55 protein-coding genes, 6 tRNA genes, 1 riboswitch and 1 other annotated feature (1 of these 63 running past the window's edge) are annotated in these 57671 nt (G+C 39.5%); of the genes, 52 read left to right on the forward strand and 9 right to left on the reverse strand.

All coding sequences use genetic code 11. The annotated features are described in order from the left end of the window. The first annotated feature begins 85 nt into the window (after positions 1–85). Both PT287_RS05780 and PT287_RS05785 read left to right on the forward strand, forming a co-directional pair. A tRNA-Asn gene (locus tag PT287_RS05780) sits at positions 86–158 on the forward strand. A 6-nt stretch (positions 159–164) separates the two neighbouring features. Then, positions 165–256 (forward strand) — tRNA-Ser (locus PT287_RS05785). A 257-nt stretch (positions 257–513) separates the two neighbouring features. Here the strand turns inward: PT287_RS05785 and PT287_RS05790 are convergent. Then, positions 514–1143 (reverse strand): sugar O-acetyltransferase, encoded by a 630-nt coding sequence (locus PT287_RS05790; RefSeq protein ID WP_277133384.1) that lies wholly within the window; start codon positions 1141–1143, stop codon positions 514–516. Between the two features lie 165 nt (positions 1144–1308). On the opposite strand from PT287_RS05790, the gene PT287_RS05795 reads away from it, so the two are divergent. The 7 genes from PT287_RS05795 (at position 1309) to PT287_RS05825 (ending at position 5051) form a co-directional block, all read left to right on the forward strand. Next, a tRNA-Val gene (locus tag PT287_RS05795) sits at positions 1309–1381 on the forward strand. 136 nt (positions 1382–1517) lie between these two features. Further along, positions 1518–1589 (forward strand) — tRNA-Glu (locus tag PT287_RS05800). Positions 1590–1593: 4 nt separating this feature from the next. After that, positions 1594–1666 (forward strand) — tRNA-Val (locus PT287_RS05805). Positions 1667–1733: 67 nt separating this feature from the next. After that, positions 1734–1821: riboswitch (SMK box riboswitch) on the forward strand. Then, complete coding sequence (metK, locus tag PT287_RS05810) at positions 1819–3018, forward strand: methionine adenosyltransferase (protein ID WP_277133385.1); 1200 nt, start codon at positions 1819–1821, stop codon at positions 3016–3018. It overlaps the preceding riboswitch by 3 nt. Positions 3019–3036: 18 nt before the next feature. Then, positions 3037–4488: an MDR family MFS transporter gene (locus PT287_RS05815; protein ID WP_277133386.1), complete on the forward strand. Its 1452-nt coding sequence runs from the start codon at positions 3037–3039 to the stop codon at positions 4486–4488. A gap of 126 nt (positions 4489–4614) precedes the next feature. After that, positions 4615–4905, forward strand: coding sequence for a hypothetical protein (locus PT287_RS05820; protein ID WP_277133387.1), 291 nt, complete (start codon positions 4615–4617; stop codon positions 4903–4905). Beyond that, positions 4902–5051 carry a hypothetical protein gene (locus tag PT287_RS05825; protein WP_277133388.1) on the forward strand — a complete coding sequence of 50 codons (150 nt, stop codon included), beginning with the start codon at positions 4902–4904 and terminating at the stop codon, positions 5049–5051. The genes PT287_RS05820 and PT287_RS05825 overlap by 4 nt, the downstream gene beginning before the upstream one ends. A 34-nt stretch (positions 5052–5085) precedes the next feature. On the opposite strand, the gene PT287_RS05830 is transcribed toward PT287_RS05825, so the two are convergent. Beyond that, entirely contained in the window at positions 5086–5724 is a 639-nt protein-coding gene (locus tag PT287_RS05830) for a phosphatase PAP2 family protein (RefSeq protein ID WP_277133389.1), read from the reverse strand. 286 nt (positions 5725–6010) lie between these two features. Between PT287_RS05830 and leuS the strand changes: the two genes are divergently transcribed. Further along, positions 6011–8425 carry a leucine--tRNA ligase gene (gene leuS / locus PT287_RS05835; RefSeq protein WP_277133391.1) on the forward strand — a complete coding sequence of 805 codons (2415 nt, stop codon included), beginning with the start codon at positions 6011–6013 and terminating at the stop codon, positions 8423–8425. Between the two features lie 97 nt (positions 8426–8522). Further along, on the forward strand, positions 8523–10166 hold the full coding sequence (locus PT287_RS05840) for a polysaccharide biosynthesis protein (protein WP_277133392.1): 1644 nt from the start codon (positions 8523–8525) through the stop codon (positions 10164–10166). A gap of 121 nt (positions 10167–10287) precedes the next feature. Here PT287_RS05840 and PT287_RS05845 read toward each other — a convergent pair whose 3' ends face one another. Further along, the gene (locus tag PT287_RS05845; RefSeq protein ID WP_277133393.1) at positions 10288–10509 is read right to left on the reverse strand and encodes a PspC domain-containing protein; all 222 of its coding nucleotides are present in this window, start codon (positions 10507–10509) and stop codon (positions 10288–10290) included. Between the two features lie 66 nt (positions 10510–10575). Next, positions 10576–10659, reverse strand: a tRNA-Leu gene (locus PT287_RS05850). Between the two features lie 99 nt (positions 10660–10758). On the opposite strand from PT287_RS05850, the gene PT287_RS05855 reads away from it, so the two are divergent. From PT287_RS05855 to PT287_RS05890, 8 genes are all read left to right on the forward strand, one after another. Continuing rightward, positions 10759–12048 (forward strand): serine hydrolase, encoded by a 1290-nt coding sequence (locus tag PT287_RS05855; RefSeq protein WP_277133394.1) that lies wholly within the window; start codon positions 10759–10761, stop codon positions 12046–12048. A gap of 3 nt (positions 12049–12051) precedes the next feature. Further along, entirely contained in the window at positions 12052–12894 is an 843-nt protein-coding gene (locus tag PT287_RS05860) for an NAD(P)H-hydrate dehydratase (RefSeq protein ID WP_277133395.1), read from the forward strand. A gap of 62 nt (positions 12895–12956) precedes the next feature. Further along, positions 12957–13601 (forward strand): L,D-transpeptidase, encoded by a 645-nt coding sequence (locus PT287_RS05865; protein ID WP_277133396.1) that lies wholly within the window; start codon positions 12957–12959, stop codon positions 13599–13601. A 256-nt stretch (positions 13602–13857) separates the two neighbouring features. After that, positions 13858–15543: an arginine--tRNA ligase gene (gene argS / locus PT287_RS05870; RefSeq protein ID WP_277133397.1), complete on the forward strand. Its 1686-nt coding sequence runs from the start codon at positions 13858–13860 to the stop codon at positions 15541–15543. 107 nt (positions 15544–15650) lie between these two features. Then, on the forward strand, positions 15651–16565 hold the full coding sequence (gene fba / locus PT287_RS05875; RefSeq protein WP_277133399.1) for a class II fructose-1,6-bisphosphate aldolase: 915 nt from the start codon (positions 15651–15653) through the stop codon (positions 16563–16565). Positions 16566–16707: 142 nt separating this feature from the next. Then, on the forward strand, positions 16708–17892 hold the full coding sequence (locus tag PT287_RS05880; protein ID WP_277133400.1) for an MFS transporter: 1185 nt from the start codon (positions 16708–16710) through the stop codon (positions 17890–17892). Position 17893: 1 nt separating this feature from the next. Beyond that, on the forward strand, positions 17894–18439 hold the full coding sequence (locus PT287_RS05885; RefSeq protein ID WP_277133402.1) for a histidine phosphatase family protein: 546 nt from the start codon (positions 17894–17896) through the stop codon (positions 18437–18439). Positions 18440–18505: 66 nt separating this feature from the next. Next, entirely contained in the window at positions 18506–19261 is a 756-nt protein-coding gene (locus PT287_RS05890) for a MerR family transcriptional regulator (protein WP_277133404.1), read from the forward strand. Positions 19262–19310: 49 nt separating this feature from the next. Here PT287_RS05890 and PT287_RS05895 read toward each other — a convergent pair whose 3' ends face one another. Next, positions 19311–20165, reverse strand: coding sequence for an RluA family pseudouridine synthase (locus PT287_RS05895; protein ID WP_277133406.1), 855 nt, complete (start codon positions 20163–20165; stop codon positions 19311–19313). A gap of 86 nt (positions 20166–20251) precedes the next feature. Between PT287_RS05895 and PT287_RS05900 the strand changes: the two genes are divergently transcribed. Genes PT287_RS05900 through PT287_RS05920 form a run of 5 tightly spaced genes read left to right on the forward strand, consistent with a single transcriptional unit; the run spans position 20252 to position 27353 of the window. Beyond that, entirely contained in the window at positions 20252–22309 is a 2058-nt protein-coding gene (locus PT287_RS05900; protein WP_277133408.1) for a PBP1A family penicillin-binding protein, read from the forward strand. A gap of 18 nt (positions 22310–22327) precedes the next feature. Then, positions 22328–22678, forward strand: a complete 351-nt coding sequence (locus PT287_RS05905; RefSeq protein ID WP_277133409.1) for a YlbF family regulator — start codon at positions 22328–22330, stop codon at positions 22676–22678. A gap of 8 nt (positions 22679–22686) precedes the next feature. Beyond that, the gene (locus PT287_RS05910; RefSeq protein WP_277133410.1) at positions 22687–23898 is read left to right on the forward strand and encodes a DNA repair exonuclease; all 1212 of its coding nucleotides are present in this window, start codon (positions 22687–22689) and stop codon (positions 23896–23898) included. Then, positions 23885–26383, forward strand: a complete 2499-nt coding sequence (locus PT287_RS05915; RefSeq protein WP_277133412.1) for an AAA family ATPase — start codon at positions 23885–23887, stop codon at positions 26381–26383. Before PT287_RS05910 ends, PT287_RS05915 begins: the two co-directional genes overlap by 14 nt. Next, complete coding sequence (locus PT287_RS05920) at positions 26376–27353, forward strand: HD domain-containing protein (RefSeq protein ID WP_277133414.1); 978 nt, start codon at positions 26376–26378, stop codon at positions 27351–27353. The genes PT287_RS05915 and PT287_RS05920 overlap by 8 nt, the downstream gene beginning before the upstream one ends. 48 nt (positions 27354–27401) lie before the next feature. Here PT287_RS05920 and PT287_RS05925 read toward each other — a convergent pair whose 3' ends face one another. From PT287_RS05925 to PT287_RS05935, 3 genes are all read right to left on the reverse strand, one after another. After that, positions 27402–28295, reverse strand: a complete 894-nt coding sequence (locus PT287_RS05925; protein ID WP_277133416.1) for a peptidylprolyl isomerase PrsA — start codon at positions 28293–28295, stop codon at positions 27402–27404. 114 nt (positions 28296–28409) lie between these two features. Continuing rightward, entirely contained in the window at positions 28410–28742 is a 333-nt protein-coding gene (locus PT287_RS05930) for a hypothetical protein (protein WP_277133418.1), read from the reverse strand. Positions 28743–28752: 10 nt separating this feature from the next. After that, positions 28753–29184, reverse strand: coding sequence for an HIT family protein (locus PT287_RS05935; protein ID WP_277133420.1), 432 nt, complete (start codon positions 29182–29184; stop codon positions 28753–28755). 91 nt (positions 29185–29275) lie between these two features. Between PT287_RS05935 and PT287_RS05940 the strand changes: the two genes are divergently transcribed. From PT287_RS05940 to ytpR, 5 genes are read left to right on the forward strand one after another with little or no spacing between them, the layout of a single operon-like run. Continuing rightward, positions 29276–30016 (forward strand): ABC transporter ATP-binding protein, encoded by a 741-nt coding sequence (locus tag PT287_RS05940; RefSeq protein WP_277133421.1) that lies wholly within the window; start codon positions 29276–29278, stop codon positions 30014–30016. After that, positions 30009–31208 (forward strand): ABC transporter permease, encoded by a 1200-nt coding sequence (locus PT287_RS05945; protein WP_277133423.1) that lies wholly within the window; start codon positions 30009–30011, stop codon positions 31206–31208. Before PT287_RS05940 ends, PT287_RS05945 begins: the two co-directional genes overlap by 8 nt. Before the next feature lie 3 nt (positions 31209–31211). Next, positions 31212–31871, forward strand: a complete 660-nt coding sequence (gene trmB / locus PT287_RS05950) for a tRNA (guanosine(46)-N7)-methyltransferase TrmB (RefSeq protein ID WP_277133425.1) — start codon at positions 31212–31214, stop codon at positions 31869–31871. A gap of 35 nt (positions 31872–31906) precedes the next feature. Beyond that, a complete protein-coding gene (locus PT287_RS05955) occupies positions 31907–32227 on the forward strand; it encodes a thioredoxin family protein (RefSeq protein WP_277133427.1) in 321 nt (106 codons plus the stop codon). Between the two features lie 16 nt (positions 32228–32243). Further along, entirely contained in the window at positions 32244–32891 is a 648-nt protein-coding gene (gene ytpR / locus PT287_RS05960; RefSeq protein WP_277133429.1) for a YtpR family tRNA-binding protein, read from the forward strand. A gap of 91 nt (positions 32892–32982) precedes the next feature. Here ytpR and PT287_RS05965 read toward each other — a convergent pair whose 3' ends face one another. Beyond that, positions 32983–33816, reverse strand: a complete 834-nt coding sequence (locus tag PT287_RS05965) for a helix-turn-helix domain-containing protein (protein WP_277133431.1) — start codon at positions 33814–33816, stop codon at positions 32983–32985. Positions 33817–34636: 820 nt separating this feature from the next. Here PT287_RS05965 and PT287_RS05970 point away from each other — a divergent pair. The 23 genes from PT287_RS05970 to PT287_RS06080 all read left to right on the forward strand — a co-directional run. Then, positions 34637–36361, forward strand: a complete 1725-nt coding sequence (locus PT287_RS05970) for an ABC transporter ATP-binding protein (RefSeq protein WP_277133433.1) — start codon at positions 34637–34639, stop codon at positions 36359–36361. Positions 36362–36375: 14 nt separating this feature from the next. Beyond that, positions 36376–38985, forward strand: a complete 2610-nt coding sequence (lanKC, locus tag PT287_RS05975; protein ID WP_277133435.1) for a class III lanthionine synthetase LanKC — start codon at positions 36376–36378, stop codon at positions 38983–38985. Positions 38986–39117: 132 nt separating this feature from the next. Beyond that, positions 39118–40434, forward strand: a complete 1317-nt coding sequence (gene murC / locus PT287_RS05980) for a UDP-N-acetylmuramate--L-alanine ligase (RefSeq protein ID WP_277133436.1) — start codon at positions 39118–39120, stop codon at positions 40432–40434. Between the two features lie 131 nt (positions 40435–40565). Beyond that, entirely contained in the window at positions 40566–43232 is a 2667-nt protein-coding gene (gene polA, locus PT287_RS05985; protein ID WP_277133437.1) for a DNA polymerase I, read from the forward strand. Between the two features lie 12 nt (positions 43233–43244). Beyond that, positions 43245–44075 carry a bifunctional DNA-formamidopyrimidine glycosylase/DNA-(apurinic or apyrimidinic site) lyase gene (mutM, locus tag PT287_RS05990; protein ID WP_277133438.1) on the forward strand — a complete coding sequence of 277 codons (831 nt, stop codon included), beginning with the start codon at positions 43245–43247 and terminating at the stop codon, positions 44073–44075. After that, a complete protein-coding gene (gene coaE, locus PT287_RS05995; protein ID WP_277133440.1) occupies positions 44072–44686 on the forward strand; it encodes a dephospho-CoA kinase in 615 nt (204 codons plus the stop codon). The genes mutM and coaE overlap by 4 nt, the downstream gene beginning before the upstream one ends. Continuing rightward, positions 44673–45152: a transcriptional regulator NrdR gene (gene nrdR / locus PT287_RS06000; protein ID WP_277133442.1), complete on the forward strand. Its 480-nt coding sequence runs from the start codon at positions 44673–44675 to the stop codon at positions 45150–45152. Before coaE ends, nrdR begins: the two co-directional genes overlap by 14 nt. Beyond that, positions 45145–46494, forward strand: coding sequence for a DnaD domain protein (locus PT287_RS06005; RefSeq protein ID WP_277133444.1), 1350 nt, complete (start codon positions 45145–45147; stop codon positions 46492–46494). Before nrdR ends, PT287_RS06005 begins: the two co-directional genes overlap by 8 nt. Positions 46495–46502: 8 nt before the next feature. Continuing rightward, positions 46503–47405, forward strand: coding sequence for a primosomal protein DnaI (gene dnaI / locus PT287_RS06010; protein ID WP_277133445.1), 903 nt, complete (start codon positions 46503–46505; stop codon positions 47403–47405). A gap of 294 nt (positions 47406–47699) precedes the next feature. Beyond that, positions 47700–49634: a threonine--tRNA ligase gene (gene thrS / locus PT287_RS06015; protein ID WP_277133447.1), complete on the forward strand. Its 1935-nt coding sequence runs from the start codon at positions 47700–47702 to the stop codon at positions 49632–49634. Positions 49635–49810: 176 nt separating this feature from the next. Further along, positions 49811–50548: an amino acid ABC transporter ATP-binding protein gene (locus tag PT287_RS06020; RefSeq protein ID WP_277133450.1), complete on the forward strand. Its 738-nt coding sequence runs from the start codon at positions 49811–49813 to the stop codon at positions 50546–50548. Between the two features lie 12 nt (positions 50549–50560). After that, a complete protein-coding gene (locus PT287_RS06025) occupies positions 50561–51376 on the forward strand; it encodes a transporter substrate-binding domain-containing protein (RefSeq protein WP_277133714.1) in 816 nt (271 codons plus the stop codon). Next, positions 51373–52011 carry an amino acid ABC transporter permease gene (locus PT287_RS06030; protein ID WP_277133451.1) on the forward strand — a complete coding sequence of 213 codons (639 nt, stop codon included), beginning with the start codon at positions 51373–51375 and terminating at the stop codon, positions 52009–52011. Before PT287_RS06025 ends, PT287_RS06030 begins: the two co-directional genes overlap by 4 nt. A 14-nt stretch (positions 52012–52025) precedes the next feature. Further along, the gene (locus PT287_RS06035; protein WP_277133452.1) at positions 52026–52679 is read left to right on the forward strand and encodes an amino acid ABC transporter permease; all 654 of its coding nucleotides are present in this window, start codon (positions 52026–52028) and stop codon (positions 52677–52679) included. 194 nt (positions 52680–52873) lie between these two features. Continuing rightward, positions 52874–52984, forward strand: a sequence feature (ribosomal protein L20 leader region). Positions 52985–53006: 22 nt separating this feature from the next. Next, the gene (gene infC / locus PT287_RS06040) at positions 53007–53531 is read left to right on the forward strand and encodes a translation initiation factor IF-3 (RefSeq protein ID WP_277133715.1); all 525 of its coding nucleotides are present in this window, start codon (positions 53007–53009) and stop codon (positions 53529–53531) included. A gap of 28 nt (positions 53532–53559) precedes the next feature. Beyond that, positions 53560–53760, forward strand: coding sequence for a 50S ribosomal protein L35 (gene rpmI, locus PT287_RS06045; protein WP_122018520.1), 201 nt, complete (start codon positions 53560–53562; stop codon positions 53758–53760). A gap of 44 nt (positions 53761–53804) precedes the next feature. Then, positions 53805–54161, forward strand: coding sequence for a 50S ribosomal protein L20 (rplT, locus tag PT287_RS06050; RefSeq protein WP_277131488.1), 357 nt, complete (start codon positions 53805–53807; stop codon positions 54159–54161). Between the two features lie 105 nt (positions 54162–54266). Beyond that, positions 54267–54791 (forward strand): YqeG family HAD IIIA-type phosphatase, encoded by a 525-nt coding sequence (locus PT287_RS06055; protein WP_277133453.1) that lies wholly within the window; start codon positions 54267–54269, stop codon positions 54789–54791. Next, on the forward strand, positions 54784–55896 hold the full coding sequence (gene yqeH / locus PT287_RS06060; RefSeq protein ID WP_277133455.1) for a ribosome biogenesis GTPase YqeH: 1113 nt from the start codon (positions 54784–54786) through the stop codon (positions 55894–55896). The genes PT287_RS06055 and yqeH overlap by 8 nt, the downstream gene beginning before the upstream one ends. Before the next feature lie 9 nt (positions 55897–55905). Then, on the forward strand, positions 55906–56544 hold the full coding sequence (locus tag PT287_RS06065; RefSeq protein WP_277133457.1) for a nicotinate-nucleotide adenylyltransferase: 639 nt from the start codon (positions 55906–55908) through the stop codon (positions 56542–56544). Further along, a complete protein-coding gene (gene yqeK, locus PT287_RS06070) occupies positions 56537–57136 on the forward strand; it encodes a bis(5'-nucleosyl)-tetraphosphatase (symmetrical) YqeK (RefSeq protein ID WP_277133459.1) in 600 nt (199 codons plus the stop codon). Before PT287_RS06065 ends, yqeK begins: the two co-directional genes overlap by 8 nt. A gap of 10 nt (positions 57137–57146) precedes the next feature. After that, positions 57147–57494 (forward strand): ribosome silencing factor, encoded by a 348-nt coding sequence (rsfS, locus tag PT287_RS06075; protein ID WP_277133461.1) that lies wholly within the window; start codon positions 57147–57149, stop codon positions 57492–57494. Between the two features lie 6 nt (positions 57495–57500). Beyond that, positions 57501–57671 carry the start of a nucleotidyltransferase gene (locus PT287_RS06080; RefSeq protein ID WP_277133462.1) on the forward strand. 984 nt of this gene lie beyond the right edge of the window, so 171 of the gene's 1155 nt are visible here — the first part of the coding sequence; it begins with the start codon at positions 57501–57503; its stop codon lies beyond the right edge, outside the window.

A 57671-nucleotide genomic window follows, 5' to 3' on the forward strand; every position in this document is an offset into this window, starting at 1 on the left:
ACACAGTAGTTAAGCTTCTTCACGCCGAGAGTAGTTGGTGGGAGACTGCCTGCGAGGGTAGGACGCTGCCGTGCTTTTTTAATATTCCGGCTTAGCTCAGTTGGTAGAGCGCTTGACTGTTAATCAAGATGTCGTCAGTTCGAGTCTGACAGCCGGAGTATATTGGAGCGTTGTCCGAGTGGCTTAAGGAGCATGATTGGAAATCATGTATATGGGTTTTAATCCTGTATCGAGAGTTCAAATCTCTCACGCTCCGTAATAAATAATTGAAAGCTTGTTAAACCAATGTTTAACAGGCTTTTATTTTGTTTGCGATATAAAATTGAAACAATAAAGTCAAAAATAATTTTATACTCCGCAGTAAATAATTAAATGCATGTTAAACTGTGGTTTTGCAGGCGTTTAATTCAGCTTTTAATACAAAAATTAATAGGTAAAGAAATTAATGATAGTTTAACCTTAATCTTGCTTAACCGCATGGACTAATTATGAACTAAATAAAGCGATTTTAAATTATTTCATCTCATTCTTAGTTTGGAAGTATTTACTTTCCTCAATTAGCCAAAAGACATGTTCTTTTTTACCGAGGTGTTTAATCAAATGATCGGGATTGCCACCTACTAAGGTATTAGCGACTACATTTTTAGTTACCACTGCTCCAGCTGCAATAATTGCATTCTCGCCAATGGTAATTCCTGGCAAGATCACGGCGTAACCACCAATCCAAACATTGTCGCTGACAACAATTCTTTTTCCAAATTCAAGGCCAGTTTGGCGAATTTGCGCATCAGTAGGATGTCCAGCAGTGTAGAAGCTGACACGTGGACCAACTAAAACATTATTACCAATGATAATTTGGTTAACATCCAAAAAAATGCAGTCCATGTTGGCGTAAAAATTATTGCCTATTGTTGTATGACGTCCGTAATCGACATGAAGAGGGGGAACTACATAACTATTTTTACCAAAATTACCAAAGAGTTGCCGTTCCAGTGATATTATTTTTTCTTTATTAGAGATTTTTTCTCGGTTAATTTTTTGCGCAATTATTTTACCATGAATTGACGTATTTTCTGGTTTAATATTTGCAGCTTGGTATAAACTTCCTTTTAACATCTGCTGATAATCAAAATCTTCGGCCATAATTTCACTCCCTAAAATCTTTTTAAATTAATTTTATTTTACTAGATTTTTAATTATAGTTCAGTAAAAAATTACGAATTTTGCAAAAAAAAACGAAAAAAAGATAGACAAGACCGCGACCTTTTGCTATAGTATTAAGAGTAGTCATGAGATGACAACGACCTCGGAGGATTAGCTCAGCTGGGAGAGCATCTGCCTTACAAGCAGGAGGTCACAGGTTCGAGCCCTGTATCCTCCATAATAATGGTGGTGTGAAAATTTGCACCGCCATTATTTATGGAAATAATTAAATATTATTTTTCAGAATTGAGAAAGAATTCTTGCATTTTTCCAAGTATCTAGTATACTGGTTAAAGTGCTTTGATTCAGGCTATGACCCGTTGGTCAAGTGGTTAAGACATCGCCCTTTCACGGCGGTAACATGGGTTCAAATCCCGTACGGGTCACTTTGGAGGATTAGCTCAGCTGGGAGAGCATCTGCCTTACAAGCAGGAGGTCACAGGTTCGAGCCCTGTATCCTCCATCGTTCTAAGACTACCGAATCTACGGTAGTCTTTTTTTATACAAAAGGAACGAAACAATTTAATATTTATCGGTTCAAGTCCTGAGAGGATCCGCTAAGTAAGTGGAGATGCCTTGTAACCGAATAGCTGTTGTCTATATAGGGGGACTATTGTGGAAAAACGTTTATTTACTTCAGAATCTGTTTCTGAAGGACATCCAGATAAGATTGCTGACCAAATTTCTGATGCGATTTTAGATGCGATTATTGCTCAAGACTCAGATGCACACGTTGCCTGTGAAACCATTGTTACCACTGGAATTGTGTATGTATTTGGCGAAATATCGACTAGTGCTTACGTTGATATTCAGTCAATTGTTCGTAAGACAGTTTTACGAATTGGTTATGACAAGCCAGAACTTGGCTTTGACGGCAATAATTGTACTGTACTAGTCGATATTGATGAGCAATCACCTGATATTGCTGATGGTGTTGATCATTCGCTAGAAACTCGTGAAAATCAGTCTGACGAAGATAATTTGGATCAAATTGGTGCAGGTGACCAAGGTTTAATGTTTGGCTTTGCGATTAAAGAAACGCCAGAGTTAATGCCGCTGCCAATTTCACTTGCGCACCGGTTAATGCGTCAAGTTGCGCAATTGCGCAAAGATGGGACTTTAACATGGTTGCGTCCGGATTCTAAAGCACAAGTTACCGTTGAATATGATGAAACCGGTAAGCCTAAGCGGGTTGATACGGTTGTCATTTCAACGCAAACTGATGATCAAGTTACTAATGAAGAAATCCGTCAGGCAATGATTGATTTAGTCATTAACAAGGTTATTCCAGCTAAGTATTTGGATGAGAAAACAAAATACCTGATTAACCCTTCTGGTCGCTTTGTCATCGGGGGACCTAAAGGTGATTCAGGGTTAACTGGCCGTAAGATTATCGTTGATACCTATGGTGGTTATGCTCGCCATGGTGGTGGCGCCTTTTCCGGTAAGGATCCGACAAAGGTTGACCGCAGCGCTAGTTATGCGGCACGTTATGTTGCCAAAAACATCGTGGCTGCTGGTCTAGCATACCGCTGTGAAGTGCAGCTAGCTTATGCGATTGGTGTAGCTCATCCAGTATCAGTAATGATTGATACTGCCGGCACTGGAAAGGTTAGTGATGAGCTCTTAACGAAGGCGGTTCGGGAAATCTTTGATTTACGTCCAGCTGGCATTATCAAGATGCTTGACTTGCGCCGGCCAATATATGAGCAAACGGCAGCCTACGGTCATTTTGGTCGCACTGATATTGATTTGCCATGGGAAAAGACCGATAAGGTTCAAGAAATCTTAGATTTTGTAAAGAAAAATAAATAATTTTAAGGAGGAGCAATTATGAAAAAAACAAACGTACCTGTTGTTACGCTTGCGATTTTTATGACAACTTTTATGGCTGCGATTGAAGGAACGATTGTTTCAACTGCAATGCCAACCATTGTTTCTGATCTGAATGGATTGGAAATTATGAACTGGGTTGTTTCAATTTTCTTATTTATGACAGCTGTATCGACTCCTTTATACGGAAAACTGGCAGACAGCATTGGTCGCAAGCCAGTTTTTTTGTTTGGTATTGCGTTGTTTGTTGTTGGGTCAGCCCTCTGCGGACAAGCACACAATATGATGGAGTTAATCTTGTTTCGGGTTGTGCAGGGCCTCGGCTCTGGTGCAGTTCAGCCTGTAGCAATGACAATTATCGCGGACTTGTATACTTTAAAAAAGCGCACCAAGATGCTTGGACTTAATTCTGGCTTCTGGGGAGTTGCTTCTGTTATTGCACCACTTCTGGGTGGCTTTATTGTTCAAAGCCTGTCTTGGCACTGGGTCTTTTACATCAATGTGCCGATTGGTTTAATTGCCTTTTTATTAGTTGTATTCTTTTTGCATGAACCTAAGGAAAAGGTAGCAGTTAAGTTAGATGTTAAGGGTACGTGCTGGCTAATTGTCCTATTATTAACCTTGATGTATGTACTGCAAGAATTAGGTTCGCTTAATTGGCTGATAACAGTCGCTCTAGTGATTTTAATTATTATTAGTGCAGTTGCCTTTTATCATGTTGAAAAGAACGCAGATGACCCGATAATGCCACTCTCAATGCTTAAAGGTAGAGAGTTCCTCGCATTAAACCTGATTACCCTGTTTATTTCAGGTGTTGTAATCGGTTTTGAATTCTATATTCCGACCTGGATGCAGGGAATTAAGGGTACAAGTGCTACGATTGCAGGCTTTGCCGTTACGCCAAGTTCTGTAATGTGGGTTGTTGGTTCGTTCTTAATTGGTGGCATGCTTGGTCACTTTGGCGTTCGCAAAACTTTCTTCGGCATGCTAGGATTACTAGTAATTGCAGACATACTATTGCTAATTGTGCCAATGCAAACACCATTTTGGGTATTTTGTGTCATTGCAACAATGAATGGTTTGGCTTTTGGGGCAATTATCACTGCGTCTCAAGTTCGCTCACAAGTCTTAGTGGAACCAGAAAACGTTGGGGTCGCTACGTCATTTAATACACTAATGCGTTATTTAGGACAGACGATGTTAGTTTCAATTTACGGTATTACATTTAATACGATTGTTGCTGGACAAATTGCTAAGCATCCAGCTCTAACACAGGCAATGATGAACAAAATTGTGTCATCAGTTAAAGCCAAGGAATTGGCTGCTAACTTGGTTCCACAATTGCGGCAGGTATTGTTTAGCGCCCTAAAGGGTGTCTACGTTGTCTCAATGGTTGCCATTGTGATTTCAATTTTGATTAACGCTAGTTATAAAAAGCAAAAAGAGAATTAAACAGTTTTATTTAAAAAGGCCAATAATTTAGTTATAAGTTGTTGGCCCTTTTTTGCTTAAATTTGGTATTGCTTTAGGAATAAATTGCACATATAATTGTTGCCAATTTAGTGAGAAAATAATTATATGGATAAAAACACAAAACAGCCTATTGAAAAATTAGCTGGGCAAAATTCAACCAACAATACGGTGAGTGATGTAGCAATGACCGATGATGATTGGCTAGATAAAGCTGCTAAAAAGGTAAATGTGGTTTTTTCTGGGGACATATATGTCAAATTAAAATCTGGCAAAAAGAAAATTGCTAAAATTCCGATGCTAACCAATAAGCATGATGAATATTTTGTTCATGCTATTGCGGCGTATACAATAGTGACGGCGAGTACAGGGGAGTTAACGAATAAGTCTTTGATATGAAGCCACTAGTTGATGGGTATCTTAAAAATACAAACCAGAAAATCATTAAGGATCCTGATGCCAAGGTTAACACTTTTACTGGAGCAACGTCACAAAAATCTAAAGATGATATTATTGATGCAATTTCTGAAGCATCACCTAAATAAAAAGCCGACGTTAGTCGACTTTTTTGTTAGCAGTTTATTCTTTTAAGTAGTAATGATACAAGAAGGAATAACCAATCAGAACAAAGGTAATTCCTTCTAAAAAGCCACCGAGAACATCTGACGGATAGTGAACATGTGTGAAGATTCTGGTGTAGCCAATCAGTAATGGGAAACAAGCCCAGATAATACACAAAATTGTTTTAGCAGCCTTGTTCTTAATTAATAAAATAGTTAGTACGATTAAAATCCCGAATAAAGTAGCACTTCCGACAGAATGACCAGATGGGAAACTGTAACCGTGGGCAGCAACCAAGTGGTGCACATATGGTCGGTGCCGAGCAATTGCGTGTTTGATAATCCAGTTATAGCCATTGGCTGTAATCATGGTTCCCGCCGTGAAGAAGGCATAAGCGTATTTTTTAAAGACTAGCAGAATGATGAATAGGATAAGTGTCTCAACCACAATGACACTCGTATTACCTAAATTGGTAAAAGTTGTTGCGAATTTAACATTGGCTAGGTTTGTGTTACAGATAATTCCAATTATTGCATTGTCAAATTGATGAATAATTTGATTGCTTGAAGAAACTAGGATGGCCCAGACTGCATAAATGACCAAAAAGATTGTTGCGGGCACGATTGTGTCTCTTTTAGCGTGTGTTGTATTATTCAAATGTTTTTCTCCCCTTGTTTTTTTTAGTATTTGTGGTAAATTATAATCATTATTGATAAAAAAATAAAGGTCAGGAACTAGTAGCAATGTTGTTTTTCCTTAGAGAAAAGTCGGTTGGTGCAAGACTAAAAAAACTAATTGTGAACTGAGCCTGAGAAAGAACCTTTCGTTGTGCTGCCGCGTTAAGGAGCGATAGAGGGTCATGCTACGGCATGAAACTTAGGTGGTACCGCGATTATTCGTCCTATGATTAGTTTCATAGGACTTTTTTTATGAGGTGAAGCAGATGTACAATCACAAAGTTGTCGAAAAAAAATGGCAAGATTATTGGGCCAAAAATAAAACTTTCAAAACGGGTAATGATCCGAAGAAGAAAAATTATTATGTCATGGACATGTTCCCATTTCCATCTGGTAAGGGATTGCACGTTGGTCACCCAGAAGGCTATACAGCAACTGATATTACTGCCAGAATGAAGCGGGCACAGGGCTATAATGTTCTTTATCCAATGGGATGGGATGCCTTCGGTTTGCCAACAGAACAATATGCGTTAAAGACGGGTAAGGATCCGGCTGTTGTTACTAAAGAAAATATTGCTACTTTTAAAAAACAATTGCACAAGCTTGGTTTTTCTTATGATTGGGACCGCGAGATTGCAACTTGTGATCCAAAATATTATAAGTGGACCCAATGGACATTTGAACAAATGTACAAGCATGGCTTGGCTTATGAAGCTGAAGTACCGGTTAACTGGTCACCAGATTTAGGGACAGTTGTTGCGAATGAAGACATTGTTGACGGTAAGACAGAACGGGGCGGCTTTCCAATTTATCGTCGTAATATGAAGCAATGGATGCTGAAGATTACGGCTTATGCTGATCGGTTACTTGCTGGTCTTGATAAGCTTGATTGGCCGGAAAACGTTAAGGAAATGCAAAGGAACTGGATTGGTCGTTCAGTTGGTGCCCAAGTTACGTTCAAAATTAAGAATTCTGATCAGACCTTTGACATTTTTACCACTCGTCCTGATACCTTATTTGGTGCCAGCTATGCAGTTTTGGCGCCAGAAAACAAACTAGTTGAAAAAATCACAACAGCTGACTACAAGGCAAATGTTGAAGCATATGTTAAGGAAATCGAGTCCAAGTCTGACTTGGAAAGAACTGATCTGAACAAGAATAAGACTGGTGTCTTCACTGGTGCATACGCAATCAATCCGGTTAATGATGAAGAAATTCCAATTTGGATTTCTGATTACGTTTTAGCGACTTATGGTACTGGTGCGGTAATGGCCGTTCCAGCACATGATGACCGTGATTATGAATTTGCTAAAAAGTTTGACTTACCAATTAAGCCAGTTATTAAGGGCGGCGACATCACTAAGGAAGCTTATACTGGTGATGGTGTCCACTTTGATTCCGAATTTTTAAACGGCTTAAAGATTGAAGATGCGAAGAAGAAAATTGTAGCTTGGCTAGAAGAACACAATGTTGGTGAAAAGAAGGTCAACTACAAGCTGCGTGATTGGGAATTCAGTCGCCAGCGCTACTGGGGTGAACCAATTCCTGTTATTCATTGGGAAGATGGCGAAACAACTTTGGTTCCAGAAGACCAATTACCATTAGTTTTGCCACACGCAACTGATATTAAACCTTCAGGAACACCTGAAAGTCCACTTGTTAACTTGACAGATTGGGTTAACGTTGTTGATGAAAATGGCCGCAAGGGTAAACGAGAGACAAACACGATGCCTAACTGGGCTGGCTCATCATGGTACTTTATCCGTTACGTTGATCCGCATAATGACCAAAAGCTAGCTGACTATGACTTGCTTAAGAAGTGGTTGCCAGTTGACTTGTACATTGGTGGGGCAGAGCACGCAGTGCGGCACTTGCTCTACGCACGTTTCTGGAACATGGTTCTCTACGACTTGGGTGTTGTACCAAATGAGGAACCGTTCCAGCGTCTATACAATCAAGGTTTGATTTTAAAGAACCACGAAAAGATGTCTAAGTCTAAAGGCAACGTTGTTAATCCAGACGATGTGATTGATGAATACGGCGCAGACAGCCTGAGAACTTACGAAATGTTCATGGGCCCATTAGATGCCTCAATTGATTGGGATGACAATGGTCCTGCTTCGACCAAGAAGTTCTTGGATCGCGTTTGGCGTCTATTTGTAAACGATTTGGACTTGAAGGCAATTCCACAAGAAAACATTGTTGCCGAAAATGATGGTGCGCTGGATAAGGTATATGCCGAAACTGTTAAGAAGGTAACCGAAGACTTTAAAGCTTTGCACTTTAATACCGCGATTTCACAAATGATGGTCTTTGTTAATGCAGCCCAAAAGGTTAAGACAATTCCACGGGAATATGCAGAAGGCTTTATTACTCTGATGGCACCAGTTGCACCACACATGATGGAAGAAATTTGGCAAATCATGGGTCATGACCAATCAGTTACCTTTGCTAAATGGCCAACTTATGATCCAGCTAAATTAGTTGAATCAACGGTAGAGATTATGGTTCAAGTAAACGGCAAGTTGCGCGGCAATTTCAACGCTGCTAAGGATACAGCTAAGGATGAGCTGCAAGAGCAGGCTTTGGCATTGCCACATGTTCAAAAATTCTTAGCTGGTAAAGATGTCAAAAAGGTCATCGTTGTACCGAATAAGATTGTTAACATTGTTGCAAAATAAAATTTAATTTTTCCTAAAATGAATAGCTATGTGATTGAGAATTATTAGCTTTGCTTGCAAAATAGGATAGTTAGTACACTAGATTTAGGAAAAATTAATGAAAGAAAATAATTTAAAAGAGCAAAACACGCAGGATACCTTCATTAAGGGTAGTGCGTGGATGACTTTTGGCTCGATTACATCACGACTTTTGGGTGCATTGTACATCATTCCGTGGTTCATCTGGATGCAGCCGTATGGCAATATTGCTAACGCTCTGACGGCTAGAAGTTATAACATTTATAGTATTTTTATCTTGATTTCAACAGCTGGGATTCCCGGAGCAGTAGCTAAGCAGGTCGCCAAATATAACGCCCTTAATGAATATGGCGTTGGTCGTAAATTATTTCGTAAAGGTTTAATTTTGATGGTGGTCTTAGGCATTGTTTCAGCTGCTGTGATGTATTTTGCCTCACCACTTTTAGCTTCGAATGGGTCACGTAGTGATCCGCGACAAGTGGCGGTAATGCGCAGTCTGTCTTACGCCATCTTGATTATTCCGATTTTGAGTATCATGCGGGGATATTTCCAAGGGTATGCAGATATGATGCCATCGGCAGTTTCACAATTTGTGGAACAGCTTGCGCGTGTCGTGTGGATGCTGCTAACTGCATATATTATTATGCAGGTGCAGCACGGTTTTTTTGTTAACGCAGTTGTCCAGTCAAACTTAGCAGCGGCCATTGGAGCAGTTTTTGGAATTGCAATTTTAGTCTGGTTTTTGTTTACGCGGCGGCACAAGTTGAATAACCTTGTTGCTAATTCAAATAATGAAGTTGAAGTTTCAACAATGGGGCTGTTTGGCGAAATCATCGCTCAGGCAATTCCGTTCATTATTATTGATGCGGGAATTCAGCTATTTTACTTAGTTGACCAATATACTTTCCACCCAATGATTGCAAGCTTAGTGCAGGCTCATTACAACACAATTGAGACTTGGTATGCCTTGTTCGCGCTTAATGCGAATAAGTTAATCATGATTATTGTGTCCCTAGCTAGTGCAATGGCAGTTACGGCAATTCCATTATTGTCAGCAGCCCATGCTAAGCACGATTTTCGTGGTATTTCAAAGCAAATTGGTAATACGCTAGACTTATTTTTGTTCGTGATGATCCCAGCAGCATTTGGGATGGCAGCGATAGCGACACCGATTTACACCATCTTTTATGGTTATGACAAGTTGGGCGCAGATGTTTTATATTTATCATCCTTTACGGCGATTTCGCTAGGGTTGTTTACCGTTTTAATGGCTATCCTGCAAGGATTATCAGAAAATGGTCTGGCAATAAAATATCTTGTGCTCGGGCTGATAATTAAAATTATCACGCAGTACCCAATGGTGTATGTCTTTAAAATCTATGGCCCGTTAGTAGCGACTAATTTGGGGATGCTGGTTATTATTTTCTTGGCGTTGAAGCATCTTCAGGTAAGTTATGACTTTAATAGCAGCCGAACCAGCCGGCGGTTTATCGGCATTACTTCATTTTCCGTAATTATGTTTCTACTTGTGATAGCAGTTGAAAAGGCTATGGAACTTGTATTAAACCCAACAGTTCGTTGGCAAGCACTATTGATTGTTGCTGTTTCTGTTCTTGTTGGTGGCGTCTTCTACGTCTTTGCGGCAATTAAGTCTGACTTGGCGCAAAAGATTTTAGGTGACAAGATTGTTCCTATTTTAAGAAAGTTACATATTCGAGCATAAAAAAAGACGTTATCACGTAATTGTGATAGCGCCTTTTTTGGTTACAAAATAGCGTCAAAGCTGCTTTGTACGCCCCTGCCAAGGAATTCTATTATACCATAATACTTAGATAGCTAATAACTCAATGCTTATGATATTCCCCATTAAGAATATTATCACGATGGCCGTGCTCTGGAATTGCAAAGGCAGCAATAATGTAAAGTATTAACCCCCAACCAGTAAAGCAAATTAGGGCACCGCCGGCAATTCTTGTCCAAGCCTTGTCCCAATCGAAATATTCAGCGATGCCACCTAGAACGCCAGTCAAAATTTTGTCGTGCGATTTTGTTAAATGTTTTTGCATTACTCTGCTCCTTTACCATGATTTAGGTTATAAAAAAAGCCAATCATCACAGATCAGCTTTTACAATGCCCCGAAAAAGATTCGAACTTTCACTTAGTTACCTAAACAGCGACCTGAACGCTGCGCGTCTGCCAATTCCGCCATCGGGGCTTAAATATTTTTAGCACAGTAATAATAATACCAAAAATTTGGTAAAATGTAAGCATAAAACAGAAAATATCTAAAATTTTTTCTAATTAAGGAGGATTTATGACTTTTAAGCATAAATTTAACAGAATTATTGTTGCTTTGGTGGCAATTGTGTTACTAATGTTGCCGGCAGTTCCAATTTCTGCAGCAACTCAAGTGCCAAATGATTATAATACTAACCAGTTGAATTTAAATGTTAAGTCGGCGATTGCAATTGACAGCAAGACCGGTCAGTTATTGTACGGCAAGAATATTAATCAGCCACTACCAATCGCCTCGATGACCAAGTTGATTACGGTTTATTTGACTTTGACGGCAATTAAAGAGGGAAAATTAACGTGGCAAACTAAGGTGAAGCCAACTGATGCGATTATCCGGGTGGCCAACAACAAGGATTTTTCTAACGTGCCACTGCATGTGGGCCACGAATATAGCATTAAGCAGCTATATCAGGCGACTTTAATTGAGTCGGCTAATGGTGCTGCGATGTTATTAGGACAAGCTGTCAGCGGCGCTCAAGTGCCGTTTGTCAAAAAGATGCGGCAGCAACTGACCAGATGGCAGATTAATGATGCCCAAATTTATACAAGTTGTGGCTTGCCGAATAAGGATGTGGGTGCTGATGCTTATCCGGGTGCCGCAAGTCAGGCTGAAAATGAACTCTCAGCTAAGGATATGGCAATTGTTGGGCAGCATTTACTCACTGATTTTCCGCAAGTTATTAAGACGGCGAAGATTGCTCGCTTGGATTTTATAGATCAAAACACGCGAACAGCAATGGTGAACTTTAACTGGATGCTTAAGGGACTATCGCAGTATAATCCTCAGTTAAAAGTTGACGGCTTAAAGACTGGAACAACCGATGCGGCCGGTGCCTGTTTTATCGCAACGGCCGAGCATAACGGTGCCCGAATTATTACCGTTGTAATGGGTGCTGCCCACCGCGATGGCAGCGACCCGTCGCGTTTTATTCAGACCAAAGAGCTGTTAAGCTATCTTTACCGCACCTATCGGCCGATTATTTTTACTAAAAACGAAGTAATCACAGGTCTAACCAGTATGAAAGTTCATAACGGTAAAGCGCGACAGATTAATATTGGCATAAAAGAAAATAGTGAGGTGTGGGCGCCGATTAACGGTGCAAAGTTGCACGTTGAATTAGCTGATGATCAGGTTGAAGCACCCGTAAAAGTTGGACAGACAGCAACGAATTATTTATTTAAAGCGGGCAGTGCTCCGTTAATTTCGCTGACAAACCCTAGTGGGGTTCGCTTGCCAGCCAAGGCATTTCAAAGGACGACAAAGGTTAACTTTTTAGTTCGCTTTTGGCGTTGGCTTTTTGGAGGTTAAAAAGTGACAGCAATTTCAGCAGATATTTTAACTAAAGTAATCAAAAAAAGACGCAGCGACACCCATAAAGGCGATTATGGGCGCGTATTATTAATCGGCGGCTGTGAAAATTATGGCGGAGCAATAATTATGAGTGCCGAGGGCGCTTTAAACAGCGGTGCGGGGCTTGTGGCGGTGGCGACACACTCGCTTAATCTGTCAGCCTTGCACGCGCGTGACCCCGAAGTGATGTACATTGATTGGCGCGACCATGATTTGCCCGCGTTAATTAAAAAAATGGACGTTATTGTCTGCGGTCCGGGACTGGGACTCAGTAATTTTGCTCAAGAATTAATGCAGTTTTTGTGCGCTAATTTAACTGTCAAGCAGACGTTGGTTTTAGATGCCAGCGGTCTTGATTTGATTGCCAAACAGCATAGTTTAATTCCGCAGCATGTTGGTAAAATCATTTTGACACCGCACCAAATGGAGTGGCAGCGGTTAAGCCAAATAAAGATTGCCTTTCAAACAGACAGTGCTAATTTAACAGTATTAAATGAACTATTTCCGCAGCAAAACGCAATTTTGGTTCTGAAATCGAACCATACGCATGTTTATTGCGCTAATGGGACAGTTTACGTCAACCCATTAGGCAATCCTGGAATGGCAACGGGCGGAATGGGCGACACACTTGCCGGGATAATTGGCGGCTTTTGCGCACAATTTGGTAATGAAATTGATACAGTCTTAGCTGCTGTTTATCTTCATTCGCTGGCTGGCGATAGGATTGCCCAAACGGATTACGTGGTTAGGCCAACTAAAGTCAGTGCATTATTGCCGCAAATAATGAAAGAATACGCAGGTTAAATAGTTAAATGAATTAAGTTTTGTTGTAGAATAAGGCTACGTGCCAGAAAGAAAGGATGAGAATGAAAAAAAGTCTATTAAAGCCACTTACTTTTTGTTTTGTCATTTTAATATGTGTCATCAGCTTGGCGCGAATTTCAATGCCACAAACACAAGAAAAAGCAAGCAGGCCTACTAAAAAAGAAACTATAGTTAAAAAGACAGCCGCTTCTTTTCGTCCTTATCAAGATCCTAGCGATTTGCGCCAGCCATATAATTGGTGTAAGTCGAGCGAACGTAAGCCGTATCCTAAGATTAAATCGCTAGAAAATGACATTACAATTCGGGTTTCGCTTAAAGGTAACCGGGTTTACATTTTGCGTAATAATCAGCGCATTTATACGATGCTAGCCAGTGGTGGCGTCTTCAAAAACGGCAAATCGTTAACTCCGACTGGTACGTTTCACATTCAGGATAATCGTGGTGAGTCCTTTTACAATCCGAATTTAAATGAGGGTGCTAATAACTGGACGAGCTGGGATAAAAAAGATGTCTATCTGTTCCATTCAGTACCAACTAAAGATAACGGCAAATATAATTTAAAAGAAGCTAAAAAATTGGGTAAACAATCTGGGTCGCATGGTTGCATTCGTTTGAGCGTGCCAGATTCGGCGTGGATAATGAACAATATCAGGACTGGCACTAAGGTGATTATTAAGAATAATTAGGTAAAAAGAGTTGGCGAGGACTCTTTTTCCTGTTATAATCGTGTTTTGAGAAGTTAGAAGTAGTAAGCAATTTCCTAATTAGCGAGTCTGCGAGTGGTGTAAGGCAGGCTAGAAAAATTGTGTGAAGGCGTGTCTAACCGATAATTTAGTAAATTTAATAAGCGGATACTTTGTATCAAATAGAGTGGTACCGCGGGTAAAAACTCGTCTCTTTCTGCATGGCAGGAAGGGACTTTTTTCGTAAAGTGAGGTAAAAATGGATTTTAAAAATGAAGTAGTTGCGCTACTAGCACCGCAAGTTGACTTACCAAAAGAAAAAATTGCGGCTTTAATTGAGCGGCCAAAAAATGAAAAAATGGGTGATTATGCCTTTCCAGCATTTGCGTTAGCTAAAGTAATGCACAAAAATCCGGCTGAAATCGCTAAGAAAATTGCAGCGCAATTGTCCAGTCCGAATTTTGCCAGCATTCAAGCAGTTGGCCCATATGTTAACTTTGCCATTAATCATGAAAAGCTGATTGCACAAACATTAACCGATGTTTTAACGCAAAAAGAACACTATGGTGACCAAGAACTTGGCTCGGGCAACGTTCCAATTGATATGTCCAGCCCGAACATTGCTAAGCCAATGTCAATGGGTCATTTGCGGTCAACAGTGATTGGTAATTCAATTGCTAAAACGCTGCAAAAGGTTGGCTATACACCAATTAAGATTAACTATTTAGGTGACTATGGCACGCAATTTGGTAAGCTGATTGCGGCTTATAAGCATTGGGGCGTTGAAGAAGACGTTAAAAAAGACCCAATCATGAACTTGTTTAAGTATTACGTTAAGTTCCATCAGGAAGCTGAGAAGCATCCAGAGCTTGATGATGAGGGCCGTGCTTGGTTTAAAAAGCTGGAAGATGGCGACCCAGAAGCAGTTGAATTGTGGCAATGGTTCCGTGAAGTTTCACTTGTCGACTTTAAGCGCATTTACAAGGAATTAGGCGTTGAGTTTGATTCTTATAAGGGTGAGGCTTTCTTCAATGATAAGATGCAGCCGGTAATTGATGAGTTAAAGCAAAAGGGGCTATTGCATGAGTCTCAGGGTGCCCAAGTCGTTGACATGGGTGAAGGTGAAAATCCGGCCTTGATTGTGAAGTCAGACGGTACCAGTATTTATTTGACACGTGACTTAGCCGCAGCTATTTACCGGATGAAAACCTACAACTTTGTCAAAATGTTGTACGTTGTTGGTAATGAGCAGTCACAACACTTTGTGGAACTGAAGACTGTCTTGAAGAAGATGGGCTATGACTGGGCTGATGAAATTCACCACGTACCATTTGGCTTAATTACGCAAAACGGCAAGAAACTATCAACGCGTAAGGGTAACGTTGTTTTCTTAGACAAGGTCTTAAAAGATGCTGTAGCACTTGCGCAGAAGCAAATTGAACAAAAGAACCCAGACTTAGCTGAGCAAAAGCAAGTTGCTCATGATGTTGGTGTTGGGGCTGTCATCTTCCACGATTTAAAGAATGACCGGACAGATAACTTTGACTTCGACTTAGAAGAAGTTGTCCGTTTTGAAGGGGATACTGGTCCTTATGTGCAATACACTAATGCCCGCGCCCAGAGTGTATTGCGTAAAGCCGCAAAGATGGATCAAAAACCAGATATAACTAACATGAGTTTGGCAGATGACTGGTCCTTTAGTGTGGCTAAAGCCTTAGCTGATTTCCCTAGAATTATTGCCCGCAGCAGTGAAAAATTTGAGCCATCAGTTATTGCCAAGTATGCACTGGATTTAGCTAAAAAATTCAACAAGTATTATGCCAATGTCAAGATTTTGACCACTGATGAGCAAATTGCTTCCCGCCTTGCGCTAGTTGAAGCAACATCAATTGTGTTAACAGAATCCCTTCGCCTTCTAGGAGTTAACGCACCAAAGGAAATGTAATTGAAAAATATTTTTCTAAAACAAGCGCTTACATGAAATAAAAGATTGTTCACTGATTAATTATTACGGTACAATATCAATGTAAGTTTATATAGGAGGTATTTTTAATGGCTTATTTAGATAATGGTAATCAGATCTTTAAAGACGCTCGTAAAAACCATTATGCAGTAGGTGCATATAACACTAACAACTTAGAATGGACCCGTGCAATTTTGCGTGCTGCTGAAGAAACTAGAACTCCAGTTTTAATTCAAGTTTCAACTGGTGCTGCTAAGTACATGGGTGGCTATAAGATTGTTAAGGACATTGTTGAAGATACAATGGACTCGATGAATATTTCTGTTCCAGTTGTCTTGAACTTGGACCACGGTGATTTTGAATCAGCTAAGGAATGTATCGCACTTGGATACTCCTCAGTTATGTTTGATGGTCATGCACTTCCAACTGATGAGAACTTGGCTAAGACTAAGGAAATCATTAAGTTAGCTCATGAACGTGGCATTTCTGTTGAAGCTGAAATTGGTAAAATTGGTGAGAACCAAGGTGCCGATGGTGGTGAATTAGCATCTGTTGAAGACGCTAAGACTTTCGTTGCTGCTGGTGTTGACAAGCTTGCTTGTGGTATTGGTAATATCCACGGCGTTTATCCAGAAGGCTGGAAGGGTTTGAACTTTGACCGTTTGAAGGAAATTGCTGACGCTGTTCCTGTACCACTTGTTTTGCACGGTGGTTCAGGTATTCCTGAAGATCAAGTTAAGAAAGCTATCTCACTTGGTATTTCTAAGGTTAACATCAATACTGAATTCCAATTGGCCTTTCAAGGTGCTACTCGGAAGTACTTCGAAGCTCATAAGGATGAAGATAAAGCTAACAAGGGTTATGACCCACGTAAGCTGTTATTGCCAGGTACTGAAGCCATTACTGATGCCATGAAAGAAATGATTGGCTGGCTTGGAACTCCTTCAATCGACGAAGAGCTTAAAAATGCTGCTTTTGACAGAAGCTCATTGAACGAAGAATAATTTTTAATAACCAATAAAAGTCCTATTTGACTAATTGAAGTCAGGTAGGGCTTTTTTGATATAAAAACATATCTAGCAAATTTTGAAAATGATTTTTTTTGGTGCTATATTAATAAAATATTAAAAAGAGGTGATTAATAAAATGAAAGCTAGAACTGTTGCCGATAAAATTGCGATAACTTTTTTAACATTTACCGCATTTTTCACTTTGTTTCGTTCTTCAATGGCCGGGATATTTTCTTTATTTTATGCAAATAGTGGTATTCCTGATGCTCAAATTTCTGCAATTAAGTCTTGGCAAAGTGTGGGAATTTTAGTAGGGATGCTGCCATCAGGATTCTTAGCTGATAAAATTGGTCGACTTAAGGTGCTTAATCTGTCTGCAATAATAATTAGTTTTAGTTTCTTTTTATTAATAATAAATCCGTGTTTTATCATATTTTCTCTGGCGGAATTTTTGTATGGCATTGGCTTGGCATTTAATTCTGGAACTTTGCTATCGTACATTACAGATTTACAAGAAATAAATCGAATTAAGCCTAGTAGTAGATTGATGGGTCAGCAAGCAGCTCTTTTGAATATTGCCACGCTAATTGGCGGCAACATTGGAACGTGGCTTTTTGGTTTTAAAATAACGGCGCCTGTTTGGTTCGGACTGCTTGGTCTTGCTGTGTATCCATTGTTTGTCTTAATTTTTATTAAAGTCATGGGTTTTCACGATAATCGAGCACAAATTACTACTAAGCACGTTAATTTTCTTAAAGCGATAACAATAATCATCAAGAAAAAATCATTTTGGATTCTGTTTTTGGTTAATATTGGTTACGATTGCGGGACTCAATTTTTAATGATTTATTGGTCAATCATTTATGTTAAACAGTTGGGATTTAACTTGTCGTTAGTCTATACGGCCTTTATGTGTGCGACGATCGGTGGAGCGTGGGTATTTCAGCAAATGTCTGGACAAAATTTTACGAAATTAACGATTACCAGTACATTGTGTATGATGTTGCTGCTATGTAGTAATTCTGTTTTCAGCAACCGGTATATATTCTTAGTTATCTTTTTACTTGTTGAATTATTAATGGGCCTAATATCTGGGCAAATTTCTGCTCTTAGCAATCGGGCGATTTATGGTGAAAATAACAAGTCGTTGATGTTATCTGTCGTTTCATTCTTGGTAGAAATTGTTGTCAGTTTATCGTTAATTATTGATGACAAAATTATCGCTGCAAATAGCAATTTAACCGTTATGTACTGGGTTTCAGCTGCATACTTTGCCTTAATTTTATTAGCTGTACCATTATTGCAAAAAAGCGAGAACTAAAATGACTACAATTTATTTAATCAGGCATGGTGAGCCTGATACAGGCGTGCACGATGATTGGGCAAGACCGTTAACCAAACTGGGACGACAGCAAGCAATAGAAGTTGCTGATAAATTTAAAAACTTAACATTGACTGCCATTTATTCAAGTCCGTTTGCTAGAGCTGTGGCAACAGTAACACCGCTATCGCGGCAACAAAATTTGGCAATCCAAACCAGCAATTCATTAATTGAGCGCAGAATGCCAGAGTGGTTCAGTGATGCAAAATCTTTTCGTGAATACATTCAAAAGCAGTGGCAGGACTTCACTTATACTGCAAAGGGTGGCGAATCCTTGGCAGAAGCGCAGACAAGATATCTTGATTTTTTAAAGAAAATACCTGAGTCGGGTACTGTTGCAATTGGTACTCACGGAACAGTAATGAGTTTGGTCTATGATTATTTACATTACGGCCAGGGCTTTAGTGCTTGGCAAAATTTATCGTATGTAGCGATTTTGCGCTTGAAAGTGATCAAGAAGCACCTGATTGCAGCAAATTTTATTTAATTATGATCATTCTCTTGACCCTGACCTTGCGTCAACCTCTATAGTTGTTAATAGGAGGTACCAATATTGATTACTAGCAAAAAAATTCAGGAGCTAACGGGTTTATCTGCACGCACTTTGCGCTATTATGAGCAACTTGGACTGATTAGGCCTGAGCGGGATGCTTCATCAAATTATCGCGTATATCGGGAAAATGATGTCACTACTTTACAACAAATTCTTATTTTCAAAAAGATGGGCTTTAAATTGAGTGTCATTAAGGATATTTTACAAAATCCAGAATTTAATCTTGATGCGGCGCTAGAGTTGCAAATGAAAATGCTGAATAAGCAAAAGCAAGAATTGGAGCAAGTAATCAATAATGTTAAACATACGATTCAGGCAAGAAAAGGAGAAATCACAATGACAGATACAGAAAAATTTGCCGGACTGAAAGAAACATTATTGCAAGAAAACGAAGCAAATTATGGTGACGAGGTTAGGCATAAATACGGTGAAGATATTTATGAAGCAGCTCAAGAAAAATTCACCAAAATCTCAGAGAGCTCATATCGCGATTTAGTTAATAATGAAACAAAATTAATTCAAAATTTGCATATTGTGCTACTCAATCCAGAAAAAGAAATAGAACTAAAACAAAGTATTTTTACAGAACATCAGGCTTGGCTTAAACAGTTATTGCCGCAATATTCAACTAAAATTCATTTAGGAATTATTCAGCTCTACCAATGTGACAGCCGCTTTAGTGCGTATTATGATAAGCGAGCTGGGGCAGGTGCAACTAACTTACTAGTGAAGATTTGTCGATTATTTTTATCATAAAAAAATCTCCTTTTCTGAAGTGGAAAAGGAGTTTTTTAGTTTGCGTATTTTAAAATTTGATTTCTTGTGGCAGTTTAACCTGAACTTGATCAAAGGAAAAAGGTTTATTGAACGACATTTGGTAGGCAGTTAAATGCAAGAATTCGTCTGGGACACAATCCGGATTATAGAGTGGATCGCCAACAATTGGGCAGCCAATAGCGGCTAAATGGACACGGATTTGGTGTGTTCGGCCAGTTTTAAGCTGCAATTTAATTAGGGCCTCGTTAGATGTTTGGTTTAAAACTTGATAATGGGTAATTGACGATAAGCCGTCTACACGAACCATTCTCTTGCGTTGATCACTTGGATCCTGACCAATTGGCAGATTGATTGTACCACTTGCTTGCAATTTTTCCGGGTGATTAACGACGGCAATGTACTCACGATGAAAAATTTTGGTAGTTAATTCGCGGTTAAGAATCGGCACAACCGCCGGATTTTTGGCAACTAGCAATAAGCCAGTAGTTAACATATCTAGGCGGTGGACGACAAAGGGGCTTAATCCTAAGTAGGTGGCGCAATCATTCAGTGCCGTATCGGTTTCAGCTAAGTTGGGATGTGTCTTTTGCCCAGCGGGCTTATTAATCACGAGTACATCCTGGTCTTCATAAATAACATCGGGCAGCTTGCCACTAGCTGGATAAGTGCCTTGCTCAGATTCAACGCAGTCCAGTTCTAATTCGATTTTGTCATTTGGGTAAACCAATTGGTTAAAATACCGATAATGGCCATTGACGCGGATTTTTTGTTCAATTCGTAAGAAATGACGCCACTTGCGTGGCACTAGCAGCTGGCGTAACAAGTCGCCAACAGAACATGGTTTGAGATTTTTGGGATAATTAAGTGTAAAATAATAGCTCATAAATATTTATTAAGTCTTTTTGTAAATAAAACTAATCCTCTTCTAATATGATACAATTTTAGGTGTTTCTAAAAGGAGCAGAATTTATGGACAATAATGAACCAAAGAAAAACGGTTTGAGTAGGGCGTGGCGTCGCTTTGATAACCGTTTTTATATCGGTCGCTGGATTATTTTAATCCTGCTTAGCGTGATCCTTTTGGTTTGTACGTATTATACCGTTAAAGTAAAAACTTCGAATATATCTAATTTAAAGGCCTCTTTGTCAACAACGACTGCCATTTATGATTATAAAGGTCAAAAGGCAGGGGCGCTGTATTCACAAAAAGGTTCCTTTGTCGAATATAATAAAATTTCACCAAATGTCAAGAATGCTGTCATTTCGACTGAGGACCGGACATTTTGGACTAATCCCGGCTTTAGTATCAAGGGGATGGCTCGGGCTGGTTTAGGCATTGTTATTCATCATGGGCAAATTTCTGGTGGGGGGTCAACGATTACCCAGCAGCTCGCCAAGAACGCGCTGTTAACGCAGCGGCAAACATTTTCGCGTAAATTAGAAGAATTGTTTTTTGCTATTGAGATTACGCACGTTTATTCTAAAAAAGATATTTTGACAATGTATCTTAATAATGCTTATTTTGGCAATGGTGTTTGGGGCGTGCAAGATGCTAGTAAAAAGTACTTTGGCAAGGATGCTAGTCAGCTAACTGTCAGTGAGGGTGCCACTTTGGCCGGGATTTTACGTAATCCGAGCCAGTATAATCCGATTGACCACATGTCTTATGCACTTTCGCGGCGAAATTTAATTTTAAAGCTAATGGTTGAAAATAAAAAGCTCTCTCAATCAGAAGCTAAGATTGCCCAAAAGCAAGGCTTAACGCTGGTCGATGCATATCATAACCAAGATGGGTACCGTTATCCGTACTTTTTTGATGCAGTGGTTGATGAGGCCATTAACCGTTATGGCTTAAAAGAAGAAGATGTAATGAACAAGGGTTTGAAAATTTATACGACATTGAATCAAAATTATCAGGGACAATTGCAGGATAAATTTAGTCAGGACTGGCTCTTTCCACAAAATGCGGCAGATGGTGTCCAAACTCAGGGGGCCAGTGTCGTGATGGACCCAGCAACTGGTGCTGTGCGGGCAGTTATTGGTGGTCGCGGCAAGCACGTCTTTCGCGGTTATAATCGGGCAACGCAAATGAAGCGGCAGCCAGGCTCATCGATTAAGCCACTAGTTACGTATGCCCCAGCGCTGCAAGAGGGTTATCATTATGACTCACAACTCTCAAATAAGCTGCAACGCTTTGGTAAGAATGGTTATGAGCCGCATAATGTTGATAATGGTTATTCTGATAAAATCCCGATGTACACGGCCTTAGCCCAGAGTAAGAATGTGCCTGCGGTTTGGTTGCTTGATAAAATTGGCGTTGCCAAGGGTGTACAGTCTGCTAGTAACTTTGGCCTCAAGGTGCCTAAGTCCGACCAAAACTTAGCTTTGGCTCTTGGTGGTTTATCAAGTGGTGTGTCACCATTGCAAATGGCCAGAGCCTACTCTGCCTTTGCCAATAAGGGTAATCTGCCAAATAGCTCGTACTTTATTACGAAGATAACTGATGCCAGTGGCAATGTCTTGGCTGAAAATCATAATCCAGGCACTCACAGGATAATTTCAACTAATACTGCCAAAGAAATGACGACAATGCTATTAGGCGTTTTCAGTGGTGGGACAGCAACTTCGGCGCAGCCAAATGGCTATCGCGTTGCTGGAAAGACGGGATCAACAGAAGTACCTAACTCGTATGGCTTTGGTACCAAGGATCAATGGATTGTTGGCTATACGCCGGATGTTGTCGTGGCAACCTGGGTTGGCTTTGACAAGACTAACAGGGAGCATTACATGCATGGCGTTTCAGAAACTGGCATTACGCGGCTTTATAAGGCTGAAATGGAGGGCGTTTTACCGTATACCGCGCAAAATCAGTTTACTGAAAAAGCCCCTAACCAAATTATTAAGCAAAATGGTGCCGGTTCGGATTGGACTAGTGGTCTTGGCGATAAAATTGAAAAAGGTTTTGGTTCGGCGAGTCAAAAGCTTAATGAATGGTATAATGATGTTAAGGGCCTAATTGGCCATTAATTTAGGAGGACTTTTTATATGGTAAACATCTACGACTCAGCTAATCAATTAGCTTCTGACTTGCAGAAAATCGAAGAATACAAGGCTTTAGAAGAAGCAATTGACGGCGTTAAGAAGAATGCTGACAGTTCAGCCTTGTTTAAGGAAATGGACAAGATGCAAGCGCAAATTATGCAAGCCCAAGCTCAAGGTCAGGATATTGGAAAAGATATTCAAGACGAATATAAGCAATTAAACGAAAAAGTACAAAAAGATCCAGAGATTTTAAAACTTTTGCAAGCAGAACAAGGTTTGTATAAGACAATTGATGATGTTCAAAAGGCAATTACCAAGCCAATCAATGATCTTTATGAAGGTCTTAGAAACTAGAAGAAATTATGAAATTTATCCACTTTGCGGATGCACATTTAGATAGTCCATTTTTGGGGCTATCTTTTTTGCCATCTAAGCGATTTTCTCAAATCCAACAAGCACCCAATCAGTCTTTAAGTAAGATTGTCGACCTTGCCTTAGCAGAACAGGTTGACCTAGTGTTAATTGCTGGCGACACCTTTGATAGTAGTCGGCCTAATCCCGGCAGTCAGCTATTTTTAGCTGACCAAATTAAACGCCTGACAGATGCTCAAATTCAGGTAGTGATGATTTTTGGTAATCATGATCACATGTGGGCAGCGGATTTATTGGTGCCAGATAGTCCGTACTTTAAACTGCTGGGTGATGGTGAGCAGGTTGAAACCGTGTCTTGCCAAACTAGAAGCGGTTTTGACTACGATGTTAGCGGTTTTTCTTATCTTAACAATCACATTACTTCTGATCTCGTGCCGAATTTTCCTGCAAAAACTGTGCACTATACCTTCGGGATGATGCACGCTCAAGAAAGGGCTGGGCAAGTTAGTCAAAATGTTTATGCACCGTTTAATTTGAGCGAATTAAAAAGTCTTAATTATGATTATTTTGCCCTTGGTCATATTCACTTGCGGCAAATTTTGTCAGAAACACCGCTAATTGTTTACCCTGGCAACATTCAGGGCCGCCACATTAACGAATTGGGCGTTAAGGGCTGTTATCTGGGAATAATTAACGAGCAGACAAAGAAGACGCAAATTAAATTCATGCCAACTAGTCCAATTGTTTGGGCAAAAGCTACGCTGACTTTAACTGCTGAAATTACGCCCAATGATTTGCGGATGCATGTTTTAGCAAGTCTCAAACCAGAATCGACGACTTATTATAGCTTGCAAATTATTGGCGCCGAGTATCTGAACGATCAAGAGCGGGAACTGGTGCAAGATACCAATTATTGGCAGGGAATTTCACGAGAACTAGCTTTTGAGTCGCAATTAGTGGATGTGCGTTTTACTACTAACAGTCGCTTAGAAATTGCTGCTAACGACCAGGCTTACTTCACGCAAGCCGCGGAAGAACTTTTTGATCCAGAAACATTTGCCAAGTTAGGTCAAGATTGGATTAAAAAGGATGAATTGGCTGCTATACTCGCACAGGATCCGCAATTTTTACAAGAGGTGAAGGAGTTAGCTGCAGTTAAGCTGAACAATAATTTAAAGGGGATTAACGATGAAACTGATTAAGATAAAAATTATTAATTTTGGCCAGTTTTCAAATTTTACCTTTGATTTAGCGGATAAGAATCTGAATGTCTTTTTTGGTGCCAATGAAGCGGGCAAGAGCACGGTTGTGGCCTTTATTAAGCAGATTTTGTTTGGCTTTCATTTGGGTAAACGCACCAGCGATTTTTTTGAAGATTATAAACCGTTGGCTCGTGTCAGTCCGATGGGGGGCTCGCTATTTTTTACAGCGGAAAATGGTCAACAGTTTGAAGTAGAGCGGTTGTATGCCAGCGGCAAGGGGTCAAAATTGGGAACGTTAACTGTTAAGTGTGACGGGCAAGTTGTTCCCGAAAGTGTCTTTTTTGACCAAATTAAAAATATTGACGGCGATTTTTATACCGCAAGTTTTATTTTTAACCAAGACATGTTAGCTAAAGTAATTGACATTAGTCAGACAGATCTCTTAGAGCGGATTTATTATTTGGGAGCAGCCAACAGCGACCAGCTCATTGATTTGCGTGACAAGTTTGCCAAAGCGGCGGATAAATTATTTAAGAATCGAGGTTCACTACCGCCAGTAAATAAGCTGCTGACAAAGATGCAGGAGCAAAGAGCGCAGTTAGATGAAACCGAGGGTGAATTTACTGATTATCAGACCTTGGAGTCTAGCGCACTTGAGCAGAAAAATTTGCAAAAAAACAGTGAAACTGAATTACATAACCTGCAAGGTGAATTGAATCAGATTGAGCAGTTGCGTAAGCAGTTGCCGAATTATCAAAAACTGCTAGAGTTGAAGCAACAGTTAAAAGAGGTTAAGTTTGATCCTGCGCAGTATCAACTTGCACAAAAATTAGCCGTGCAGCAGCAAAATTTACAACAGACGATTGCGGGCTTAAGAAAGCGACTAACGCAGTTTACTGATATTGCTGAAAATGCTAGAGCAGCCAAATTGGTTCAGAAAAAGCCAGAATTACTGCAGTGGAAAGCAGAATATTCTTCATGTGTGCAAAAGGCGCAACAGATTACGCAGGCTGAGCAACAATTATTGGCGCTAACGCCAGATTTGCAACAGATTATTGGGCTTAATCAAGAGGCAATTATTAAGTTGCAGCAAGATTATCAAGCATTATCATCTAAGCAGCCGATAGTTCAAAGTGATAATTCAAATAATCGAATTTGGCTGGTAGCAGCTGGTATTTTGCCACTCATTGGTGTGATTTTATTAGTTACTGGTCCACGAATTGTTGGTGGTCTTTTACTAATTTTCGGAATTATTGGCGCTTGCTGGGCTGTTAAGCAGCAAAAACTGCAGGAAAATAGGCAGGCAGCTGTGCGTGCAAAACAAGCTAAAGTTAAGCAAATGCAAACTGCTTTTGGTCAAAAGTATCACCTTAATCCGGAAACCTTAGACTTGCCTAATTTGCTCAATCAGTGGCGGCAATATCAACTGCAGAAGCAAAATGAGCAGGCCAATCGCGAGCAGTTAGCAAATTTACAAGAGCAAGTTGACCAATTAGCACACGAACTGAGCATGGTTTTGAACCACAATGTGCCGACAGATTTTGCTGGAGTAATTGCCGCACTTGATTCGCTAGCTGAACAAGAAAAGCAAAAGCAGCATCAAGAGGAAACTAAGGCAACAGTGGAAAGTAGCTTAGCAGAAAATAATGCCGAGTTGCAGCAGGTTAATTTAAAATTGAAAGCTGTGTTGGCCGAAGCTGGGGTTAAAACTTTAGCTGATTATGGGCAATTGCAGATTGTCAAGCAGCAGCAGGAAACAATTAAAACCCAGATTGCAGCATTGACGGCCAATCTGCAAGATGACTTGCCACAATTAGCTCAATTTTTACAAGATGAACCTAAGGTGCAGGCAAAAGAAACTGCTTTACGGCAGAAAATTGCTGCAGTTGAAGAGCAAAATCATACCCTTCAGGGTCAAGTAGCCGAAACCAATGTTAAAATGGCTCATCTCGCTAGTTCAACAGCCGTCTTTACGGCTAAACAAGAATTGGCCAACACGCAAACGCTATTTCGCAACCAAAGTGCTGAATATTTAGCTAACTTATTTGCCAGCAAGTGGATTAGCCGCGCGTTAGACCTTGCATCCAATGAACGTTTTCCAAAAATGTTAACTGATGCAAAAGAATATTTGCGACTGTTAACAAATAACCGGTATAATAATATTAAAATTGATAAAAAATTATCTGTCACACGAGCTGATGGTAAAACTATCAAGGTGAAATACCTCTCGCGCGGTACGCAGGAACAACTTTACTTTGCCTTAAAGCTGGCATTTGTTCAGCAGGTTAAGGAACAAATTAATTTGCCAATCCTAATTGATGATTCATTTGTTAATTTTGACGATCAAAGAACGGGTCAAATTGAACAGCTTTTAAAGCAAATTGCACAAACTACTCAAGTTTTGATTTTTACGGCACAAAAGAAATTAGTTGAGCAATTAAAGCTGCAACCGCTGACTTTTACGAAAGGAACCGAAAATGTTTAGACGCCTATTGGATTACAATGATGGTGAAGAATTAGAGTTAGTAGTTTTAATTAAGAATTCTCAGTTGCGTCATACAAAAAAGGGCAAGTTATATTTAGCGATGTCTTTTGGTGATAGCTCTGGAGAAATTCGTGGTAATTTTTGGGATGCCAATAATCAAGATGCGGCAACTTTTAGTGCTGGGACACTTGTTGAGCTCAATGGGAGACGCGAAGAATATCAAGATCAGCCGCAGATTAAGATTTATAGTTTACGGGTAGTTGGGCCAGAGGAGGGCTATGATTTGAAAGAATTTATCAAGTCAGCCCCCGAAAAGATTGCGGACATGAAGGAAGAAATCAACCAGTATGTGTTTGAAATCTTAAACCCGACTTGGAATCGCATTGTACGTTATTTGCTGAAAAAGTGGGATCAGCGTTTCTTTGATTATCCCGCAGGTAAAAGCAACCACCATGCTGTCCGCGGCGGCTTGGCCTTCCACACAGTTTCAATGCTGCGGGATGCCAAGGGAATTGTGGATAATTACCAGCAGGTTAATCGGTCACTATTATACGCTGGTTGCATTTTGCATGACATGGGCAAGGTCTTAGAATTAACTGGTCCTGCAGCTACGCAATACACAACAGAAGGCAATCTTATTGGTCACTTGGTATTGATTGATGAGCAAATTATGATGGCTGCACAAGACATGAAGATTGATACTGAATCAGAAGACTTGTTATTGCTGCGGCACATGGTCTTGTCGCACCACGGCAAGTTTGAATATGGTTCGCCAAAATTGCCAGCTCTGCTTGAAGCGGAATTACTGCACCGGATTGATGATATGGATGCGGCAGTTTATGCGATTACTAATGCATTGCAACATACGCGACCCGGCAGTTTTACTGACAATATTATGAGTCAAGGTGGAAGGAAATTTTATCGTCCCAAGGTTGATGAACCGTTAACTAAGTCACATAAGTTAGAATAAACAAAAAAGAAGTTCGCTGACGAACTTCTTTTTTATTGCTAATTCAAATTAATTCTTTGAAGTAGAAACGTATGATGCTAAAACGTTCTTTAAGTCATTATCCTTGATAGAAACGTCAGCCTTCTTCAAAACAGTTGCGATAACATCGCGCATTGTTTCTTGGTCTTGTGACATTGATTGGTAAATTTGGTTGTCAATTTCCTTCTTATGTGAAGCAAATGAACCTTTGGCTGGGTGGTTAATCATCTTGATAATATGGTAACCATATTGTGATTTAACCGGAGTCTTAGTAATTTCACCAGTCTTCAATTGGAATGCTGCCTTCTTGAAGCCAGCATCTAAACTTGTGTCGGTTGAATCAAAGGCAGGCAACTTACCAGCTTTTGATTTAGTACCAGTATCTGTTGAGTACTTCTTAGCCAAAGCCTTGAAACTTTTACCGGCTTTTAATTGGCTGATAATGTCTTCAGCAGTTGACTTCTTAGCAACTAAGATATGTTGAACAGTAACTTTAGGTTGGTATGACTTCCAAGCCTTGTCTTCTTGGCTCTTTGAAATCTTCTTGATGTCTTTCAAAGCTGCTTCGGAAAGCAAAGTAGTCTTCAAATTATCCTTAAAGCTTGATTCCGTCATGCCTTGTTGTTGTAAAACAGCGCTAAATTGAGAACCGTATTGCTTCTTGTAGTTATCAAATTGCTTGTTGACTTGGCTCTTGGAAACTTTACTGCCGTATTGTTGATCCAAAACATGGTTGATAATCATGTTAGCCAAAGCTGATTGACCAGCTTGGGACTTCTTCATTTCGTTGTAGTAATCATTTTGAGTAATCTTACCACCCTTATATGAAGCAACAGTTTTACCACCATTAGAACAAGCAGCAGTTGATAATGCAATTCCAGCTACAGCGATCACTGCGGCTGCCTTTTTCAAATATTTTTTCATAAAATAGATTCTCCACATCCTTAATAAATTAAGTCATCGACAACTAATATAACATAAATTAGCTGGCAGCGTTTTTAATTTTTCTATTTTCACAGAAAATTCAAACTTTCTTTACTATTTTTTGGCTTTAGTGGCCAAATCGTCAGTTAATTCGTCATTTTGGCCCTTTAAATCCTCGACTAAGCGGACCAATTTTGCTTGATAATATTCAATATCATTTTGCAAGGAGATAATTGCCTGTTGCGTCTCAGGAATAACCTCAGTTAATTTTTGCTTAGCTTCCTTTAAATTAGCGACAGACGAAACAAGACTATTGGTGTCTTCTACAGTACCATCAACTTCACGTTTAATTGGTGCGCCGTACCTAGTGCCTTCATCATCAGTCAATATTGATAAGATCATGCCAAGAGCTGCACCAGCAGCAATGCCTAAACTAAAATGTTTCATAATTTACTCCTTAAAATTGGGCTTTAATTTCGTCAGCAATCTTTTGGTAATCAGCTTCACTATATTTATCTGCATTGTTGCGTGTGGCAAGCTTAAGACCGTCGCCTTCAAACCGGGGAACAAAGTGAATGTGTGAGTGCATCACAACTTGGTTGGCGCTACTGCCATTATTGGTATTAATATTCATGCCAGTAATTTTAGGGTCAAACTTTTTGATTGCATTGGCAATTTCTGGGATATATTGCAAAAAGCGCCGCGCATCTTCTGATGTGTAATCAAAAAAGTTGGTAATGTGCTTTTTAGGAACCATCAGGGTGTGACCCGGGTTTACTTGTGATAGGTCAAGGAAAGCCTTGACATCATCATTTTCAAAAACAGTGTAACTAGGAACGTCACCACGGATAATTTTACAAAATAAACAGTCTTCGTCTAATTGATTCATTTTTATACCTCTTTTATTTCAAAATTTAGTTTCTTTTAATATCATGCTATCATATAAAATGAGTAAATTCATTAAAAGAAAGACAGGAAATATGGTTCTGAAAATTGAGCACTTAACTGGTGGCTACACGGGCGTGCCAGTAATTAGAAATATTAACTTAGAGATTAAACCGGGCGAGGCCTTGGGATTAATTGGACTAAATGGTGCGGGAAAGTCCACAACAATCAAGCATCTTTTGGGTTTATTAAGACCGCAAAAGGGGACAATCCGTCTTAATGGCGTGGAACTAACTAAGCAGCCGACGGAGTTTAAGCAAGAGGTTGCGTATATTCCAGAGACACCGGTTTTATATCCAGAATTAACCTTGGCGGAACATTTGGAATTGACGATGCTGGCTTACCAACTAATTCCGCAAACAGCTTGGGAGCGAGCAGAGAAATTATTAAAATTATTCCGCTTAGATGACAAGTTGGATTGGCTGCCGATCCACTTTTCAAAAGGAATGAAACAAAAAGTAATGATTGTGACAGCCTTTTTAGCCGATACCAGCTTATTGGTAATTGATGAGCCATTCACTGGACTTGACCCGTTAGCAGTTGCCAATTTGATTGATTTAATTAAGCAGGCAATCGCTGACGACAAGATGGTCTTGATGACGACCCACGTTTTAGCAGACGCTGAGCAGGCAATCTCTAACTATGCGGTTTTAAATAACGGCACAATTGAGGTAATCGGCAGCCTTGATGAAATTCGGGCACATTATGGTTTGAAGCCAAGCGATGCTTTTGACAAGCTTTATCAAGTTTTGAATCAGGAGCAGCACCATGCGTAGATTGGCTCAAATTCGACTTCAGCATAATTTACGGCAGTCGCTCAAATATTTAATGTTAGTTTTCAACGACTTTTTTATCCTAGCGTTAATTTTTCTCTTTGGTGCCTTGATGTATTGGTATGCACAAAGCATGAAGACGATTCCGCAAGGATTATGGTTTTATCGACCACTAGTTGCGGCATTATTATGGCTGCCATTATTAACGGGCAACCTAGTTACGCTCCTGCAAGAAGCAGACCTGCAATTTTTATTGCCGCAAGATGAGCAGATGAACTTGTATTTAAGTCCTTTAGTCAAGTACAGTATGGCACTGCCGACATTATTAATTGTATTGTTAGCCGGTATTTTATTTCCGTTTGCAACGATTAAGGCGGGCCTAGCGCCAGTAAGTTATTGGGAATTTGCAGTTGCCATATGGCTTGGTAAGATTTTACAATTAAAAATCACCCAGCAAAATCTGTATTTTGGTCGGAAAATTTCATTAGTTTTAGTTAACTTAGCATTATTAATTGTTCTGTGTTTAGCAATAATGCAGCCGATATTAATTTGGCTGTTACTGGTCTTATTAGTAGCCGGTATTGTTGCGATGTACTTATTTTTGGAACGGAAAACATTATTTGATTGGCGTTATGCTGTAGCTCTAGAAGAAAAACGTAAAAATCGGGTCTACACTGCCTTTAGCATGTTTACTGACGTCAAAGAAAAGCAAGTCACTATCAAGCGGCGGAAGTATCTAGACTTTTTGTTGCCGCGGTCACTTGAACGCGAAAATCCTAACCGCTTTTTGTATCGGCGGTCGCTATTGCGTAATCCGGAAAATTTAAATTTATTGGTGCGAATGACCGCTTTTGCAATTCTTATCTCATGGCTTGTCCAAAATTGGGCGTGGGCACTTGGATTATCTTGCCTAGTAATCTTTTTGACAGCTTATCAGTTGCTACCCATGGCTGACGAGTTTGATGATAATATTATGTATCGTGTTGCGCCAATTTTGCGTCAAAATCGGGGCCACGACTTAATTGTTGCCTTAAGGTTGCCAATGTTATTACAATGGTTGTTGATTAGCGCGTCATGGCTGCTATTATTGCCATTTAACATACAGTTGCTGGAGGCAATTGGGTTGCTAATTTGCTTTAGTGGCTTGATTGTGCAGCTGTATCTACCATATAAAATTAAGAAGAGGAAGATTTAATAAATGAGATTACGAAATAAGCCGTGGGCCGTGGAGTTAGTGAAGAACCATCCAGAGAGTGTTCTTGATCGACCAGATCCAGAAGTAAAGATTGACTGGGCACAGCGGTTCCCTAAGCCTGAGCAGCCATTAGAAATTGAAGTAGGTTCAGGAAAAGGGCATTTTATTACCACCTTGGCCGAGATGCACCCAGAAAAAAACTTTGTGGCGGTTGAATTGCAGATTACGGCTGCTGGCATTATCTTGCGCACAAAGCTTGATAAACAATTAGATAATTTGCAAATTTTGTGTGCCGATGCGGCAGCAATTGATGCGTTTTTTGCACCAAATTCAACTGATGTCATTTACCTTAACTTTAGCGATCCGTGGCCAAAGACGCGGCATGAAAAACGCCGCTTGACTTACCAATCATTTTTAAGTAAATATGAAAAGGTCTTAACTGATGCAGGTCAGATTGAGTTTAAAACGGATAATGCTGGGTTATTTGCGTATTCATTGCAGAGTATGAATAATTACGGGATGCATTTTGACTTTGCATCCGTTGATTTACACCATGAGGCTGAAGAGATTGTGGCACAAAACGTGGAAACAGAATATGAACACAAATTTGCTGCTAAAGGTAATCCAATTTATGCTCTTCATGCTGATTTTGGAGTAAAATAGTTAAGTATTGAATAACAATAAAAGAGGTTATACCGATGGAACAAATTAAAGAATTAACTCAAGAAAAATTAACTGAAATTACCAAAAATGGACGGACTGTTTTGGAATTTTCGGCTGATTGGTGCCCAGACTGCCGCTTCTTAGACCCATTTATGCCTGCGATTGAGCAAGATTTTGCCGATAGTAAGTTCTATCAAATTGACCGTGATGGCTCAATTGATTTGGCTAAAGAATTAGATATTATGGGAATTCCTTCATTTGTTGTCTACCAAGATGGCGCAGAAATTGGTAGACTAGTAAATAAGGATCGCAAGACTAAAGATGAAGTTGAGGACTTTTTGCGGTCACTCGACTAATGAAGGAGATAATTTAATGATTACTAGTATTAATAAACGCAGTTACCCTAACACCTTAATCGTGATTTTGGGTCAAGATAACGGTAAGAGTGAATACGTCCAAAAGGGTGACATTACCCAAGTTATTGATGAAAAGGGCAATGTTACTGGTTATAACTTTTTTAACGTTGACCAAATAATTGACTACGATCAATTGCCAGATGGTCAAGTTAAATTAACCGCTGATGACTTAACTGCTTTAAACCAAAAATTGGCAGAAGCGGGCTTTGACACCGAATTAGCTTATGGCAAGCCAACACTTGTCTACGGCTTTGTTAAGACTTGTGATAAGCATCCAGATTCTGACCATTTGCACGTCACAACAATTGAAGTTGGCGATGGTGAGGAACACCAAATCGTTTGTGGTGCCCCTAATATTGCTCAAGGTCAAAAAGTTGTTATTGCCCTTCCTGGTACTTTAATGCCTAATGGTCAACAAATCTGGCCTGGCGACTTACGCGGCGTTGCTTCATACGGGATGATTTGTTCAGCTCGCGAATTAGGCTTAGAGCATGCTGAACAAAAGCGCGGGATTATGGTTGTCCCTGATGACTTTATAGTCGGTGCTGCTTTTGAACCAGAAAAATGTGATGAATTGTTAGCTAGCGGCAAGATTAAGCTATAAGTCATATGAAAAATTTGGATTTTACTTGATAAAGCTAAATAGTAATTAAAGAGGCTGTCACGATTGTGACAGCCTCTTTACGTATACTTTTTTAAAATTGATTATTGAATTTGGTTATTTCTTCGTTTAATGCTTGGTGGACACTGGTAGCCCCCATTTCCTTTAGAACACTTAAACAATGTAGAGCTTCTTTTTGATTATGATGACAGATAGCTAGTCTGCCTTTGGCTAAAAACAGTTTGTCATAACGAAAAGAGTGCTCAATAAGTGGTAATGCTCTATTTAAACTAGTAATTGCGGTGCTGAAATCTTGTCGCTCCATATAAAGAATGGCTTGATTAAGAAGAAAACTAGATTCTAATGACTTTAAAAATTGATAATTATTTTCAATTGTTTGAATTGCCTGGTCTGATATGCTGGCCATAGTTTCTTCATCAAAAGCAAAAAAAATCAAATTAATAATGCAGAGGTCTAATATTGTCCAAGTTTCATTCTTAGATAAATAATCATGCCAAACAGGCAAAATAAGCTTTCTTGCTAAGGCTAAATTATTTGTATTGGCTGCCTTAAAGCCTTTCAAAATAGGTATTAGTCTGGTAATTACTGGATCAGAAGATAATAAAGTACTTTGCTCAATTATCTTGTCAATCTTATTTGTTTCTGTGTTGTAAGCGATATTGAGAATATCATAAATTATCTTGTCATGTGTATCAAGCTGATAATTATTGCGAATATAAGAAAATTCATCTGGAGTAATTCCTAAGGTTCTGATTAAGCTAACTGCCATTTCGTAAGCAGGTTCTTCAGCTGAATGTTCAATCTTAGAGATAGTAGACCTATTTATTCGGGTATTACTCGATAACTGACGTTGGGTAATGTTTCGTGACTTACGAATTTTCTGTAGGGTTTCACCAAAAGTTTTCATAGCTTCTCTTTCTAAAAATATATAAATGTGAAATTTGACAACAAATTGCTACTTCTATTTATAACTTTGATTTAATAATGGTGTCAACAAAATTAATTGAATTGAAAGGAAAAAATTATGTTGAAAATATTTTTAGTGGGTTTTTCGTTACTTATCGGTTGATTTCATTAATGGTTGAAGGGAAGTGATATGAATTGAATCAAATTATAGATAACTTTATTCATGAGATAGAAAAATTAGCTCATGATAGTAGTAAAAAGAAAAGCGGTATTCATGGAATAAAGGATAAGAATAGAACTTATATTTGTTATCATGATTTTAAAATTATTTAGATAGAAGTTGATATGATGAAAGAAAATCCATCGTTGAATCTGCAAACTGAAGATTTGTTGAAAAGAAAGTCATCAAAATCAAAAAAACGTAAAACATACATATGTTTAAATGTAAGCGTTATATTCATTTGATTGATTAAAATTTAGTTTTACATTATAGAAAAAGTTTAAGATATCTACGTAAATCATTTTTATAATACGAGGAGATAAGAATATGGATAATAATGAAGTATTAAATCTGCAAACTGAAGACTTGTTAAGGAAAAAGCATCATAAATCAAAGCCACAAGTAACATACATTTGTATTGGTGGTCTTATTATTCTTGCTGGATAGTGAATAAGCTTTAAAGGGATTTCTTTAAATAAAGATTGTATCAGAATTTATTAGTTGAAAAATGTTTAATAAATTTCCATCAAGTTTTAAGGGCACATCTTTAGGCTATTTTAAGATGTGCCTTTACTAGTTGAAATAGAATGAGAGTCTACTTATGGAAAAGAAGATAACTTTATATACCTTATCGTGGGGATTTGTTTTTGGGATATTGCTTAGTGTTTGTGGGACCTTTGTTAATATTTGGGTACCATTAGTTATTAAGCAGTTAGTAGATGCCAAGACTAAGATTGTTAATCATTTAAATATCAATCTAGCGTTAGTAGTTGCCGTGGCAATTATTCTAAGTGCTATTGTGAGTGCAATTAGTGAGTATCTCATCAGTGTAGCAGGTGATCGCAAGATTGCTGCTGTGCGGATGCAGGTTGAGCAGCATTTACTTACACTGCCAATGAGTTTTTTTGCTGATAAAAGAAGTGGTCAACTCTCAAGTCGAGTAATTAATGATGCTGAGGTTGTACAGGATTTTATGACTGGCAGTATTCCAACGAGTATTAATAGTTTGATCACGATTGTTGGTTCATTTTTGATTCTCTTTAGTCTTGATTGGCGATTAACGTTATTTATTATTTTGTCTTTTTCATTAATTATTTTTATTGCCATTCCTATTGGGAAGATTAGCGAAAAGCTGTCAGTAATTACGCAGAATAAGCTGAGTGAACTGTCGGGTCAAAGCACAGAAAATCTCTATAATATTCGCAGTATTAAGTTAAATAATGCTTATCGGCCAGTTTTAGCTAATTTTAAAGACGTTGTTAATAATCTCTTTAAGGTATCTAAGAGAACTGACAAGATTTTTTCAATTGTTGGGCCAATCCAAACCGTTTTCACTCTTGGCATCATTTTAATGATTATTATTTATGGTGGTATTCGTGTTCAGCAGCAGAGTTTGAGTATTGGAACGTTGGTTTCTTTTTTAATATATCTTTTCCAAGTAATTGATCCCATTAATTCCTTAGGCAATTTTTATGCGGGATATAAGCAAGCTAAAGGTGCGACTGTTAAGCTTAATAAGATTCTAAATACGCAAGGTGAACAGGATGTTTATACCAAGCAAATATCACAATTACCTGTATGTGGTGATTTGATTTTGCAAAATGTGTCTTTTTCTTATAACGATCAGGAACCGGTTTTACAAAATGTGTCACTTAAGTTTGCGGCAGGTAAGAAGACGGCAATTGTTGGTCCGTCTGGTGCAGGGAAAACGACAATTATTAATTTGTTAGCAAGACTGTATGAAATAGAGCATGGAAAATTACTTTTGGGTCAAGAACAGGCATCAGAATATAAGTTAAGTACTTGGCGGGATATGTTTGCTGTTGTGACACAAGAAAATACAATTATTTCGGGAACAATTTATTTGAATTTAACCTTTGGTTTAGCCCAAAAACCAAAAGACAGTGCAATTTGGTCGGCACTTGAAAAGGCTAACTTAGCTGCTGAGATCAAAAAATTACCGCAAGGATTGCAAACTGTTGTCGGGGAGCAAGGTGTAGGTCTATCTGGTGGTCAGAGGCAGCGTCTGCAATTAGCACGTGCATATTTAAGAAACGCAAACTTTTTAATTTTAGATGAAGCAACATCCAACTTAGATCCTGATTCCGAAAAAATTGTCTCGGATGCTTTGAATAAAATTATGATGGGGCAGAAGACAACCTTAATTGTGATCGCACACAGACTGTCAACAATTGTTGATTCAGACAAAATCTACTTTTTGGATCAACATCGCGTTATTGGCAGTGGCACGCATAAAGACTTAATGCAAAAAGTTCCTAAGTATCAGCAGTTTGTTAAGGAACAAATTTTAGCAGTTAATGAATAGAAAGTAGGGCAATAATGGAATTAACAGGTAATGACTACCTTGGATTTATTAAAGATGACAAGACATTATTTTATCAACCTAACAATAATCAGCAGGATGGTTTTAAATATATTAAGCCAACTGGCAAGTTTTATGATTATAGTGATAATTATTGGCATTACATTTTGTTTGATCATCAATTGCCTGAACAAGGTTGGAAAATCCATATTTCAGCAAATATTAAGGATGCTCAGCAGTTGCTACTTGCTGTTAGTAAATATTTGACGGTTAAACAGGTAACGTATAAATTTGTGAATACTCTTGATGAGCTGGTTTTAAGTAATTCAAAGTATGGCGATCGTGCAGGCTCAGGAAAGTTCATTACGATTTATCCAAGAACTGACAAAGAATTTGTTCAGCTACTTGATGAACTAGCGCAAGTTACAAGCAATTTTTTAGAAGGTCCATATATTCTAAGCGATAAGGAATGGCACGATACCCATATTTTTTATCGCTATGGTGCATTTAAAGAAATCAAAGCAAAAATTAATGGTAAAGAAGTATATTGCATCAGGGATAATCATGGAAATCTAATTGAAGATAAAAGAGTACCATACTATCAAGTGCCTGAGTTCATTGTGGAACCTGCTGAATTGCAATCTAACGTTCAACAATATAACCAATCTGAATTTAAACAATTAATGAAGTATCAAATTGACTCAGCACTGCATTTTAGTAATGCTGGTGGAGTTTATCATGCAACTTTAAATGGTAATGAGTGCGTCTTAAAAGAAGGTCGTGCTCATGCCGGTCTTGATGCTAATGGCTTGGATGGTTTTGAGCGAGTAGAACGCGAATATAAGGCTTTGGCAAAGTTGCATGATGTTCCAGAGACAGTTAATGTCTTTGAAAAATTTAAGGCATGGAAGCATTTATACTTGGTAGAAGAATATCTTGAAGGAGATACATTGGCTGACTTTATTGATAGTCAGTATCCGTTTACTGCAAGTAAAGCTGAAAAAAAGAAGTATGCAAAAAAATGTGTTGCAATTATTAATGCATTGACAGTGGCAGTTGAGCATATCCATAGTTATGGCTTAGCGATTGGCGATTTACAGCCAGACAATGTTATTTTACTTAATTTAACAGACAATATCATTAAATTAATTGACTTTGAAAACTCGCAAAAATTGACTGCTAAATATCAGCCGGGGATGGCAACACCAGGTTATGCTGATGTTAATGCTCATACCTTTGGGGAGGCTGATAATATTGCTTTATATAAGATTGCGCGTTATATGATTTTGCCAATAGCCAGTGGTTTTGATTGGGCTCCTGAAATCGAGCAAGAACAGGATAAAAATATTGCTAATGAATTTGGTCCTGAAATTGTAGACTTTTTTCATTGCTTGAAAAATAAGTTGAGCCTAGATTTTAATACTTCTGCACGCCACCCACAACATTATCAAGCAAATTTGTCTAAGCCAAAAACAAGTTTTGATATTGATAACCTTGATAAAAATATTGCAGAAGTAGCACAGGGGATTATCCAACATCTTAATTTTGATTTTAGGGGCTTAATTCGTGGTGATATTGCAGAATATGATTCTCAAACTAGTTATTACTCAGTAGCTAAAGGTGCTTTTGGTGCAATTATGGCATTGACAAGGTCTAATTGCTTAAATAACAAAATCAATCACCAGATTCATAATTGGATTGACAATCAGATTACTAATATTAAAAAATTGCTAGATCATCAGGATAATAATAGCGGGTTATTTACAGGACTTACAGGTATTGCGGTAGTTTTAGCTGAACAGGGCTATCAAGAGTTGAGCAAATTAATTATGGACAAATTGTTGTCTTGTAAATTAAACCAAGATATTTCAATTTATTCTGGAATTTCTGGTGTAGGTCTAGCCTACTTAACGTTTTATATGCAGAATAATGATGAAAAATATTTGCGCCAAGCGCAATTATTAGCTAAAAAAGTTAGTGAACTTACTCAATCAAGAAATTATACTAAAGAATGTGATAGTGGCTTGTTAACGGGCTGGTTAGGTGCAGCTCTGTTTTTGTGGAAAATGTATATTGCTACTAAGTTTGAAAAATATCGCATAGAAGCATTAAGAATATTGCATTTAGTATTGAGCAATTCACTCGAAATTGAGCAAACTGTTGCTTATATTAAAGACAATACATTATCTTATGAACGGTTGATGCCGTATGTAAATCATGGTAGTGCAGGTTTGGCGTTATTATTAATAGAATTTATTCAAGATAGCCCCGAAAGTGTTAGTCAGGATGAAAAAGCTATATTACAAAAATTAATTAAAACCAATGATGTTTTTGTAACATACTTAGATGGCTTATTTGATGGCTTTATTAGCTTAATAGTTTTGGATACTGCAGTTGCCAATTTAACTGATGATAACCGATTAGCACACAAGCTAAAATTGCTTAATAATTATATTGTAGGTCAAGGAGATGCGGCTTTCGTTCAGGGAAGATTCGGCTATAAACTATCACTTGATTTGACAACTGGTAATAGTGGCTTATTACTAGTACTTAATGATATTAAGCAGCATAAGTGGGGATCATGGATGCCACTTTTTAAAAGTGATCAATTTAAATTATTCTGTTAAATAAAGTGAAATGGCAAATCAAATTTCATAGTTCCTGCTGCTTTATTGATTATATTCGGCACTTGTTACTCTTTTGTCTGCAATAATGGTAAAATAATAAACGATTATTGAATAAAATTTGGAGCAAATGAAATGTTAAATAAGAACAAACAAATTTGGTTTATTGGAATTAAGGGTACAGGAATGGCCTCCTTAGCATTATTGCTGCACGACTTGGGCTACAATGTGGCCGGCAGTGACATTACAAAGTACACTTTTACTCAAGTGCCTCTGGAAAAAGCTGGGATTGAGGTTGTTGACTTTGCGGCAGCGAATATTAAGCCTAGTGGTCAAGTAATTGTTAAAGGTAATGCTTTTAAAAATGATAATGTGGAAGTTAAAGCATGTGAAGACCAGGGGATTGCTTGGCAGAGTTACCCAGATACAGTTGAAGAACTTGTTGCTATGCACACCAGTATCGGTATTTCTGGAACGCATGGTAAAACTTCAACTACTGGATTATTAGCTCATGTGCTTGGTGAAGCTGCACCGACATCTTATTTAATTGGTGATGGCGAGGGTAAAGGAGTGCAGGACTCGCGTTTCTTTGTTTATGAGGCCGATGAATACCGCCGCCACTTCTTGGCATACCACCCAGATTACCAAATTATGACTAACATTGACTTCGATCACCCTGATTATTTTAAAGATCAGGATGATTACACCTCTGCCTTCCAAACGGCAGCCGATCAAACTAAGAAGGGACTCTTTGTCTGGGGTGGCAACAGCCGTCTGCAAGCATTAAAGACCAGCATTCCTAAGTATACTTATGGTTTTGATGATCGTGATGACTTTCAAGCTGTTAATATCGAGCGGTCAACTACTGGTTCAACCTTTGATGTTTTGGCTCATGGTGAAAATATTGGTCGCTTTACTGTTCATTTGTTTGGTGACCATAATATTTTGAATACAACGGCAGTTGTTGCGGTTGCGCATACTGAAAATATTCCGTTAAAGGATATTCAAGAGGGTTTGTTAACTTATCATGGTGCTAAGCGTCGCTTTACCGAAACTGATTATGGCGACATTAATGTAATTGATGATTATGCCCATCACCCAACAGAGATGCGGGCCACCATTCAAGCTGCTCGCCAAAAGTTCCCGGGTAAACGTCTTGTTGTTGTTTTTCAACCGCACACATTTTCTCGGACTAAAAAATATGCTAAGGATTTTGAAGAAATCTTACATGGCGTCGACAAGGCTTACGTAACACCAATTTATGCTTCAGCTCGTGAAAGTGCCGGTGATATTTCTAGTGAAGACTTAACCGCACAAATTCCTGGTTCTGAAGTGATTGATTTAGCGAATATCGCTGATTTAACCCAAAATCATGACAGCGTCATTATCTTTATGGGTGCTGGCGACATTCCAAAATACGAGGACGCTTTCGCAAAATTATTGCAAAAATAAAATTAACTAAGAAACTAGTTGCAACGCGACTAGTTTTTTTAAACCATAATTAAGTCAGTAACCTGCTAGAAGCCGTTAAAACTGTTAGAATGGTATGTGAATTAACTGACGATTTAATAATGAGGAGAACTATGGCTGATCAAAAATTACTTTTAATTGATGGTAACTCTGTTGCCTTTCGTGCGTTTTATGCACTTTATCGGCAGCTCGAAAACTTCAAAAACGCTGAAGGTCTGCACACTAATGCCATTTATGCTTTTAAAAATATGCTGGATGTTTTGTTAAAAGACGTTAAGCCAGATTATGTCTTGGTTGCCTTTGATGCCGGCAAGACAACTTTTAGAAATAAAATGTATGGTGATTACAAAGGCGGCCGGCAAAAGACACCACCAGAATTATTGGAGCAGCTGCCATATATTCAGGAACTGCTGCATGATTTGGGGATTGCCACCTACGAATTGAAAGATTATGAAGCCGATGATATTATTGGTACTTTTGCGCGTCTTGGTGAAGAACAAAACATGACGGTGACGATTGTTACTGGGGACAAGGACTTGACTCAGCTGGCTTCAGAAAAGACGACAGTCATGGTAACTAAGTCTGGAGTTTCAGACCTAGAAGCCTACACTCCTGAACACATGAAGGAAGTTAATGGTGTTACACCAACTGAGTTCATTGATATGAAGGCATTAATGGGTGATAATTCTGATAATTATCCTGGTGTAACCAAGGTTGGACCAAAGACGGCTTCACGCTTAATCCAGCAATATGGTTCGGTTGAAAGTCTTTACGAGCATGTTGCTGATATGAAGAAGTCCAAGTTAAAGGAAAACCTGATTAATGATCAGGACAAGGCATTTTTGGCTAAAAAATTGGCAACAATTGATCGTAAAAGTCCAGTGACCATTAATTTGGCAGATGTTAAGTGGCAAAAGGTTGATCAGGATAAGTTGCGGCAGTTTTACGAGAAGATGAATTTTCGCAAATTTTTAAGTCAACTGGATGCCGCTGCTACTGGCGAAGATGCCCCTAAAGAAGAAATTAAGATTGACTATGTTGAACTGACTAAGGAGCAGTTAGAACAAATTAAGGTTGACGAGCAATCGACTGTTAGCTTTTATTTAGGGATGCTGGGCGCTAATTATCACTTGGCTGACTTTGTTGGTTTTGCTCTTAAAATCGGTGAGCAAACTTATGTCAGTCGCGATATTGAGCTCTTGCAAACCCAGCCGTTAAAGCAAATTTTGGAAAATGCTCAAATTAAGAAGGATGTCTTTGACCTTAAACGGACAATGGTTGGTCTTAATCGGCTAGATATTCATGTTCGCGGGATAGATTACGACATGCTTCTAGCCTCGTATTTGGTAAACAATGAAAACAACTCCAACGACATGGGTGAAGTTTGCCATTTGTATGGTGATTATTCTGTTAAGAGTGACTTTGAAGTTTATGGTAAGGGCAAAAAGGAACACATTCCTGATGATGACCAGATTTTGTTCAGTCACCTGGCCAGCAAGGCTCAGTCAATTGTTAGGTTGAAGGACGAATTGCTCAAGCGCCTTAAGGACCATGAGCAAGATGACCTGTATGCGAGCATTGAAATTCCGGTAGCGCGCGTTTTAGCGGTGATGGAAATGAACGGCATTAAGGTGCAAGCTGGCACTTTAATTCAATTACAAAACGAATTTGCCGTGGAATTACAGGAACTTGAGAACAAAATTTACCAAGAGGCTGGAGAACGCTTCAATCTCAACTCACCTAAGCAATTAGGGCACATTTTGTTTGAAAAGATGGGCTTGCCACCAATTAAAAAGACTAAAACTGGTTATTCCACTTCAGTTGATGTTTTAAACCAGTTAAAAGAGCAAAGCCCGATTATTGACGAAATTTTGACTTATCGGCAACTTGCCAAAATTCAGTCAACTTACGTTAAGGGATTGCTGGATGTAATTCAAAAAGACGGCCGCGTTCATACGCGGTACTTACAAACGTTAACGGCAACAGGTCGGCTATCTTCAGTTGATCCCAACTTGCAAAATATTCCAACGAGAACCGAAGAAGGCAAGCAAATTCGCAAGGCATTTGTGCCGAGTACTCCTGATGGCTATATCTTCTCCTGCGATTATTCGCAAATTGAATTACGTGTGTTGGCGCAGGTTTCCGGTGATGAGCATATGCAGGAAGCCTTTAAGACGGGGTATGATATTCACTCACACACCGCGATGAAGATTTTCCATTTAGATTCTCCAAATGAAGTAACACCGCTGATGCGTCGCCGGGCTAAGGCCGTTAACTTTGGGATTGTTTATGGCATTTCCGATTATGGCCTGTCTAAGAATTTGAATATTAGTCGCAAGCAAGCTAAAGAATTTATTGATAATTACTTTGAGCAATATCCGCAAATTCGCGATTATATGGACAAGGCTGTCCAGGAAGCTCGCGAAAAGGGCTACGCCGAAACAATTATGCACCGCCGCCGCTATTTGCCTGACATTCATGCCAAGAACTTTAATGTGCGGTCATTTGCGGAAAGAACCGCGATTAATTCGCCAATTCAGGGGTCAGCTGCCGATATTATTAAGATTGCCATGATTAACATGCAACAGAAGTTAGACGAGTTGCACCTCAAGACCAAGATGGTGGTGCAAGTGCACGATGAGTTGATTTTTGATGTTCCGAAGGATGAATTAGAAACGATTAAGAAGATTGTTCCAGAAGTGATGCAGTCAGCGGTGCGACTTGATATTCCGCTGATTGCTGACTCAGGTTGGGGCCATAATTGGTACGATGCAAAGTAAGGAGATAGATTAATGCCAGAGATGCCAGAAGTTGAGACAGTACGCCGCACTTTGCTTCCCTTAATTAAAGGAAAAACAATTAAACAGGTAACACTGTGGTATCCCAAAATTATTGCTAGTGATCCCGATGAATTTGCTAAGCAGGTTGCAGGGCGGCAGGTTTTGACGATTGATCGTTATGCCAAGTATTTATTAATTCGCCTAAGTGGTGATCTGACAATTGTGTCGCATTTGCGCATGGAAGGTAAATATCGGTTGACAATGGTTGCTGCAGCTAAGGATAAACATGATCACGTGCAGTTTGCCTTCACTGATGATACGGCGTTGCGCTATAATGACGTGCGCAAGTTTGGACGGATGCAGTTAGTAGCAACTGGGACTGAACAGGTAGTTACTGGAATTAGCAAGTTAGGCTTTGAGCCGAATTCTGCTGCTTTTACCACAGAGTTTTTAGCAGCAGGTCTTAGCCGTAAGAAGAAAAATATTAAAAGCACCTTGCTTGATCAAACCATTGTGGCGGGTTTAGGCAATATTTATGTCGATGAAGTTTTGTGGGAAACCAAAATTCATCCGTTAAGTAGCGCTAACAAAATTCCTAAAAAGAAAGTGGCCGAGCTGCATGATAACATTAATAAGCTGATTGCCTTGGCGATTACAAGACACGGTACTACTGTACATACTTATCTTGATGCCAATGGCGAAACCGGTGGTTTTCAAAAAATGCTGCGGGTTTACGGTCATCAGGGTGAGCCGTGTGCACGTTGCGGCAGTCCGCTCGAAAAAATCAAGGTTAATGGTCGCGGTACTACTTTTTGTCCTAAGTGTCAGGTGGTCTACAAATGACACTAGTGTTGGGCCTGACTGGTGGTATTGCTAGTGGTAAAAGCACGGCAGATGCCTTTTTTAGAAAACAGGGGCTGCCAATTATCGATAGCGACTTAATTGCTCATCAAATTTTAAATGTTGGCGAAGATGGCTATCTGCAAGTTGTACAACATTTTGGTAAAAAGTTTTTAAATCCAGATCAAACAATTAATCGGCATCAGCTTGGCAAAGTGGTGTTTAGCAATCCTAAGCAGTTAGAAAGCTTGAATAAAATTACTCATCCATTGATTTTTCAAACAATCCAGGCTAAAATTACGCAAAATAAGCGAACTGGCAGGCAATTAATTATTGTTGATGCTCCGGTCTTATTTGAATCAGGCGGTCAAAAATACTGCGATAAGACATTGCTAATTGCAATTCCCGAAGAAATGCAGATTGAGCGGTTAATGCAGCGTGATCAGTTGTCGCGCCAGGCGGCACTAAATCGGATTAAAAATCAGATGCCACTTGCACAAAAAATCAAGTTGGCCGATTATGTAGTTACAAATACTGGTACAATAGAAGAACTAGAAGCCAAATTGGCTGAGTTGTTACTTAAGTTAAAAGGAGAGAAGAATGGAATGTCCTAATTGTCGGCAAAATGCCTCACGTGTCATTGATTCTCGGCCCAGCGATGAAAACCGGGCGATTAGACGTAGACGTGAATGTGAAAATTGTGGCTTTCGTTTTACAACTTTTGAACGTGTTGAAACGACCCCGTTGTTAGTTATTAAAAATGATGGTACAAGAGAGCCATTCAGTCGTAAAAAGATTTTGCATGGTGTAATGGCTGCTGGTCAAAAGCGCCCGATTACTAGCGCGCAGTTTGAACAGCTGGTTGACCATGTTGAAAATAAGGTAAGAAAACAGGGTATTAGTGAGATTTCCTCAAAGAAAATCGGCCAAATTGTGATGGATGAACTGGCTGATATTGACGATGTTGCTTACATTCGCTTTGCTTCCATTTACCGGGAATTTAAAGATATGTCCAGCTTTATGAAGACCATGGAAGACATGATTGCTAAACGTGAGGAGAAGGGAACTACTAATGTTTGAGACTTCTAATCCCAAACAGCCCTTTTTCATCATTAATCGAGTGACGGTTTTTCCGCAGGATTTGCAAGTTTTGATTAAGCTTTACCAGCCGCTAGTTGGTGCTAGTGGGGTTGCTCTTTATTTGACGCTAATGGCAGACTACGATGCTGCGGCGATTTTGTCAGATAGCAAGGGCATCTATCATTTGCAGGAGCAACTTGATTGCAGTTTGAAAGAATTGTTTCAGGCGCTGCATAAGCTAGAGGCAGTAGGATTGGTTAAGACCCGCATTATCAAAAATGAGATCATGGGGCAAGTGCTGCTGTTTTCTTTAAACCGCGTACCTGGCAGCAGTGAGTTTTTCGCAACCGCGTTACTAGCGAGTTTGCTAAAAGAAAAAGTTGGTGTGACAACTTTTCAGCGACTGAGCCATGCGTTTGCGCAAGAAAATAAGCGCAGTGAGAACCAGGTCAACGGCATGCAAACCGCTAAGGATGTTTCTGCCTCATTTATGGATGTTTTTCGCTTGCCAGATGAGGAAGCAATTAGTCCGTCACCTGATGTTCAGCAAGCTGCACAGGAAAATCAGGTCAAGCAGGCTGCGACAGCCAGTGTCAACGAGCAAGATCAGATTGACTGGCAGTTTATGAAAGAGCAGTTTGAAATTTACCAGATTGCCGCTAGCGAAATTGATAAAAATCGTCCGGCTATCCGAGGAATAATGCGCACTTATGGCTTGTCGGAACAGGAATTTGTGGATGAAACTTTGCCGTGTCTGCATGATAGTTATCAGCTTGATATGCCGTTAATTAAGCGGACTATTGCGGAAAATATTCATGCAGAGGGCACACGGAAAAACCTGCAGCAAGCGCAGGATCCACAGGCGACAATTCAGGATAATTCTAGTTTGAGCTTGCGTGACCAGCGAATTTTGCAGGTGGCGCAGACTAAGTCGCCAGCCCAATTTTTGTACCGCTTAAAAACCGATAAGCATGATTATGTTGATGCCAGCGAGTATAAGGTGCTAGATAATTTGTATAACCAAAAGGATATTCCAGCAGAATTGCTCAATATCTTGACGTATGCCTGCTTGAATAGTGGGCCATCTGTGTCTTACCGTTTGGCAAATACGATCTTGCATGATTGGCTGCAGCATGGCGTTAAGACTGGTAGCCAGGCTTTGGAATATATGGAGAAGCGCCAGCAAAAGAAGAGTTATTACCCTCGATATTCGACAAAACCTAAGCGGGTCGAGAAGGGGACTGACTGGAGTAAAAAAACGGCAACACAAAATACTGATGTTTCTTCCGCTGACTTGAAGAAGTTCTTTAAGGATTTAGAAGATAAAAATGGCATGAAGTAGGTGAGATTATGCAATCAATCGGTGATATTATTAATAATTTAAATCCAGAAATTGCTAAAAAGCACAATTTGGCGCAAATTTACCAGCAGGTTTTGGCGGATAGAAATGTACAACAGTTTTTGAACCAGCACAAGGATCAAATTACATCTGAAATGATTAAAAAGAGCTGGTCGAATTTATACGAATATTATTTGGCACAACACAAGCAAGATCCTGTAACAGCTGGTTATCGGCCAGAATTGTTCTTAAATCATCATGCAATTGATTTGCGTTATGTACCTGATGAAAGCAAAATTGAACAAAATTTGCGTGCTAATACCAAGAAGCATTTGCACCTGATTAGTTTGCCGGAAACGTTGCATGATGTGCGTCTTAGTCAAGTGGATGGTACAGCTGCGGGACGTGTAGAAGCGTTAGCAGCTATTCAGCAATTCTTGGCTGGCTATCCCCAAAATCCTCATCAGCAAGGGCTGTATTTATCGGGAAGCTTCGGCGTTGGTAAGACATACTTACTAGCTGGAGTAGCCAATTCGGTTGCGGCGATGGGGAAGCAAGTGGTCTTTTTACACGTGCCAACGTTTATTGCTGGTTTGTCCAGTCATTTTGAAGATAACAGTTTGCAGAAAGAAATTGACCGCGTGAGCCAAGCTGACGTATTACTGCTAGATGATATTGGTGCAGAAACTCTGAGCCAATGGTCGCGTGATGATGTCCTAGGTGTAATTTTGCAAGCGCGGATGGACAATGTTCTGCCGACATTTTTCTCGTCGAATTTTGCGATGGCTGACTTGGAAGACCATTTTAAAGAAACCAAGAATGCTCTGGATCCAATTAAGGCCAAACGCCTGATGGAACGGGTGCGGACACTGGCTAAAGAAGTAGTCGTGTCGGGGCCCAATCGCCGTCATTAATTTATTTTTAATCAAATTCTATTAGAAAGTTCTTGCATTTAATCGTCGTTTGCGTATAATAAAGTGCAATGAATGAACATGATGTTGCTCAACTCAGAGAGAAGGACGCTTTTCTGGAAGTCCTTCATGAGCAAGACCCCACTCATTCTACTAATAAGGGTTTTAACAAAGGCTGGATTCCATTATCAATCTTAAGAGAGGGTTAGAGATACTCTAATCTATTTGGGTGGAACCGCGCTAATATACGTCCCAGTGCTTAATTGCACTGGGGCTTTTTTGTTTATGGAGGTAAACATGAGTTTTTCAATTACTTTGCCTGATGGGTCAAACCGTGACTATGACCAAGCTATTTCAATTGCTGATTTAGCACATGATATTTCAACTTCACTTGGTAAGGCTGCAATGGCCGGAAAAGTTAACGGCGAATTGAAGTCAGTTGATTACGAATTAAATGACGATGCAGAAGTAGCAATTATTACTGATAAAGATGAAGACGGCCTGAACGTTTTACGTGCAACTGTTGCCTTTGTCTTTGAAGCAGTTGCTAAAAAGGCTTATCCAGAATTGCGCTTAGGTGAGCACGCTGCAGATAACGACGGTTTTTTTGTTGATACTGACAAGGCAAACCAAATCAAGATTAGTGAATTACCACAATTAGAAAAGGCTATCCAAAAGGCTGTTAAGAGTGGCGCTAAGATTGAACAAGTAGAGATGTCTAAGAGTGAATTAGAAAATATTTTCAAAGATGACAAGTTCAAGTTGGAATTACTTCAGGCTGAACCAAACGACACTGTTGCAGCATATAAATTAGGCGACTTTGTTGACTTTGGCTTCGATGCACTTTTGCCAAATACTGGTAAGATTAAGCAGTTTAAATTGCTCAGTGTTGCCGGTGCTTATTGGCAAGGACAATCTTCCAACCCAATGTTGCAAAGAATTTCAGGAACTGCCTTTTTCAAGAAGGCTGACCTTGATGCCGACATTAAACGCCGCGAAGAAATTAAGGAACGCGACCACCGGACAATCGGCCGTGACCTTGACTTATTCTTCGTTGACCCTAAGGTTGGTGCTGGTCTTCCTTACTGGATGCCAAAGGGTGCAACCATTCGCCGTGTGATTGAACGCTACATCATTGATAAAGAAGTTGCTCGCGGTTACCAACACGTTTACACACCCGTATTGATGAACTTGGATGCTTACAAGACTTCAGGTCACTGGGCACACTACCGCGATGACATGTTCCCACCAATGGACATGGGCGATGGCGAAATGCTTGAATTGCGGCCGATGAACTGTCCATCACATATTCAAATTTACAAGCATCACATTCGTTCATACCGTGAACTGCCAGTTCGAATTGCTGAATTGGGCATGATGCACAGATATGAAAAATCCGGTGCTCTGTCAGGTTTGCAACGAGTTCGGGAAATGACATTGAATGATGGTCACACTTTTGTTACCTTAGACCAAGTCAAAGATGAATTTGCTAGAACTTTGCAATTAATCATGGATGTCTACAAGGACTTTGACATTACTGATTACTACTTCCGTCTTTCATACCGTGATCCAAAGAACACCAAGAAGTACTTTGCTAACGATGAAATGTGGGAGAGAAGTCAATCAATGCTTAAGGGTGCCATGGATGACATGGGTCTTGACTACGTGGAAGCTGAAGGCGAAGCTGCTTTCTATGGTCCTAAGCTTGATATTCAAACTAAGACTGCCTTAGGTAATGATGAAACTATGTCAACGATCCAACTTGACTTCATGTTGCCAGAACAATTTGACTTAACTTATGTTGGTCAAGATGGTGAAGAACACCGTCCAGTTATGATTCACCGCGGAATTGTAGGGACAATGGAAAGATTTATCGCCTACTTAATCGAAATTTACAAGGGTGCCTTTCCAACTTGGCTTGCACCAGTTCAAGCAGAAATTATTCCAGTTAACCTTGATGCTCACGGCGATTACGCTAAGAAGGTTCGCGATGAATTAAACAAGCGTGGCTTCAGAGCAGAAGTTGACTTTAGAAACGAAAAATTGGGTTACAAGATTCGTGAAGCCCAAACCCAAAAGGTTCCTTACACTCTTGTTTTGGGTGATAAGGAAATGGCAGATAACAGCGTTAATGTTCGTCCTTACGGTACTGACAAGGAAATTGCCAAGAGTTTAGACGAATTTATTAAAGAAATTGACGCTGACGTTAAGTCATATTCACGTGAAAAATAATCAGCAATAATAAGAATTAGAAAACGTATTAATAATTTCGGCACTTTTAAATTTAAAAAATCTGAAAATATTGCCCGTTGAGTTACAAAAGTTGTGTAGACGATTGGCTTTATTGGATTTTAGCTAGCTGAGTGTTCAATTTGATACTTAAATTTTCTACTAACAAGGAGAAATTTATGTCGATGATCGAATTCAACAATGTGCAGAAATTTTATGGTAAGTTTCATGCTTTACGCAATATTAATTTAAAAATTGATAAGGGCGAGACTGTCGTTCTCATTGGGCCTTCTGGTTCTGGTAAAAGTACGTTAATTCGCACGATTAATCAGTTGGAATCAATTGAAGGTGGTCAATTAATCGTCAATAATCACGATTTATCGGATTCCAAGACAGATGCAAATATCTTGCGGCGGGATGTTGGGATGGTCTTTCAGCACTTTAATCTTTATGCTAATAAAAATGTGCTGGAGAATATTATGCTGGCGCCAAGGATTGTCAGTCATGTGCCAGAAGCTGAAAACAAACAGCGCGCGATGAACTTACTAGAGATGGTTGGCTTAGCTGATAAGGCGCAAAATATGCCGCGCCAACTATCAGGTGGGCAAAAGCAACGGGTGGCAATTGCCCGGTCGCTAGCCATGCGTCCGAAGCTGCTACTATTTGATGAGCCAACTTCAGCGCTTGACCCCGAAATGATTGATGAGGTTTTGCAGGTCATTAAAAAGGTGACAATGGCTAGCGAAATGACGTCATTGATCGTGACGCATGAGATGGGCTTTGCTAAGGAAGTTGCCGATCGCGTGATTTTTATGGATCAAGGTCATATCGTCGAAGATGATGACAGTCAAGCTTTCTTTAACCAACCTCAGACTGAACGTGCACAACAGTTTTTAAGCAAAATCATTGCGCATTAAGAGGTGACCATGATGAAAAAGAAATTTTGGTTAGTCCCGCTGCTGTTTTGCATGCTGTTTCTATCAGGCTGTGGTCAAAAGGTAGCAGATCAAGCGGTTTTAAAAAATGCGCAGAGTTCTAAGACGATTACTTGGGGCGTGGAAGCAGATATGAAGCTGTTTAGTCTGATTGATGTGCGTGATGACGTCCACAAAGGCTTTGAAATTGACCTTGCTAAAGCAATTACTAAGCAAATTTTGGGACCAAATGGTCATGCCAAGTTCGTAACAGCAACCGCACAATCGCGTATTCCATTACTAAAAAACGGTAATGTGGACGCGGTAATTGCGACAATGTCAATCACGCCTGAGCGAAAAAAAGTAATTGCATTTTCTAATTCGTATTTCAATGCGGGCGAGTCGCTGCTCGTACCAGTTCATTCTCGTGTTAAAAACGTGCATGATTTGAATGGTAAAACTGTTATTGGAATTGTTGGTGATAATTCTTCTGAAGTAGTTAAGAAGTTTGCACCCAAGGCAAAAGTAATTGGGATGCAGAATTATGGTCAAGCAGTTAGTGCTCTGAAGTCGCACCAAGGTGATGCTTTGGTTTCAGATAATGGGGTGCTTTACGGCTTGGCAGTCGAAAATCCTAGCCTTGTTGTAACTGGTGGTACTTTTACTAAAGAGCCTTATGGCATTGCGATTAATAAGCAGCAAAAGCCCTTTGAGCGAGCTGTCAATCGCGCAATTGTCCAGTTAGAGCATAGTGGGGAATACAATCATTTAATTAAAAAATGGTTTGGTAAAGTTCCCGGATTTAACTACAAGGAGATGGATCAACGATGATTAACATTTTTATGCATTTTGGTAATCAGCTGTTAGTTGGTCTGGGTTGGACGTTATTGTGCAGCTTGATTACCCTAGTTTTCAGTTTAATAATTGGTACCTCACTTGCGCTATTGCAAATGCTGCCAAGTAAACTAGTTCACTTTTTGTGCCGAATTTATATTGAAGTTTTTCGTAATATTCCTTTGCTGGTAATTGTGATGTTCTTCTATCTGATTATCCCGCTGTACTTTTTCAAAATTAACGGTTTTACCGCGGGCACAATTGGATTAACTCTCTACACATCAGCGTTTATTGCAGAAATTATTCGCTCGGGAATCCAATCAGTGGAAGCTGGACAATTAGAAGGCTCGCGCTCAACTGGGATGACCTATTGGCAGGCAATGCGTTATGTTGTATTGCCCCAGGCATTTAAAATCGTTATTCCGTCTCTTGGAAATCAATTTGTCAATTTGATCAAGGATTCCTCTATTTTGGCCTTTGTGGCCGGCTTTGATTTGCTTTATCAAGCCAATGCGATTGCATCAACAACCTTTGATACAATCAATAGTTATTTGGTGGTTGGCATTTTATACTTGCTATTAACAATGCCACTAAGTTATTACATGCATTATTTAGAGAAAAGATTGAGCTAGGGAGGTGCAAAACGATGCAAACTTGGATTAACGCCTTTTCCTGGATTAATATTAGATTTTTACTACTGGGATTAAAGGTTACACTTGGTATTTCCGTAATTGTAATGGTTTTGAGCTTTGTGATTGGCTCATTAATGGGGATTTTACGGTTCGCTAAAATTAAATATGTTTCAGCGACTGTTGGCTTTATTGTTGATGTTGTTCGCAACCTGCCGTTACTATTAATTATTTTCTTTACTTATTTTGGCCTGCCAAACTTTGGCTATAGACCTGATGTGATTCCAGCTGCAATTATTGCGATGACGGTTTTTGAGTCTGGGATGATTGCAGAAATCGTGCGCTCGGGGATTCAATCGGTTGCAACTGGACAAATGGAGGGCGCCCGTTCAACGGGGATGAATTTTGCGCAGGCAATGTGGCACGTTGTATTGCCGCAAGCGTATAAGCACATGATTCCCACACTTGTTAGCCAGTTAGTATCACTAATCAAAGATACATCACTAGCAACTATTATCGTTGTTCCCGAAATGACTCAGCAAGCACAGATTGTTTATGGGCAGAATGCTAACTTTACATTGCCGATGTTTGTGGCTTTGGCATTACTTTATTTTGTAGTTTGCTTTGCCTTGTCATTAGTCGGCAGCTTAGTTGGTAAACAACTGAATTAAATTTGCATAACAATGCTTCCAGATAATTGGTTCAAGGACCAATTACTGGAAGCATTTTATTTGGCTAGTTAAAGATAATTTGATAAAATAAATTATTTTAATAATAAATTAAGAGCTGATTAAACCTGAATCAGATAAATGGATGATTGTTATTGACAAAAGTATGTAGTTGGTACTATAATTACTTATTAGTTGAGAACAAGAAGAAGCTCCCGCTTCTCGCCTAAGTTAAGTTGACCTCTGGGCTAATCGATATTTTCTGTTGATTAAGAGCGGGTACTTAATACCCGCTCTTTTCTTGTCCTCAAATTAACACGGAGGTGAAGAATTATACCAAGGAATTTAATATTAAACGACCAAATTCGTTCACGCGAAGTTCGTTTAATTAATGCAGATGGTGATCAAGTTGGTGTTGTAACTAAGACTGAAGCATTACGGCAAGCAAGTGTTGCAAATTTAGATTTAGTTCTGATTTCGCCTAATGCCAAGCCACCAGTTGCTCGCATCATGGACTATGGTAAGTACCGTTTTGAACAACAGAAGAAACTCAAAGAGTCTCGTAAGAAGTCTAAATCAGTCAGCGTTAAAGAAATCCGTTTAAGTCCAACCATTGAAGGTAATGACTTTAACACTAAGTTAAAGCACGCACAAAAGTTCCTCACTAAAGAGGGCGCTAAAGTTCGTGTTTCGATTCGGTTCAGAGGTCGTGCAATCACCCACAAGGAATTAGGACGTGAAGTGCTGGAGAAGATGGCTGAAGCCACTTCAGATATTGCTACTGTGATTAGCAAGCCGAAGATGGAAGGTCGTTCAATGTTCTTGATACTCGCTCCTAAGAGTGACAAAAAGTAAAAACTAGTTAATTTGGAGGAATTGAAAAATGCCTAAAATGAAAACCCACCGCGCTTCTGCAAAGCGTTTTAAGAGAACTGCTTCTGGTGAATTAAAGCGTCATCACGCATTTACTGGCCACCGTTTCCACGGTAAGACCAAGAAGCAACGTCGTCATTTGAGAAAGGCTGCATTAGTTTCACGCAGCGACTTGAAGCGCATCAAACAGATGCTCTCTCAAATGCGTTAATTATCAAGTTAGACGAGAACAACGATATTTAGGAGGAATTTCAGATGCCAAGAGTTAAAGGTGGAACAGTAACACGTAAACGTCGTAAGAAGGTTATGAAGCTTGCCAAGGGTTACCGTGGCGCAAAGCATATGCAATTTAAGGCTGCAAGTACACAATTATTTGTATCTTACAGATATGCATTCCGTGACCGTAGAAGACGTAAGAGCGAATTCAGAAAGTTATGGATTGCTAGAATCAATGCTGCAGCAAGACAAAATGATATTTCATATTCTAAGTTAATGCACGGCTTGAAAGTAGCTGGTGTTGATATTAACCGTAAGATGTTAGCTGACATTGCTTATAACGATTCAAAGACTTTTGCACAATTAGCAGAAACTGCTAAGAAAGCTTTAAATTAATTCAAAAATGGCGCTTATGGCGCCGTTTTTTTATGTCAAAATTTATGACCTTGACGTCATTTTTTGATATATTAGACTAAGAAGATGGCAGAAAAGGGGAGCTAGATGATATTCAGGCCACGTTACACAATTGATACAATCTATCATTTAGATACTGATGTACTGCACCAGATGGGAATTAAGGCAGTATTCTCGGACTTAGACAATACTTTGCTTGCATGGAATGAGTTTGAAACGGCTAAGAAGATGGACCAGCTTAATCGGCGACTAGCAGCTGCTGGGGTAACACTTGTTGTTATTTCAAACAATAATGCACTCAGAGTGGGCAAAGTACTTAATCCGTATCATATCGAGTTTGTCGCTAAAGCTAGGAAGCCATTGCCATTTGCAATTACAAAAAAGCGTGAGGAAATGGGCTTAACTAAGAAGCAGGTAATGATGGTGGGTGACCAGTTAATCACGGACATTCAAGCGGGTAACCTAGCTGGCGTCGAGTCAGTATTGGTTAAGCCATTAATTGAAACAGATAAGTGGAATACTCGGATTAACCGGTTTTTGGAAAAAATTATCTTTTTCTTTTTAGCAATTTCCCACCGGGTAAGTTTTAAGGAGACATTAAAAAATGGATGATATTATTTGTATCGGTTGTGGCGCGCAGCTGCAATCCGACAATCCCAAGGAAGCAGGTTATTTGCCAGCTTCACGGCTTAAGAAGGCACTTGAGAGCGAAGACGAGGGCAACGATATTTATTGCCAGCGCTGTTTTCGCTTACGACATTATAATGAAATCATGCCGGTTGATGTTGATAATGATGACTTCTTGGCCCTACTCAACTCTTTAGCCGAGAAGAAGGCATTGGTGGTTAATGTCGTTGATTTGTTTGATTTCACCAATTCTCTTTTATCATCAATGAAACGGTTTGTTGGTGACAATGAGTTAATTTTAGTCGGCAACAAGTTTGACCTTTTCCCACTTAATTCACGCGAAAGCAAAATTAAGGATTGGATGCGGCAGGAAGCAAATCGTGTTGGGCTTTTTCCCAAGAAAATTTTCTTAGTTAGTGCGGCTAAAAAGAAAAATTTAACTAATTTAATTGCTTATTTGGATAAGAAGTCTCGCACGGAAGATGTATATTTTGTCGGAATGACCAATGTTGGTAAATCAACGCTGCTTAATGCAATCATTGACAAGATGGGTGACGTCAAGAACTTGATTACGACGTCACGCTTTCCGGGGACAACACTTGACCGAATTGAAATTCCGTTAGAAAATGGCCACTTTTTGGTTGATACACCAGGAATTATGTCTGAAAATCAATTGGCAACACACCTTAAGCCGCAAGATTTGGCGGCAATTTCACCGCAAAAGCCACTTAAGCCGGCAACTTACCAGTTGAAACCAGGTAACACGCTCTTTTTGGCAGGATTAGGCCGGATAGATTATTTAAAGGGCGAGCCAACCAGCTTTACGGTCTATGTTGCGCGAAATTTATATGTTCACCGGACAAAGACAGAAAATGCGGATGAATTTTACCAAAAGCATGTGGGTGACCTGCTAACACCGCCGTCAGAGGGGGAAGACCTGCCTGCACTCAAGGGTCAAGAAATGCATCCGACTTATAAGAGCGATCTATTATTTGGCGGCATTGGCTTTATCACGGTGCCTGCCGATTGTTTAGTCAAAATATACACGCCTGACAAGATTGGTTTAGGAATTAGACGCGCGTTAATTTAGAGGCGAAGAATGACGTTTGCAAAAAGTATTGAAAAAAAGCCGGTAGTTCAGGTTAAAGAAGAAAAAATTCCGCAGTCCCAAGGATTGCAAATTGGGATAATGGGCGGCACTTTCAATCCTGTTCATTTAGCTCATTTGGTCGTAGCTGACCAAGTCCTAACTAAGCTGCATTTAGATGAAATCTGGTTTATTCCAACAAATATTCCACCTTTAAAAGATAAGCCCACTGTATCTGCAGAAGATCGGGCGAATATGCTCGAATTGGCAACGCAAGATAATCCGCATTTTCATGTAAAATTATTTGAACTGTTTCGTGGCGGTGTTTCGTACACTGTTGATACTCTGACTTATTTGCATGAAAAAGCACCACAAAATCATTATTATTTGATTATGGGCAGTGATCAGGTTAATAATTTAAGTGAATGGAAAGAGCCACTTAAATTAGCTCAATTGGCAACTTTGGTTGGTATTAGGCGTCCGGGATATGAGCAAAAGGCGCAACTGCCAATTATTTGGGTTGATGTTCCAGCAATTGACTTAAGTTCAAGCTCAATTAGGCAAACAATTGCAATGGGCGGCTCAATTAGATATTTAGTTCCAAAACTGGTTAGCGATTATATTCATCGAAAGGGACTCTATTATGACTGATTTATTTTTTGCAAACACTTATTCACCTTTATCAAGCAAGGAAATTATCGCTAAAGAAAAAGCCAACATGGATGCATCTAGGTTTGCGCATTGTGTGCGTGTGAGCCAAACCGCGCAAAAATTGGCTCAGCTTAATCATTATGATGAAGATAAGGCTGCGTTAGCTGGTTTTGTCCATGATTATGCCAAACAGGTCCCAGTTGCAGAATATCGTGAAGTGATTAAGTCGCAGGGCTTTGATCAGGAACTCTTAAATTGGAATCGTGCAATTTGGCACGGGATTGTTGGCACGTACTTTATTAAGCGCGATTTGCAAATCACTGATAGTGAAATTTTAACGGCTGTTGACCGGCATACGACTGGTGATACTGAAATGACGACTTTAGATAAGATAGTCTTCATGGCTGATTTCATTGAGCCTGGCCGCGATTTTCCTGGAGTTGAAGAAGCGCGCGAGGTAACATTTGCCAATTTAGACGCTGGTGTGGGCTACCAGCTAGCACATAGCCTCAGCTTTTTAGCTGAAAAAAGAGATAAGATTTATCCGCGCACGTTTAAAGCATATAATGTGTGGAGTATTAAAAATAATTAAGGAGAAAAATTTGACTAGTAAAGAAATTTTGACTTTTGTTTTAAAAGCCATCAGTGACCGCCACGGTGAAGATACTATTGCCTATGACATGCAGGGAATTAGTATCTTGGCTGATTATTACGTAGCAACCAGTGCCGGTTCTAATCGGCAGCTGCACGCAATTGCCAATGCAATTGTTGATGAGGCGCATCAGGCTGACTACTATGACTATCGCATTGAAGGGTCAAGCGAGTCTAACTGGCTCTTGCTTGACTTGGGCGATGTCGTTGTCAATGTCTTTACCGAAGAGGCGCGCGATTTTTATAATGTAGAAAAATTGTGGTCAGAAGGTAAGCAACTAGAATTAAAGGAAGACTAGCTGACAATGAGTGTAGTGGGAATCATTGCCGAATTTAATCCCTTGCACAGTGGCCACGAGTTTTTGTTAAATCAGGCAAGGCTGCTGGCTGGCAGTAAAGATCCGATTGTGGTTTTGATGTCGGGAAATTATGTTCAGCGTGGTGAAATGGCAATCATGGATAAGTGGTCACGAGCA

The organism is Lactobacillus sp. ESL0679, assembly GCF_029433515.1.
In the GTDB taxonomy this organism is placed as follows: domain Bacteria; phylum Bacillota; class Bacilli; order Lactobacillales; family Lactobacillaceae; genus Lactobacillus.

Excerpts from the sequence above, each read along its gene's own strand:
- PT287_RS06055 (WP_277133453.1), top strand. The coding sequence starts at position 54,267 with ATGATATTCAGGCCACGTTACACAATTGATACAATCTATCATTTAGAT.
- dnaI (WP_277133445.1), top strand. The coding sequence starts at position 46,503 with ATGCAATCAATCGGTGATATTATTAATAATTTAAATCCAGAAATTGCT.
- PT287_RS05820 (WP_277133387.1), top strand. The coding sequence starts at position 4,615 with ATGGATAAAAACACAAAACAGCCTATTGAAAAATTAGCTGGGCAAAAT.
- PT287_RS05920 (WP_277133414.1), top strand. The coding sequence starts at position 26,376 with ATGTTTAGACGCCTATTGGATTACAATGATGGTGAAGAATTAGAGTTA.
- PT287_RS05880 (WP_277133400.1), top strand. The coding sequence starts at position 16,708 with ATGAAAGCTAGAACTGTTGCCGATAAAATTGCGATAACTTTTTTAACA.
- yqeK (WP_277133459.1), top strand. The coding sequence starts at position 56,537 with ATGACTGATTTATTTTTTGCAAACACTTATTCACCTTTATCAAGCAAG.
- polA (WP_277133437.1), top strand. The coding sequence starts at position 40,566 with ATGGCTGATCAAAAATTACTTTTAATTGATGGTAACTCTGTTGCCTTT.
- PT287_RS05845 (WP_277133393.1), bottom strand. The coding sequence starts at position 10,509 with ATGCAAAAACATTTAACAAAATCGCACGACAAAATTTTGACTGGCGTT.
- argS (WP_277133397.1), top strand. The coding sequence starts at position 13,858 with ATGGATTTTAAAAATGAAGTAGTTGCGCTACTAGCACCGCAAGTTGAC.
- mutM (WP_277133438.1), top strand. The coding sequence starts at position 43,245 with ATGCCAGAGATGCCAGAAGTTGAGACAGTACGCCGCACTTTGCTTCCC.
- PT287_RS06065 (WP_277133457.1), top strand. The coding sequence starts at position 55,906 with ATGACGTTTGCAAAAAGTATTGAAAAAAAGCCGGTAGTTCAGGTTAAA.
- PT287_RS05940 (WP_277133421.1), top strand. The coding sequence starts at position 29,276 with ATGGTTCTGAAAATTGAGCACTTAACTGGTGGCTACACGGGCGTGCCA.
- fba (WP_277133399.1), top strand. The coding sequence starts at position 15,651 with ATGGCTTATTTAGATAATGGTAATCAGATCTTTAAAGACGCTCGTAAA.
- PT287_RS06025 (WP_277133714.1), top strand. The coding sequence starts at position 50,561 with ATGAAAAAGAAATTTTGGTTAGTCCCGCTGCTGTTTTGCATGCTGTTT.
- rpmI (WP_122018520.1), top strand. The coding sequence starts at position 53,560 with ATGCCTAAAATGAAAACCCACCGCGCTTCTGCAAAGCGTTTTAAGAGA.
- PT287_RS05885 (WP_277133402.1), top strand. The coding sequence starts at position 17,894 with ATGACTACAATTTATTTAATCAGGCATGGTGAGCCTGATACAGGCGTG.
- PT287_RS05840 (WP_277133392.1), top strand. The coding sequence starts at position 8,523 with ATGAAAGAAAATAATTTAAAAGAGCAAAACACGCAGGATACCTTCATT.
- thrS (WP_277133447.1), top strand. The coding sequence starts at position 47,700 with ATGAGTTTTTCAATTACTTTGCCTGATGGGTCAAACCGTGACTATGAC.
- PT287_RS05955 (WP_277133427.1), top strand. The coding sequence starts at position 31,907 with ATGGAACAAATTAAAGAATTAACTCAAGAAAAATTAACTGAAATTACC.
- PT287_RS05915 (WP_277133412.1), top strand. The coding sequence starts at position 23,885 with ATGAAACTGATTAAGATAAAAATTATTAATTTTGGCCAGTTTTCAAAT.
- PT287_RS06035 (WP_277133452.1), top strand. The coding sequence starts at position 52,026 with ATGCAAACTTGGATTAACGCCTTTTCCTGGATTAATATTAGATTTTTA.
- rplT (WP_277131488.1), top strand. The coding sequence starts at position 53,805 with ATGCCAAGAGTTAAAGGTGGAACAGTAACACGTAAACGTCGTAAGAAG.
- leuS (WP_277133391.1), top strand. The coding sequence starts at position 6,011 with ATGTACAATCACAAAGTTGTCGAAAAAAAATGGCAAGATTATTGGGCC.
- PT287_RS05965 (WP_277133431.1), bottom strand. The coding sequence starts at position 33,816 with ATGAAAACTTTTGGTGAAACCCTACAGAAAATTCGTAAGTCACGAAAC.
- PT287_RS05815 (WP_277133386.1), top strand. The coding sequence starts at position 3,037 with ATGAAAAAAACAAACGTACCTGTTGTTACGCTTGCGATTTTTATGACA.
- PT287_RS05900 (WP_277133408.1), top strand. The coding sequence starts at position 20,252 with ATGGACAATAATGAACCAAAGAAAAACGGTTTGAGTAGGGCGTGGCGT.
- murC (WP_277133436.1), top strand. The coding sequence starts at position 39,118 with ATGTTAAATAAGAACAAACAAATTTGGTTTATTGGAATTAAGGGTACA.
- ytpR (WP_277133429.1), top strand. The coding sequence starts at position 32,244 with ATGATTACTAGTATTAATAAACGCAGTTACCCTAACACCTTAATCGTG.
- nrdR (WP_277133442.1), top strand. The coding sequence starts at position 44,673 with ATGGAATGTCCTAATTGTCGGCAAAATGCCTCACGTGTCATTGATTCT.
- PT287_RS05930 (WP_277133418.1), bottom strand. The coding sequence starts at position 28,742 with ATGAAACATTTTAGTTTAGGCATTGCTGCTGGTGCAGCTCTTGGCATG.
- PT287_RS06005 (WP_277133444.1), top strand. The coding sequence starts at position 45,145 with ATGTTTGAGACTTCTAATCCCAAACAGCCCTTTTTCATCATTAATCGA.
- PT287_RS05855 (WP_277133394.1), top strand. The coding sequence starts at position 10,759 with ATGACTTTTAAGCATAAATTTAACAGAATTATTGTTGCTTTGGTGGCA.
- PT287_RS05970 (WP_277133433.1), top strand. The coding sequence starts at position 34,637 with ATGGAAAAGAAGATAACTTTATATACCTTATCGTGGGGATTTGTTTTT.
- coaE (WP_277133440.1), top strand. The coding sequence starts at position 44,072 with ATGACACTAGTGTTGGGCCTGACTGGTGGTATTGCTAGTGGTAAAAGC.
- yqeH (WP_277133455.1), top strand. The coding sequence starts at position 54,784 with ATGGATGATATTATTTGTATCGGTTGTGGCGCGCAGCTGCAATCCGAC.
- PT287_RS05910 (WP_277133410.1), top strand. The coding sequence starts at position 22,687 with ATGAAATTTATCCACTTTGCGGATGCACATTTAGATAGTCCATTTTTG.
- trmB (WP_277133425.1), top strand. The coding sequence starts at position 31,212 with ATGAGATTACGAAATAAGCCGTGGGCCGTGGAGTTAGTGAAGAACCAT.
- PT287_RS05865 (WP_277133396.1), top strand. The coding sequence starts at position 12,957 with ATGAAAAAAAGTCTATTAAAGCCACTTACTTTTTGTTTTGTCATTTTA.
- PT287_RS05825 (WP_277133388.1), top strand. The coding sequence starts at position 4,902 with ATGAAGCCACTAGTTGATGGGTATCTTAAAAATACAAACCAGAAAATC.
- PT287_RS05895 (WP_277133406.1), bottom strand. The coding sequence starts at position 20,165 with ATGAGCTATTATTTTACACTTAATTATCCCAAAAATCTCAAACCATGT.
- PT287_RS05790 (WP_277133384.1), bottom strand. The coding sequence starts at position 1,143 with ATGGCCGAAGATTTTGATTATCAGCAGATGTTAAAAGGAAGTTTATAC.
- PT287_RS05905 (WP_277133409.1), top strand. The coding sequence starts at position 22,328 with ATGGTAAACATCTACGACTCAGCTAATCAATTAGCTTCTGACTTGCAG.
- PT287_RS05935 (WP_277133420.1), bottom strand. The coding sequence starts at position 29,184 with ATGAATCAATTAGACGAAGACTGTTTATTTTGTAAAATTATCCGTGGT.
- PT287_RS06020 (WP_277133450.1), top strand. The coding sequence starts at position 49,811 with ATGTCGATGATCGAATTCAACAATGTGCAGAAATTTTATGGTAAGTTT.
- PT287_RS06030 (WP_277133451.1), top strand. The coding sequence starts at position 51,373 with ATGATTAACATTTTTATGCATTTTGGTAATCAGCTGTTAGTTGGTCTG.
- lanKC (WP_277133435.1), top strand. The coding sequence starts at position 36,376 with ATGGAATTAACAGGTAATGACTACCTTGGATTTATTAAAGATGACAAG.
- PT287_RS05945 (WP_277133423.1), top strand. The coding sequence starts at position 30,009 with ATGCGTAGATTGGCTCAAATTCGACTTCAGCATAATTTACGGCAGTCG.
- PT287_RS05925 (WP_277133416.1), bottom strand. The coding sequence starts at position 28,295 with ATGAAAAAATATTTGAAAAAGGCAGCCGCAGTGATCGCTGTAGCTGGA.